Consider the following 46,173-nt stretch of genomic DNA (forward strand, 5'->3'; position numbering starts at 1 on the left):
CGCTGTCCCTGCTGCTCGTCCTGGCGATGGTGGCGGGAGTGGCGGCCTGGCAGCAGAACCGTGAGGGCGACCGGCGCCGTGCGGAGGCCACCTCCCGCCGCATCGCGTCGATCGCGGAGACCATGCGCTCCGCCGACCCGGTGACGGCACTGCGGCTGAGCGCCGCCGCGTGGCGGATCAGCCGTACCGACGAGGCGCGGGCGGCGCTGCTGGGGGCGGTGACGCAGCAGGAGCAGGACTCCTTCACCGTTCCCGGCGCGGTAGCCGAAGGGGAGCAGTACGTCAGCGAGGACGGGCGGACGCTGGTGCGGGTCGTGGCCGGCCGGGCACAGCGCTGGGATGTGGCCGGTCACCGCCGGACCGGCGAACTCCGGCTGCCCGGCGGGGAGCAGGCGGTGGACCTGTCCCCGGACGGGCGGCGGTTGCTGGTGGCGGCGGGTGACCGGTTGACCGTCCGTGACCTCGCCACCGGGAAGCCGGTCGGCCCGCGCCCCGCTCCCTCCACCGAGGATACGAACGCCCAGTACGCCCCGAGCGGGCGCACGGTGCTCCTGTCCGACCGCCACTCGGCCGGGATGTGGGATGTACGGCGCGGACGCTGGGTGTTCCGGCACGAGGGCAAGGACGTCTACGGGCCGTTGGCAAGCCCGGACGACCGGCTTATGACGCTGTGCGCGGGGCGTTCCCTGGAGCTCTGGGACACCGTCGCGCGGCGTCGGGTGCGCCCGCCCCGCGCGGCGGCGCTGTCGAGCGCCGTCTGCGGCACCACCAAGAGCCCGGGCAGCGGCACCGCGTGGGAGTTCGATCCGCGGGGCAGGAGGCTGGCGGTCGGTCGCGAAAAGCCGGTCATCTGGGACCTGAGGTCCGGGAAGACGGTGCGGATCCCGTACGAGGGCGACAAGCCGGAAGGCGTTCGCTTCAGCCGCGACGGGCGGTTCGTCTCCACGGTGGGCGACCAGAGGATCACACTGTGGCGGATCTCCGCGGACTCCGCCGAGGCGGTCTACTCGCACCGGCTGGTCGACCCGTACATCAGGGGCCACTGGCTCGATGCCGACCGGGGCGTGATCCGGTACCAGGAGGGGGCCGGCGACAGCACCGGTGCCGTGCGGACCCTGTTCCTGGGCGATGCCGTCACCTCCCCCCGGCGCGGGGAACCAGCCCAGAAGGCCGCGTTCAGTCCCGACGGCCGGATGGTCGTCACCGCCCGCCGCCACGGGGAGCGGATGCGGTTCGAGATACGGCCCACGGGCGGCGGCCGGGCGACCCCGCTGCCGTCGGTCGACTGCGGCACGGTCGACCGGACGCGGCGGAAGAGCGAACAGTGCTGGGCGTATCTGACGTTCAGTGGCGACGGGCGGACTCTGGCCTACGGGGTCGGCGCCCCGAAGGTGCGCGCCGGCTCGGACGGCACCAGGGGGCGCCCGGAGCGGATCACGGTGTGGGATCTGCGGAACCACCGCAAGCGCGCGGAGCTGGTGCTCGCGACGGGCGGCAAGGAGAAGGAGAGCGCCGACGCCATCGCGCTGAGCCCGGACGGCTCCTCCCTCTTCGTCCTTCGGCAGGACTCCGTGCTGGAGAAGTGGGACGCACGGCGCCGCACCGAGGTGGCGGAGCATACCGAGAAGGCCCGTGGCAGACTGTCCTGGTCGGTTCCTCCGGCCGGCGCCATGGCGGTGCGCCCCGACGGACGACGCCTGGCCACCACGCACGGGGTCGGCTTCACCCTGCCCTCGGCCCGCCAGGTCTCGGGTGTGGTCGAGCAGCACGACGCCCAAGCGCTCGCCTACAGTCCCGACGGTGAACGGCTCGCCCTGGGTGGCGACTCCGGCCGGGTGAACGTGTATGACGACGACGGGATGCGCGCCCTGGGCTCCCTCTCCGGAACGTACGCGGACCGGGCCCGGACGGGGGAGCCGGTGACCGCCCTCGCCTACGCGCACGACGGCGCGACCCTGGCCGTGGCGGGTGCGAACGGCACGGTACGGCTGTGGGACACCGCCTCGGGGCGCCCGCTGGGGACCACGTTCACCGGCGGCACCGACCCCGTTCTTGCAGTCGCGTTCGGCCCCGACGACCGGACCCTGTTCGTGACCGGGGCCCGAATCCCCCTCCGGGAGTATCCCGTCGACCCCGCCCGCGCCACCGAAGCAATCTGCGAACGCGCGGGCGGCGGTCTGTCCCGCGCCGACTGGTCCACGTACATCCCGGACGTCCCGTACCGCGACACCTGCTGAACCCGGCCGCGGGGCGGTACCGACATCCCGGGGACGCGTGCTGTCACATCACATGGATCACCGCGTATGTCTCGCCGTCCTTGGGCGGCCGTGTCCAGGAGCGGGTGGTGAATGTGTGCAGCCGCCCGTTCTCGATGGCGTGACGGGGCAGACAGGCGCCGAACTCCCCGGTCAACGCCTCCAGCAGCGACCGTTCCACCGCGGTGATGTCCTCCGGATCGCCGAAGAACCGGCCCGGGTCGAGCGCCCGCGGAATCTCCCCGTGCGAGCGGACCTCTCCGTCCGCGTAGGTGAACGCGTACTGCTCGGCCCCGTCCTGCGCCACCGAGAGGTGGAAGAACGGTTCCCCGCGCCATTCCCTCAGACCGCTCCACACCACCACCGCGCGGGTGCCCCCGCTTGCCGCCGCGGCCGGGGAGACGAACCGCCGCCGGTCGAACGGGGCAGGGTCGTCGTCGAAGGCGAAGCTCCAACCGGTGCCGGCCCGGCCGACCGCCATGAGCGCCCTGTCGTCATAGGAGGAGAACTCCTGGCGGCCGTCCCGCGGCCGCCGGCGGGCCTCCCAGAGGGACATGGGCTCGTCCAGCACGGCGCCGTCCCCGTCCGCCAGACGTCCGGGCACCTCCTGCGGCTCCGCACCCTCCACCAGGACGAACCGGTAGGACGCGCGGCTGTTGCTCGGATCCGGCTCCGCGAGCCACGCCAGGCCACCCGGGTCGAGCCCCGCCGCGGGCCCCTGCGCCTCACCCGGCTGCCCGCCCCGGGGAACGGACAGCAGCTCACGGCCCCGCTCCGGGGTCAGCAGCGGACCGAGCAGAGGATCGGCCACCCACCCCAGCGGTACGAGGTGGTCCGGTCCCAGCGGCTCCCACCGGGGCAGTGCGTCGATGAGCGTCCGCCACGCCCCGTCGGTGTCCCCCCAGCGCGCCAGCTCGCGCGCCCGCTCGACCGCCTCTCCGAACGGTCCGGCCGCGGTGTACCGGTACGTGCCGTTCCGCACCTGGTCCAGTGTCGCGTGGGCCAGCGCCACCACGTCCTTGTCCGCGCCGCGCAGATCGAACATCAGCGTGGCGTCGTCGCGGTACGAGTGCTCCGCGTGTTCGGCGACCAGCGGGGGCAACAGCTCGGATGCGTACCGCCGGTCCGTCACCAGGCCCTCGAAGCGGACCGCGGCGGTCTGCCCGAGCAGGTGGCGTATCTGGTCGTCCAGTGCGGCGGCCCGCGGCCTGCCGTAGTCCTTGGGCTCCTCCAGCGTTTTCAGCGCCCCTTCCCAGCCCCCGCGCAGCGCCTCCAGCCGGGCCTCCGCCACCAGGGCGTCCAGGTCCCGTGTCGTGTCGTTGACGAATTCCGGCTCCTTCTCGCTCCCGTTCGCCCGCAGGCTGTGGAACTCCCGGTACATCTCCCGCATGAACTCCCGGAAGTCCGCATGCCGTTCGGGCGGTTCGGCCCGCCAGCTCGCCCAGGTGTACACGGCCCATTCGCCGGCCTCGTCCACGTCCTCGGGATCCATCAGGACGTGGGTGACGTCGGACTCGACGTCGAGCTGCAGTCCGCGGCGCCAGATGTCCGCCTCCACCCGCTCCTCCGGCCCGGATTCCTCGTCCAGGTACTCCTCGAAGAGGTCCGCGAGTTCCGACTCGTTGTTGTGCCAGCGCGCCCCCTCGGTCCCCGCCAGCAGCCACACGAACCCGCCCGCGTGCCGCCACCCGTCACTGACCTTGAGGAACTCCCGGTACGACGGGGGCATCCGCCGGCCGATCCGCTCCTCCATGGCCGCGATGCGCTCCTCCGACGCGGGCGGGAATCCGAGCCACCGCGCGCGTCGCGCGGCCTCGTCGTCCTCGTCCCGCGTCTCGTCCTCCGGCTGCGCATCCGCCCACTCCCCGGACCACTTGAGGAGGAAGGATCGCCAGTCGAATGCCGTGGTCTTCGTCATGCGCCCGATGCTGCCACCCGCCACCGACAACGCGGCGGGCCCGCTGGTCACTTGCCGCGCCTGACCGGCCGGTCGCAGGTTTTCAGGCCGGGCTTGTCGGGACAGGCCACGGCGACGAATCCGCCCTTGGCCGGAACCGCAACGGTGAGGGTGTCCCCGCTGTCCACCCGGCGCGTCTCCCGGATCAGTCCGTCCCTGCCGTCCCGCACCGTCTCCACCAGCCAGCGACCGCTGCCGAGGAAGCGCAGTGGCGTCCGTTCGGTGTGTGCGCCACCGGTCAGATAGGACCCCAGGAACCAGCGGTCCTGGCTGCGGCGGGCGAACGTCGCACCGCCTCCGGGCCGGCCGGACAGCAGCCGTGTGTCGTCCCAGACCGTGGGAACCTGCTCCAGGAAGCGTTCCATCTGCGGATGCCTGCCGTAGGTCTCGAGCGATCCGGCGAAGTTCTGGAAACCGGATTCGTAGACGACCGACAGCGCCAACTCGGCCGCGGTGGAGTGCGGATGACTGCCTCGCTGGAGTGCCATGGGGGTGTAGTCCATGGAGCCCACGACGTTCCGGGTGAAGGGGTACGTCGCCAGATCGCCGGCCACCCCGTTGCGGTACTCGGCACCGCGCACCGCCTCCAGCGTCATCACATGCGGCCAGGTGCGCTGCATACCGTTGGGGACCGTCGAGCCGTGGAAGTTGACGAGCAGCTTGTGGTCGGCGGTCGCCTTGAGGACGTCGTCGTACCACCGGAAGCGCTGCTGGGACTCGGAGCCGATGAAGTCCAGCTTCAGCCCGGCGACGCCCCAGTCGTTCATCCGCGAGAGCGTCGTGTTCCGTTCGGCGGCGGTGTCCAGATCGGTCCACCGCATCCACACCAGGATCCTGACCCCGCGCGAGGAGGCGTAGTCGACGAGTTCGGGCATCCACTTCTCGTCGGCCCATCCGTCGTCGACCAGCGTGTAGGGCCAGCCGTGTGCGGCGCTGTAGTCCACGAACTTCTTCTGGCTCTCCAGGCTGCGCTGCACCGGCCTGCCGCCCGCCAGCCAGGACCAGGCCACCTTGCCCGGACGGATCCATGAGGTGTCCCCGATCCGGGAGGCCGGGGCGATGTCGTCGGTGAACGTCGACTGGGTGACGCCCTGGAGGTCACCGATGACGGCGGCGCGCCAGGGGGTGGTCAGCGCGCCGTCGATGGAGACCCGGCTGTCGGCCAGGGCGAGCGAGTAGCGTCCGCTGCCGGAGGTGTGGGTCAGCCGGCTGCCGGAGTAGCCACCGCCCACACCGGACTCCGACAGCAGGACGTAGGAGCTGCCGGTGCGGAACAGGGCGGGGTACCCGTAGGAGCCGTCGGCGGCCCCGGAGGCGGTGCTCTTCGTGTGGTGCTGTTCATGGGAGGCCTCGTAGGGGGTCAGCCACGCCGAGGCGTTCCCGGGGAGCTGGAACGCCGACGCCTCGCGGCGGACGCTGCCGTCCTTGGTGTCCGGCAGCGCATAGCGGTAGGCGACGCCCTGGTCGGAGACCCTGACCACCACATCGATCCGGGTTCCGCGGGCCCCGGTGAAGGACAGCCTGGTCTCATGCATCCGGGCGACACGATCGAGGCGTTTTCCCGTGGTGGCGGTGTACTTCTCGGTGACGGTGCGATCGCTGCGGCCCTCGGGCCGCAGTCCGGTGGTCAGATCGGCCTTGTCGGTGACCAGGCCGACCGGCGCCGGTTGCAGAACGGTCGTCCCGCCGCGGCGGACCGCGAGGGTGAGTGCTCCGGAGCCGTCCAGCGCGACGGTGGCGCTGAGGGCCCGTGAGGAGGACTGCGGCTGCCTCACCTCCCAGGACACACCGCTTCCTTCGGCACCGGCCCGGGGCGCGGTCAGGGCCGCACCGCCCAGCACGGCTGCCAGCGCGGCCGCGAGTGCCGGCTTGGATCTGAACAGGGGGTATCGCTGACGCATGGTCATGGCACGCCTCATATGTAGGACGTTGGTCCTGCCATATCGCACAGGAATCAACAGAGGGGGATGTTGGTGCATATTGACTATCTCGGCCTCAACCTGGCTGTAAAGACGCGTGCACCAGATTTCGTATCCGATCCACCTGCTGAGTCTTGTCCGATTGTGTTGCTTCGACTCTAGGTTCAGGGGAGTGATGGCCCAGAAGGGACCTGGTGCGGTGCTTGCGTGACACAGCGTTATATGCCCTGCTCCAGGGGCCGTTACGGTCATTTTTCATGGAGTGGAGTTATGAGACGGCCGAAGGACTCACCGCTGCCCTGCGCACCGGTGACGTGACATCGGCGGAGCTGACCGAAGAGGCCATCGCCCGTATCGAGCGGGACGACAAGGCGATCAACGCGATCTGTGTACCGGACTACGACCGTGCCCGAGCCGCCGCGCGCGCCGCCGACCAGGCGCGCGCCCGTGGTGAGGACCGGCCGCTGCTCGGCATTCCGGTGACGGTCAAGGAGTCCTACGACATCGCCGGGCTGCCCACGACCTGGGGCATGCCGCAATACCGGGACCATATGCCCGCCGAGGACGCGGTGCAGGTGTCACGGCTCAAGGCCGCGGGAGCGGTGGTACTCGGCAAGACCAATGTGCCGTTGGGGCTGCACGACATCCAGAGCTTCAACGAGATCCACGGCACCACCAACAACCCCTGGGATCACAGCCGTACGGCCGGTGGATCCTCCGGCGGATCGGCCGCGGCCCTGGCGTCCGGATTCGGCGCGCTGTCCATCGGCTCCGACATCGGCGGTTCGCTGCGCACCCCCGCACACTTCTGCGGTGTCTACGCGCACAAACCGACACTCGGACTGGCGGCGCCCCGCGGTATGACTCCTCCGGCAACACCGGTACTGCCGATCGACCTTGACCTCGCCGTCGTGGGGCCGATGGCGCGCACGGCCCGCGATCTCACGCTTCTGCTCGACGTCATGGCCGGACCCGACCCGCTGACGCACGGTGTGGCGTATGACCTGTCGCTGCCGCCCGCGCGCCATGAGCGGCTGTGCGACTTCCGGGTCCTGGTCCTCGACGAGCATCCGCTCCTGCCGGTCGGGTCCGCTGTGCGGGCGGGTGTGAACCGGGTGGCGGAGGCGCTTGCCGACAGCGGAGCCCGCGTCGAACGGCACAGTGCGCTGCTGCCCGATCTCACCGAGGCCGCGGTGGTCTATATGCAGTTGTTCTTCTCCGGGGCCGTCGCGCGCTTTCCCGTCGAGGCATACGAGGAGCTTCGTACCCATGCCGCCGGACTGAGCGCGGACGACCGGAGTCTTGAGGCGATGCGGCTGCGCGGTATGGCGTTCAGCCACCGCGAATGGGTCGAGGCGAACGGCCGCCGCGAGCTCCACCGGCACGGCTGGCGACGGTTCTTCGCCGAGTTCGACGCCGTGGTGTGTCCCATCACGCCCACTCCGGCGTTCCCGCACGACCACATCCCCGACATCAGGGAGCGCCGGATCGCTGTCGACGGCGTCGCATACCCGTATCTCGACCAGCTCGTCTGGGCCGGTCTGGCCACCATGCCCGGTCTGCCCGCCACCGCCGTACCCGCGGGCCGGTCGCCGGAGGGGCTGCCGGTGGGAGTGCAGCTCATCGGTCCGATGTCCGAGGACCGCACCCCGCTGCGGCTGGCAGAACTGCTGGAGCGGAAGATCGGCGGCTTCCGGATGCCGCGGTAGGGCGCGGCCCGGGCGGAACCGACCCGGACCGGATGCCTCGCCGCTCCGGTCGTTCAGCCCGGGAAGCGCAGGAACGCGGCCGGGACGGTGGCGGTGAGCCAGACACCGTTGGCGCTGACCTGGAAGACATGACCGGCCCGGTGCATCGCCCCCGCGTCCACGCTCAGGACCACCGGCGTGCCGCGGCGGGCGCCCACCCGGGTGGCGGTGGCGCGGTCCGCCGAGAGATGGACGGCGTGCCGTGTCATGGGGCGCAGCCCTTCCCCTCGGATGGCGGCGAGGCTGCGGGCCACCGTTCCATGGAAGAGATACGCGGGCGGCACGGCTGGTGGCAGCGCGAGGTCCACCGGGACCGAGTGGCCCTGATTGGCACGGATCCGGTCGCCCTCGATGGTGAAGCGCTGTTTGTCATTGGCGGCCACCACGGCATCCAACTCCGCACGGGAGAAGGGGAATCCGTGGTGCGCCGCCGCGGCCATCAACTCGGCCACGGGGACCCAGCCCTGGGCGTCCAGGGTGATCCCGATGCGTTCCGGAGCGTGCCGCAGATGCCTGGAGAGGTACTTCGAGAGGCGTACGGATCGCTGGTGGTTCATGGCCCCAGAGTGCCGTACGGGTGTGAGGGGTGACACCTGAATTCCGGGCCGGGCGAGCGGTGCGGCGATACCGGAGCGGGCGCATGCGGAGGTATGAGGAGGTGCCGGACGCGGCCCTCGCATCGGTCACACGATCTTGACTCTTGGGACAGGACGCCTCCTCCCGTCCTCTTGTAGATTCGTGGGCCATGGATTGATGTGGACTGGCAACACGGGGGAGGAACTTGTGTCTTTCGAGCATGAATGGGCGGGCCTGATCAGCGAGGCGCGCTCCCAGCAGAGCACCTCCATGCAGCTCAACGGAGCGGGTGACGGCGGGTCAAAGGGCGACGGAGCGGGTGACGGGAAGGTCCTCAAGGTGTCTCCGCAGGGCCTGCGCGCCTACGCGGGCCGGGCCGACAAGGTGAGCGACGACTTCGCGAAGACGGACAACGAGACGATGCGGGAGACCGAGCAGGTGCCCGGCTCGATGAAGGGCTTCGCGAGCGATGAGGCGTTCGCGGACTTCCAGAAGACCTGGCGTGCGCAGATGAAGTACCTGGACGGCCTCTACAGCGGGGTCGCCCATGCGCTCCGCTCCGCCGCCACGAGCTTCAAGGAGACGGACGTCCGGCGCAAGGTGGACTTGGGCAAGGTGTACGGGCCGTACCTGCCCCAGGACGGCAGCTCGCAGGGCATGTACGGGCCGTACCTGCCCCAGGGCGGCACCTCTCAGAGCACCGACAAGCCTCTGTACGGCCCTTATGTGCCGACGCTCCCGTCCACCAATGACCCGAAGTCCTGGGGAGGGCACCGATGACCACCCCTGAACTCACCTACACGGCGGTGCGCGAGGTCGACCTCGAACCCCTCCGGCAGGCGGTGAAGACATGGAAGGCGTTGCCGGGCAGGATCGACACCGTCACCAAGACCTTCACCAGCACTGTTTCGTCCCAGTTGGAGACGTCCGGCTGGTACGGCGAGACGGCGCAGTCGGCGTTCACGAAGTTCCGTGGCATCCGGCACCAGATGTCGGAGGCATCCGGCCAGGCCGAGAAGATCGGCGCCGTGATGTCCGAGGCGCTCAAGGCGTTCGAGGCCGCGAAGAAGGTCCTCGTGAGCGTCGAGACCGCGGTGAGCACTCCGCCGGAGGGCGGCGACGGCAAGGTCTATCTGAAACTCAACAAGAAGGACGGCGTCGTCTATCTCGACCCGCCGCCCGACGTGGAGAACACCGCGGGACTTCAGAAGGCGTACCACGAGTCGATCGTCTACTACAACAACAAGATCAATGAGGCCATCCGCAGCGCGACCGACGCGGACCACGACCTGAAGACGGCTCTCCAGATCGACCCGCCGGGCAAGGGTTTCAACGACGACATCGCGGCACATCTCAAGGACGTCGACGCCGACACCAAGAAGGACGTCGACCGCCTGATGGAACTGGCGGGCAAGGACGACTTCAAGAAGGACCCCAAGGCCCTGGCCGAGTTCAACGGCCTCCTCGCCAAGAACGCCCGGAACGACGACTTCGCCGAGCAGTTCGCCACCCGCAAGGGGGCGAAGGGGATCATGGAGCTCTGGTACAACGCGGCCAAGCCGGAGTACGAGGACGGCCCGCTGGGCAAAGCCAAGGACCGCTCGGACTCGGTGACGAAGCAGCTCGCGGCGCTCCAGGACAACCTGGGCATCACCCTGGGCCTCGCCAGCCACTCCGACTCGCCGGAGATGACGAAGTGGAAGAAGGACGTCATCGACCTCGGCTACCAGCGCATGCCCGGTGCGCACCAGACCTACTACGCCGATCCCCCGTACGGCTTCCAGGTGATGAGCAATCTGATGCGCACCGGGAAGTGGGACAGGGAGTTCCTGAACGCATACGGCGACAAGCTCGTCGAGGTGGACAAGAAGCCCTTCGACGCGCCCGGCGGACGCGAGGACGAGCAGACGCACCGGAAGTGGCTCGCCTACGGCCAGCACCCGCCGGACTTCCTCAACTTCGGCGGGAAGAACGACAAGGGCGAGGACCCCTTCACCGGATACTTCGAGGCGCTGGGCCACAACGGGGACGCGTCCACGGACTTCTTCAAGGACAAGGAGCACTTCGACTACGTGCTCCGGGAGCGCACATGGCTGCCGGACAGCGGCGGAGCCGACCTCGGTGACAAGGTGCCCACCGGCCCCCGGGTGGCTCTCGGCCACGCGCTGGGCTCGGCGACCACCGGTCATGACTGGGACGCGCCGGCGAATGTCCCGGCGGAGCACACCAAGGACCAGGCGGACCTCATGTCCAAGCTCATCAAGGGCATGGGGACGGTCGACGAGGGCGGGAAGGCGGATATCTCGCTGGCCCTGGGCATGCAGCAGGGCCTGGGGAACGCCGCGTCCGAGTACGTACCGGACTTCTTCCGCTCCATGACGGACGGTGCGGGCGACGACAAGCTGTTCCCCGTGTCCGGGGCGCAGGCCGATCTGGAACATCGCGATGTGACGAGGTTCCTCGTGCAGATGGGGCAGGATCCCGACGCGAACGCGGCCATCACCGCCGGGCAGAAGCTCTACGCCGCCCAGGTGCTCGACCACCACCTCGGCGGGGACGTCCCGGCGGACCAGAAGTACGGCGCACCCCCGCAGGACATCGTCCACGAGGTCCTCAAGGCGTCCGGAGAGACCGCGGGCACGCTGGCCACCGGCGCCCAGGAAGGCATCATCGGTCCGGCGGTGCGCGAGGAGAAGGAGTACGACGGCGCCACCCTCAGCAACCGCCTGTGGGGCAACACCGCGTTCGGCAGCGTGGCGACGGGTGTCAGCGTGCTGAAGCCCTTCGCCGCGCATCCCATCGGGGCCGCGGTCACCGCGAGCCTGATCATCGGGGCCGAGGGCGCCGCCCTCAGCGACCACGACGCGAGCAGCTGGGAAGTCAACAAGTCCGCCCCGGCGGCGGACAAGGCCGGCGCGATCTATGACGAGATGGCCGGCCGTGACGTACAGCAGAACCAGGCGATGCTGAGGGCCATCGGGAAGGAACACGGCATCGACGTCTCGGAGAGCTGGGCGAAGCTGTACTCGGCCGAGGGCTTCAGCCAGGGATACTCCCGGGTCGGGTCCACGGCGCCCTACCTCACCTCCATCGAGCAGGTGAAGCAGATGGCCATAGACCACTGATGGAACGTGTACTGATGAACCGCCCCCTCCGCATCACCCTGCTCACCGTCCTCGCCGTGGCCCTGGCCGCGGCGGGGGCGCTGGGCGGCGTCCTCTTCGGCCGAGAGGACGGCAAGGACCCGAAGAAGTTCTCCGACGTGCTGGGGGACACCTGCCCCACGGTCCTGCGGGGGGTGCCCTCGTCGCTGCTCGACCGGGTCGTCCCCGCCTCCCGTCACGCGGGCGGCGAGCAGCGGATGACCTACCGGAAACTCGCGGTCAACTCCCATTGCCGGGTCACCGTGGACGGTAAGGAGGCGCTCCGGGTCGACGTCGCACAGCACAACTCGGTGCACGACCCCGGCCGGGTGGGCACGGGCCCGGGGCACGGCAGGACCATGAGCGTCCCCGGCTATGAGAAGAGCTGGTCCTCCCAGGACGCTGTCAGCCTCACCGTTCCCTGCACCAAGGACACGGGCAATGACAACGCCACCAACGTGTACGTCAAGGTGCAGGCGTGGCGGGGGCCGTACCGGGGCCTGCGCGAGGATCTGGTGCGCATCGCCGAACAGGCGGCCAGGACCGGTCGCGCCCTGGCCTGTTCGGCCACCCCGCCGGTGGCCGACTGACCAGTTCGGACGGCTTGCACCTGCCTGCGCGCCCTTGTTAGCGTCTGGCTGCGACATCTCACCGTAGGGTTCCGCCCTCGCCATTCAGCCTCCTCGTGTCCGGTGACACCAGGAAGGTGGGAGTCACACCAGACAGTGACAAGGGTGTGCGGCGATGGTTGCGGTTCGGCGAGCGCAGACGGCTCTGGAAGCCGTCGATCTGGTCAAGACCTATTCGGCAGGCAGGAACAACCCACCGGTCCGCGCGCTGCGGGGACTGAGCTTCTCCGCCGCCAAGGGGACCGTCTTCGGGCTGCTCGGCCCGAACGGGGCGGGCAAGTCCACCACGGTGAAGATTCTCTCCACGCTGTCGGTGGCCGACTCGGGGTCGGCGCACGTCGCCGGTGTCGACGTGACGGCGAAACCGCATCGGGTGCGCCGGGCGATCGGGTTCGTGGCCCAGAAGCCCGGTACGGACCCGATGGCGACGGCGACCGAGAATCTGCTGCTCGCGGGGCGCCTCCACGGGATGTCCCGCCATGACGCCACGGCGCGGGCCCGTGAGCTCATCGACCGGTTCGGTCTGGCCGAGGCCGCGAACCGGCTGGTGAGCACGTACTCCGGCGGTATGGCACGCAAGCTGGACGTCGCGCTGGGGCTGATGCACCGCCCGCAGGTGCTCTTCCTCGATGAGCCCACCACCGGTCTCGATCCCCAGGCGCGGAGCGAGATGTGGCACGAGATCGCCAGGATGGCCGCTGACGAGCAGATGACGGTGCTGCTCACCACCCACTACCTCGACGAGGCCGACCACTTGGCCGACCGGCTCGCGATCGTCGACCACGGCACGGTGGTCGCCACGGGCACCCCCGAGGAACTCAAGAGCGAGCTGCGCGGCGACGCGGTGCAGATCGAGCTGGCCGAAGCCGACGACAGGGCAGCCGCGGTGCTGCGACGGGTGCACGGACTGCGCGAGATCACCATGGACGGGTGCACGGTCCGTGGCCGTACCGACGACGGCGCCCGGGCGCTGCCACCCGCGCTGGCCGCACTCGACGAGGCGGGAATCGCCGTGGCCTCGGCGACGCTTGCCCGCCCCTCGCTCGACGACGTCTACCTCCGGCACACCGGCCACGCCCTTCAGGCCCCCGGTGGCGAGGACCTGAAGGCCCTGGAGGCGGCGAAGTGACCACAGCACACACGGAGTCCACCGGTGCGCGGCCGCTGACCCTGATCGCGCACACCGCGTTCCTCACCGGCCGTCTGATGCGCACCCTGTGGCGGACACCCACCTTCCTCATCGTCGGGCTGGTCCAGCCGGTGATCTGGCTGCTGTTGTTCAGCCGGCTCTTCCGGTCGGTCGTGGACCTGCCCGGCTTCACCCACGGCGACGGCGGGTTCCTGCGGTTCCTCACACCCGGTGTGGTGATGATGACCGCGCTGTTCGCCAGCGCATGGGCGGGGACGACCTATCTGCAGGACATCGACCGCGGCGTGATGGACCGGCTGCTGACCTCTCCCGCCAGCCGGGCCGCCATGATGTGCGCGACCATGGCCCACCAGGCGATCCAGACCGTCATCCAGAGCCTGGTCATCGTGGTCATCGCGCTGATCGCCGGTGCCACCTTCCCCGGTGGCCCCGCCGGTGTCGCCCTCACCGTGCTGGCCGCGGCGCTGCTGACACTGATCTTCTCGGCACTGTCCAACGCCGTTGCCCTGCTGACCCGTCAGCAGGCCACACTGATCGCGATCTCCCAGTTCACCACCTTGCCGCTGATGTTCCTGAGCTCTGCCGTGATGGACCTTCAGCTCGCCCCGGGCTGGGTGCGGAGCGTCGCCGCGTACAACCCCGTGGAGTGGGCGGTCGTGGCGGCGCGGGAGGCGATGGCCGCGCACACCGACTGGAGCGTGGTCGGGACACGTCTGGGCGTCCTCGCGGCGGCCGTCGCCGTGATGGGCTTCCTGGCCACACGGGCCTTCCGGGCCTACCGGAAGTCGACGTAGGAGAGCCGCCCCTCCGGTCACGGCCGCAGCCGCGGCCGTGACCGGATCGGTCCGCCTCCCGACCCGATGCGGCCTGTCGCCACCCCGGCCGCGCCGGACAGTCTGGGGACATGACCCGAGCACTGATCGTCATCGACGTCCAGGAATCCTTCCGCGCACGGCCGCTGTGGGAGACCATCTCCGACCCGAAGATCGCCGACAGGGTGGACCGGCTGGTCCGGCTCGCCCGGCAGGCCGGGGACCTGGTGGTGTGGGTCCTGCACACCGAGCCCGGCAGCGGCGATGTCTTCGACCCGGCCCTCGGCCATGTCCGGCTGCTGGAGGAGCTGCGGCGCCAGGACGGGGAGCCGCTGCTCCACAAGACCTCGCACAACGCCTTCACCACCACCCATCTGCAGCAACTCCTCACCGAGCGCGGTATCCGCGAGCTCACGGTCTGCGGTATCCGCACCGAGCAGTGCGTGGAGACCACCACCCGGCTGGCGAGCGACCTCGGCTACGCGGTCACCTTCGTCGTCGACGCCACCGCGACCAACCCCATCCCGCACCGTGACGCTCCCGCCGGCCAGAGCGTCGACGAGCTTGTCGCCGACCCCCGCACCCTGAGCGCCGAGGAGGTCATCAGGCGTACCGAGTACGCCCTCGCCGGACGCTTCGCCACCATCGCCACCGTCGCGGAACTGGAAGCCGCGGCCGGCTCTCGGGCATGATGACCGGATCGTGAGCCACGTCGTCTTCCTCCTGGTGCCCGGTGTCCATCTGCTGGACCTGGCGGGTCCCGCGCAGGCCTTCTCCACGGCCGCGGACCTCGGGCACCCCTACACGCTCTCCTACGTCGCCGAGCGGCCGCTGGTCGAGACTGCTCAGGGCCTGCCCCTGGTGGCCCGGCTCGACTGGCCCGCACTCGGCCCCGAGGACCTGATCGTGGTGCCCGGCTGGCGAGGGCGCACCCTGGCCGACAGTCCGGCCATCGGCCCGGGCCCCCTGCGGGCCCTCCGGGACCACCACGCCGGGGGCGGGACCGTCGCCAGCGTCTGTGCCGGAGCCGAGGCGCTCGGCCGGGCGGGCATGCTCGACGGCCGCCGCTGTACGACACACCACGATGTGCAGGACGAGCTCGCCCGCCGCTACCCCGGGGCGACGGTCATCCGCGATGTGCTGTACACCGCCGATGACCGGGTGGTCACCTCGGCCGGTATCGCCAGTGGCATCGACCTGGCCCTGCACCTCGTCGCCACCCGGCACGGCCCCGCCGTCGCCGCCCAGGTGGCCCGGGACATGGTCGTCTACGCGCGGCGCAACGGCCATGAACCGCAGGCCAGCGCCATGCTCCGGTACCGGTCCCACCTCGATGACACCGTGCACCGCGTCCAGGACCTGCTCGACGCCCGCTTCGACCGGCCCTTGCCGCTGTCCGCCCTGGCCACCGCCGTGGGCGTGAGCGAGCGTACCCTCACCCGCCTCTTCACCCGTGCCACCGGCGGCCTCACCCCGCTGCGCTATCAGCAGGCGCTCCGCCTCGAACGCGCCGAACACCTCATGAGCCACGGCGCCACGGTCGATGCCGCCGCCCGCGCGGTCGGCTTCGAGGACCCGCGTATGCTGCGCCGGCTGCGGGCCCGTGAGGTGGTCTGACCGGTGGCCGCGTTCCGGCCGCGGCCGGAACGTACACGCCACGCCGACGTCCGCACCCCCGGGGCCGGTTCATCGCGCAGCACTCTGGTCGCGATGAGCCTCCTGGGCTACCGTCGGTAACACCCTGCCGTCGCAGGGGCTCCACGCGCCTCCCCGTCCCTCCGCATGCCCCCATGTCCCGGAAGGCGAGCCCCCATGCAGAACACGTCAGTCCCGGCCGGTATGACCCGCCGCCACGCCCTGACCGTGACCGGCGGAGCCCTCGCCGCCGCGACCCTCGCCCAGGCCGCGCCCGCCTTCGCCGCCGGGTCGCAGGACGCGGACGCGATCGTCGTCGGCCACGGGCTCGCCGGGCTGGTGGCCGCGTCCGAACTGGCGGCGGCCGGACGCAAAGTGCTGCTGCTGGACCAGGAACCGGAGAGCAACCTGGGAGGGCAGGCGTTCTGGTCCTTCGGCGGTCTGTTCCTCGTGGACTCCGATGAACAGCGGCTGATGGGCATCAAGGACTCCCGTGAGCTGGCCTGGCAGGACTGGCTGGGCACGGCCGGGTTCGACCGGGGTGTCGGAGACCCCTCGGGCCAGGACCACTGGGCGTACAAATGGGCCGAGGCATATGTGGACTTCGCCTCCGGTGAGAAGCGGTCCTGGCTCGCCGGGCTCGATGTGAAGTGGTTTCCGATCGTCGGCTGGGCCGAGCGCGGCGGCGGGCTGGCGGACGGACACGGCAACTCGGTGCCGCGCTTCCACGTCACCTGGGGCACCGGCCCCGCCGTCGTCGAACCGTTCGAGAAGAAGGTGCGCGCCGCCCAGGCGGAGGGCAGGATCACCTTCAAGTTCCGGCACCGGGTCGATGACCTCGTGACCACGGACGGCCGTGTCACCGGTGTACGCGGCGCGGTCCTGGAGCCGAGCAACGCGCAGCGCGGCAAGCCCAGTTCCCGCAAGGTGGTCGGGGAGTTCGAACTCCGCGCCCCGGTCACGATCGTCACCTCCGGCGGTATCGGAGCCGACCACGACCTCGTCCGGCGCAACTGGCCTGCCCGGCTGGGCACCCCGCCGAAGTTCATGGTCACCGGGGTCCCGGCCTACGTGGACGGGCGGATGCTCGCTATCACGGAGAAGGCGGGCGGGCGGATCGTCAACCCCGACCGGATGTGGCACTACACCGAGGGCCTGCGCAACTACGACCCGATCTGGCCCGGCCACGGCATCCGCATCCTGCCCGGCCCGTCGTCCCTGTGGTTCGACGCCACCGGTAAACGCTTCGACTCGCCCGACATCCCCGGTTACGACACCCTGCACACCCTGAAGTCGATCACCGACACCGGGTACGACTACTCGTGGTTCGTCACCACCCACAAGATCCTCGCGAAGGAGTTCGCGCTCTCCGGGTCCGAGCAGAACCCCGACCTCACGGAGAAGAACATCTGGAAGCTGCTGTCCCGTATCTGGCAGACCCCGGAACCGATCGAGAAGTTCACCAAGCAGGGTGTGGACTTCATCGTGGCGACGACCCTGTCGGAGCTCGTCCGGGGGATGAACAAGCTCACCGGCGACAACCTCATCAAGCTGGATGACCTCACCCGCCGGATCGAGGCCCGGGACCGGGAGATCGCCAACCCCTACACCAAGGACGTGCAGGTCATGGGTATCCGTAATGCCCTGGCCTACCCCGGGGACGCGATCAGCCGTACGGCCTCGGCCCACCGGATCCTGGACTCCGGCGCCGGACCGCTGGTCGCCGTCCGCCTCAACATCCTCACCCGCAAGACCCTCGGCGGCCTCCAGACCGATCTCTCCGGCCGTGTCCTGAACGCCTCCGGCCAGCCGGTCCCCGGACTGTACGCGGCCGGTGAGGTCGCGGGCTTCGGCGGGGGCGGTGTCCACGGCTACCGCTCCCTGGAGGGCACCTTCCTCGGCGGCTGTCTGTTCTCCGGCCGCCAGGCGGGCCGGGCGGCGGCGGCCGCCACCGCCACCTGAGCTCCCGGTCCAACGCCGATGAGCCACAGCGGCTGACCGTCACCGTTGGCAAGGAAAACTGTACAAACGCCCAGAGTTGGACGGTTGGCGCGGGCTAGGGACGATGTTGTGCGGCCGGTGCCTTACATACTTCGGTGCGGCCCTTTCCCCAGCAGACCCGTGCAGACCTGAGCAGGTCTGCTCAGGTCTGCTCAGAAGGGCCACGCGATACGAAGAACGTGAGTGCACGCAAGGAGAATCTGTCGTGAGGATCACCGCCCTACGGAAGCGCGCCGTAACCGCCCTTTCCGCCACGGCCCTGGTGTACGCCGCGCTGTTCAGCGCCGCCGGTCCCGCCGTGGCGGTGCAGGGCGGACAGCCGGCGCGCGCGGCGGATCACCCGTGGGCCGTCGCGCTCAAGCCCGCGGTGGTCCCCTTCTCCTTCTGCGGGGGCACACTGATCGCCCCGACCAAGGTCCTCACCGCGGGGCACTGCGTGGACGCCTTCCTGAAGGTCCCGGGCCTGCTGCGGGCGGTCTCCGGCCGGAACACCATGGTCTCCCCGGGCGGCACTTCGGTGAGCGTCGCCCGTATCTGGCGCCACCCGGACTACGCCACCTTCACCCACCAGGGCGAGACCGGCTACCGCAACGACGTTGCCGTGCTCACCCTCAAGTCCCCGATCGACGCCCCGACCCTGCCCATCGCCGCCCCGGATGCGCGCGACCTCTACCAGCCGGGACGGAGCGCCCGGATCCTCGGCTGGGGCACCACCTCCTCCGGCGGCCTCGACGGCGGTGTCCTGCGCACCGCGACCGTCCCGGTGACCGCCGACTCCTCCTGCGCGAGCGCCGCTTCCTACGGCGACGCGTACGACTCCCGCCAGTACACCTGCGCGGGCGACTTCGCCCGTGGCGGTGTGGACACCTGCGACTACGACAGCGGCACCCCGCTGGTGGTCGACGGAGTCGTCGCCGGGATCACCTCCTGGGGCGTCGGCTGCGGCAAGGCGGGCCATCCCGGCCTCTACACCCGGGTCAGCACCTTCTCCTCGGAGATCACCGCTCAGCTCGGCACCACGTGATGCGCGGACGCCCGCTCGACGCGGTCCTGGCCCTTCCCCGCCGCTCGCCGGTCACCTTCGGATACGTCTGTCTGTTGCTGCTGACCCATGTGTGGATCACCCGGGGACTGACGGAGGACCGCGCCCAGTCCGTGCTGCGTGACATCAGCACCAACCTCGACAACCTGACGGACCGTCCGCTGGCCGCGCTGCTCGGCAGTGCGCTGGTCTTCGACGGCACGCTGACCGACGTCACCTCGCTGCTGTTCCCGGCCACCGTCATCACGCTGGGACTCGGCGTCTGCTGGTGTCTGGCCCGTGCCGAGCGGCGGTGGGGCCCGCTCCGGGCGTTCGCGGTGTTCCTCACCGGGCACATCGGCGCCACACTGCTCACCGCCGGCCTCATCGCCGTGGCCCTGCGGCAGGGCTGGTATCCCGACGAGGTCCGCGGCACGCTCGACTTCGGCATCAGCTACGGCGCCCAGGCCGTCATGGCCGCCACCACGGCGATGATGCCGCGCCGCGCCCGGCTTCCGTGGGCGGCCTTCGTGATCGGCTGGCCCATCGCGGGCGTGGAGTGGGTCGGGTCGCTGCCCGACTTCACGAGTGTGGGTCATGTGCTGGCGGCCGCCATCGGCTTCCTCTTCCTGCTGCCGCCCGTCGCGCACCGGCTCAGCCGGGGTACCCCGCCGTCGCCGGACCACCGGGGGAAGCGGTCGGCGACCGGCGCGTGGGAGAACGGCAGATGACCACCGTGACGGGTGCCCGGCCGGCGGACCGCCGGCCGGGCACCCGTCGTTCAGCGGGTCACCGGGTGTCGAGCCAGCCCTTCGCGAGGACGGCCTGGTAGTAGAGGCGGGCCGTCCGGTGGCACTGAGCACGCTCGGCGGCGGTGTAGTCGACCGGCCAGCCCCGGCTCTCGCAGATGTTGTCGAGGTCCTGCAGGAGGATCCGGTCGACACGGTCCTTGTCGGAGCGTCCGTCGAGGCTCTGGCGGAAGGAACCCTCGCCGAGCAGATCCTGGTAGCTGCCGTACGCGAAGTCGTGCCGGTAGCAGGCGATCCGGAAGTCGAAGCGCCCGACGGAGTCCGGGGACGCGTTGCACCCGTTGGTGGACCAGTCGAACTCATAGCGGTCGGGTGTGCCCTTCTGGTGCTCGTACAGGGCCATGATCCAGGCGGTGCGGGACCCCTCGCCCTCCTGGGTCAGGCTGTCGAGCCGGGCGAGCTTCTCCTCCGCCGAGGCGGGGGCGGCCGGTGCGTGGAGATCGGTCCACTTGTCGTCCGCTCCGGAGCCGCTGTACTTCTAGACGGAGCGGCGGTCGGAGGCGAGCCGGTAGAGGTGGTCACCGCTGGTGGTGAACGCCGCGCCGGGGCCCCCGACGCGGTTCCACCGCTCGGGCTGACCGTTGTACTTGTAGAGGTCGCCGGAGTCAGGGTTGGTGGCGTAGAGCGTGTTGCCGCCGAAGATCTCGCCCGAGCGCCCGCCGACCTTGGTCCAGCGGCTGTGATCCGGTTCGTACACCCACACGCAGCAGCGGTCGGAGGTGAGTTTGAAGATGTTGTTGTCCGTGACGGCGAACGTGGCGCCGGCGCTGCCGATCTGCTCCCACCGGCCGTCCTCGTACGTGCTGATGTCGCCGGTGGCCGGGTCCGTCGCGTAGAGCGGCGCGGAGGGGCCGGTGTAGAGGTCCTTGGCGGGCCCGCCGACCTTGGTCCACACATCGCCCTTGCCGGTGTACTCCCATACGCCGCTGCCGTCGGGGCTGATGCCGTACAGGTGCTCGCCCGAGGAGGCGAAGGTGGCGCCGGGGCCGCCGATACGGGTCCACTGGTGGGGTTCGCCGCCGTACTCGCTGATGTCCCCGGTGACGAGGTCGGTGGCGTAGAGGGTGTCGGCACTCGCGTAGAGGTCCTTCGTACGACCACCCACTTTGCGCCAGTTGACCGTGTCGGAGGACCACTCGTAGACGGCGGAGTGGTCGGCGGCCAGGGCGAAGACGCTGTCCTCGGCCGCCACGATCCGGCCTATGGAGAGGGGCTCGGGTGAGGGGGCCGGAGACGGATCGGCCTGCGCGGGGACACCGATGGCCAGTGCCGCCGCGCCGAGCAGGAAAAGGACCTTCTTGGCCGTGGACAGGCGGTGCACCGCGGAGCGCCGCGGCTGTCCGGCCGGCTCACCGGCACCGCGGCGGCGCCGGACGGGGAGAGGAAGACGTTTCATCGGAGTGCCTCCTGGCTGAGGTGTGACCGATCGGCGCCGGGCCGCGCCGGACGAGGTGGTGCCACGACCGTGGCAAGCGACCCGATTGACCAACAACGCCTTTGTGCGTTAAGCCAGTTCGTCAGTGGACAAGAGGGGATGTCCGCGGACACCGAGGGGGATCTGCATGGGCAGGGCAGGACGTCCGCACGCGGGCTTGAGAGGCGAGACCGAGCACATCAACGCCCTGGCCCGGCTGCTGGGAGAGGTGACCCGGGACCTGACCGTGCGCGAGCTCGCCGAGCGGTACGCCGGTGGCGGCAAGACCATGTGGGGTCTCTACCGCAGTGGGGAACGGCTGGTCCCGGCCCATCTGCTGGAGAAGGTGATCAATGACCGGGTGCGCGATGAGCCGACCCGGCTGCGGCTCCACGCCGAGGCCGGCCGTCTCTACGCCCTGACAGAGGCCAGGCAGCCGCGGCAACCCGCACCGACCAAGGCCGCGCAGGCGCTCGCGGACGCCGTGCGGGCGCAGCGGCAGGCGGAGGCCGACCTCGCGGAGTCCGAACGCCTCATCCAGACGCTGCTGCGGATCATCGCCGACCTCGATCACGCCGACGCGCCCGGCCGGTCGGCCGACGCGGCGGCCCACGAGCGGCTGCGGCAGGCCAGGGAACGGCTCAAGGAGGCCGAAGGCACCAAGTCGGAGGCGCTCAAGGCGCACAAGGAGGCCCTCAGCACGCTCCGGGACGCCCGCGCCGCGGCCCCCGAGGCCTCCGGTGCTCCCGGCGCTCCCTCGGTGTCCGCGTCGGCCACGCCCTTGACCAGCGCGGACATGGCGGACTCCGCGGACAACACCCGCCCGTCGCCCACCCGGACGGACTCCTTACCCGGCGACCTCCCGCCACCGCGGCGTGGGCGGCCGGAGGCGGCCGACCGGTGGAACCGCTGGCGCACCCCCGCGCAGTGGGCGGCTCTCGCGGCGCTGGTGGGTCTCATCTACCTCGCCACCCACAGTCAAGGCAGCGGACGGCAGAGGGAAACGGCCAGCCCACCGCTCGCCACGGCCATGCCAGGCGACATCCCCAGCCCTCGGACTCCGGTTACGCCTCCGCGCTCCCCGTCCACGGCAGAGCCTTCCACCACCGCACCCACCTCGGCGTCCCCTCCGCCGAGTCCCTCATCGAGCAAAGCGCCGAAACGCGCGGACTCCCCGGGACCGGCGCGCACCACGCCCTCCGCTTCCCGCGCCGTGGTCCCGCCCGCCGGGCGTACGATGATCACGAACGCCAACAGTGACCAGTGCCTCGCCGTCCCCGCCGCGAGCACCACGTCGGGCACCCAGGTCAATCAGTTCCCCTGCGGTGCCCATCCCGACCACTACTGGACATTCCAGGCCGCCTCCGCGGGCGGTACGGGGAGTGGTTACTTCCTGATCCTGAACTCCCACAGCAAGCAGTGCCTTTCCATCGCCGATGCCAGCCTCGACGCCGCGGCCGCGGCCATTCAGCGCCCTTGCGGCAGCTCTTCGGACCAGCGATGGCGGCTGGAGAAATGGCCGGACGGAGTGCGCATCGTGAACGGAAGGAGCAAGCAGTGTCTGGCCGTTCCCGCGGCGAGCAAGGAGATCGCCATGCCGGTCAACCAATTCCCCTGCGATGACTATCCGGACCACTACTGGATGTTCGACGTCCGGACATAGCGGGAACGGACGGCCCCGGAGTGGCTCCCGCCGGGGCGGGAGCCACTGGGGGCGTCAGAGGTTTCTCCGGCGCCGGTGTGCGGCTTCATGGTCGCGGACGGCCGGGTGCATCAGGGCGAGGACCGAGTCGAGGTCATCGCCGTGGTGCGGGTCGTCCGCCATGCGGTTGCGGCCATAGGTGCCGCAGCCGGTGCACTGGTGGACGATCATGTACCCCTTGGCGGAGTGGTGCTCGACGGCGACCGGGCGCATCAGCGCGCGGCAATCGTTGGCACGGTCTCCGGCGGAGATGTCCACGTGCAGCGAGTGCAGACAGTACGGACAGTGGTTGCGGTAGCCGCCGTTGGCCAGTGCCACCACCGCCCTGCCGCAGTACGCGCAGGTGAAGCCGGTGTTCTCGGTTGTTCTTCTGCTGATGGTGCTGCTCCTCGGCGAGTCGAAGGGGGTCTTCAACTCGGAGGCGCAGGGTTCCGTTCGCTCTCCCCCCGCCGGGGCGGGGTGCGCAGGCTCGACCGGGGAGTGACGCGGTTCACCGCCCCTGTGTGCGGGCGATTACTCCCGGCTCCAGCTTCACCGGAGTGGGCGGGCCACTCCGGATCCGGACCACGACCGGGTTTGTGGGTTTGTCCCGGTCACTGTCACGCGGGTGTGCCACGTGCCGCCGGTAGGTGTCCGTCCGGTCTCACTGCCGTCGGCGTCGTCCCCCGTCAGACAGCATCAGCAGCGGCATGGGTCATCGTGATCACGCCACCTCCCTCTCCTCGGTCCGGTGTCCCTCCGCGTCGGCGGCGATCGCGGAGACGCTTCCAGTCTAGGCGGGGGAGGAGGGGCGGCCGGGAGTGCGGGGACGGGAAATAGTGTGCCAAGCGACCGTCGTCCGTCCCTGGATCTACTCGCGCGTAACCCTCTCTCAACCTCCTGTACGCGATCAGGCGTCTGTATCTGGCAGGGGCTATCGCACGCGTCCACGGGCCGTCCCGGCCCGCGCGCGTGCGGAGAAGGAGGGGGACGTGGGAATAGATGCGGATCTGCTGGCGGTGGTTCCACTGGACACCGAACGCGCGAAGGACTCCGCCGTCACCGGTGCCAAGGCCGCTCATCTGGCCCGCGCCGCCGTGGAGGGGCTGCCGGTGCTCCCCGGCTTCGCCCTCGTACCGGCCGGGCGGGCGAAGGGCGCCCCCACCGGGGTGGAGGCGCTGCGCCGGGCCTGGTCCGAGCTGACCGGTGAGGGCGGGCGGCCGTTGGTCGTGCGGTCCTCCTCGGCGCACGAGGACACCGAGGACTCCTCGATGGCGGGCCGCTTCGCGTCCGTGCTCGACGTGGGGGGCTGGGAGGAGTTCACCGACGCGGTGCGGACGGTCCTGGAATCGGCCCGCCGTGTGCAGGTGCTCCACCCTCCGGAGGGGCGGAACACGGACCCGCTGGACGGTATGGCGGTCCTGGTGCAGCCGATGCTGCGGGCGGTCACCGGCGGGGTGATGTTCGGCGCGGACCCGGTGGAGGGCCGGGAGGACCGCATCCTGGTCAGCGCCGTCAGCGGCGGCCCCGACCGGCTGGTGGACGGCAGCACCCAGGGGGTGCGCTACCAACTGTCCCGCTCGGGCAGACGGTTAGGGTCCGAACCGGCGGAACCCCGCTCCGCGCGGCTGCTCGGCCGGCGCGAGACCACCTCGCTGGCCCGGCTGGCCAGGAGGACCCAGCGGGTGTTCGGCCGCCCCCAGGACATGGAGTTCGGCTTCGACGCGGAGGGCCGTCTGTGGCTGTTCCAGGCCCGGCCGATCACCGCGATGGCCGTCCGGCCGCCGCGCGGCGCACGGCTGCTGGGGCCCGGCCCGGTCGCCGAGACCTTCCCCGGGGTGCTCCAGCCGCTGGAGGAGGACCTGTGGGTGGCCCCCATGTCCCACGGGCTCACCCTCGCCCTCGACATCGCGGGGGCCGCGCCGCGGCGCAAGCTGCGCACCCTGCCGGTGGTCAGCACCGTCGGCGGGCGGGCCGCCGCCGATCTGCGCCTTCTCGGTGCGGTGCGATCCGCCCATCCTCTGCGGGACTTCATCAATCCGGCCCCCGGCGCCCGCCGTGTCATGGCCGCCTGGCGGGTGGGACGGCTGCGCTCCGCGCTGCCGCTGCTCGCACTGGACCTCATGGCGGACGTCGACCGCCACCTCGCCGACTTCCCCGCCCCGCGGCAGATGCTCGGCGGTCAGCTCCTGGACGCGGTCGCCTGGGGGCGCACCGTACTGTCCTCCCTGCATGCGCAGGAGTCCCTGGCCGGGGCGCTGCTCCCGTCGGGTGCCGGGGCCACCGGTGCCGGTGAGGCGCTGGCCGTGCTGGCCGAGGGCCGGGCGCAGGGCCTGGGTGACGGTCAACTGCTGGTGCGCCACCCGGTTCTGCTGTCCCTGCTGCCTCCCACGCTCGGTGACCGCGGTGCCCTGCCGGAGACCACGGTGGCGGCGGGGGTTCCGCATGGTGTGGGAGCGCTCCCGGTCCGTGAGGGCCTGCGGCTGCGTATCCGCTGGGTGCAGGAGATGCAGGTGGGGATGGTGCGTGAACTCGGTGCCAGGCTGCGGGTCGATGACGGTGCGGTGGGCATGTCCCGTCTCCTGCTGCTGCGGTGGAGCGAGCTGACCGGGGCCGCGGACGGCGGCGGGCTGCCGCCCGATCTGGCCGAGCGGCTGCCGCGGCCGGACGCCCCGGCCCTACCCGCCGCCTTCCAACTGGCCGACGGCCACCCGGTGGCGCGGATCGTGGACGGGCGTGGCCGTACCGGTGCGGGTCAGGGCGCCGGGGGAGGCATCGGTACTGGGGTCGCCTGGGACGGACACGGTGACCGGCCCGAGCGCGCGGTGCTGGTCGTCTCCGCGCTCGACCCGGCGCTGGCCCCGTTGCTCCCCGGGCTCGCGGGCCTGGTCGCCGAGACCGGCAGCGTCCTGTCCCATCTCGCCGTCCTGGCCCGTGAGTACCGGGTGCCGACCGCCGTCGGCGTACCCGATGCCCCGGACCGTTTTCCGCCCGGCACCGATCTGTGGGTGGACGGCGGCACCGGAGCGGTGGAGAAGTCCGGTGAACACTCCGAGCCGGAGACTCCGGCGAGCCGGAAGGGAGCGGCGGCATGAAGTACGTGGGCTTTCTCTTCGGCGGTCTTTCGGCCACCTACGCGGGCTACTACCTGGTGCTGTACCTGTACCGGTGGGAGTGGCAGCGCGCGCTGATCTCCGGGGTCCTGCTGCTGGTGATCGAGGGGTTCCTGGCCTGTCTGGTCCTGCTGTCCCGGCTGTCGCGGCTGGAGCGGCGTCTGGTGGAGTACGACGCCCGGGTCGAGGAGGTGCGGCGGCGGCTGGAGCAGTCCCGGGAGGCAGCGCCGGACCGCCGGTTCCGCTGGATCGGCTCGGAGGAGCTGGACGGCACCCAGCGGACGTTCGTCTTCGTACCCGTCCTCATGGTGGCCGGAGCCGCTCTGTCCGGTGTCGCGTTCCTCATCCAGAAGGTCGCCGGGGTGACCACCCGCCACGGTGCCGAACGCCGGCTGGCCGGACGGCTGGCGGGCCTTACCGCCCCTCCCGGCGCGGGCGCGCGCTCACCGCGGCTGGAGGACCGGCCCGCCGTACCGCCGTCCCGCGCCGGGCGGAAGGCGGCGGCCCTGGTCGCCGCCGTGGCCGCGGTGGCGCTCCTGGTGGTGATGCGGGGCAGTCTGGCGGACGCCACCCAGACCCGGCCGGAAGCCGCCCCGGACGCGGCGGCCACCACCGTGGTGTTCCAGGTCGACATGCGGGGTGAGGTGGCGGCGGAGGCCCGGCAACTCGCCGCGCACGACCTGTGGCAGACCTGCCGCCGCTCCACCGCCGCCCTGAACGACCGGACTTCGCTGCACCGTCTGGAGGAGAAGGTGTACGCCGGGGTGATCCGGCCCGCCCTTCCCCCGCACGATGTGATGCGGCTGCGGGGCTGTATTGAGGACGCCTCGACCAACCGTGCCACGGCGCGTGTCCTCGGCGAGGGTCAGGCCGCGTCCCGGCACTGAGGGGGCCGGCGCGGCGGAGCCGTTGCCCCGGTCATACGAGGGGCGCGGTTTCCGGCGGTGCGGGGCGGTCCAGGCGCCAGATCACCTCGACACCGCTGCCCGAGGGTGCCGCGGGTGGCACGGGTGGCGCCGCCTGGTCACGCCGGACTTCGGTGAATCCCAGTCGGCGCGGGATGCCACTGCTGGAGATGTTGGCCAGGTCGTGTGTGATCTCCAGGTAGGCCACGTCCGGCCGGGCGAACATCTCGGCCGTCATGGCGGCCGTCGCGCGGGTGGCGATGCCCTGGCCGACGGCGGAGGGATGCAGCCAGTAGCCCAGCCGCCATCCCCGGGGTTCGGTCCCGGGGTAGACCTGGCACATGCCGATGAGCGTGCCGTCCCTGGCGATGGCGTAGTTGTAGGACTCGCCGCTGTCCCACTTGGCCACGTACTTCGACAGCAGCTCCCGGGTGTGCTGTTCGCTGTGCTCGGCGACCCAGGGCATCCACGGGCGCAGGTGGTCCAGGGATTCCTCGATCAGTGTGCACGCGGGAGCGACATCGCGCTCTCCCCGCCAGCGTCGCAGGACGACGTCCCCGCACTCGATGCTCTCACTCGGCCGCTCCATGACAGTCATGATCGATCCGTTGGACGGGGCGCCGCAACGGGTGGGGGGTTCACCGGGCGGGTGTGTGGTCCGGGCCGAGGCGCGCGAAGGCGACCGGCAGCCGTTCCGGGCCGCGCAGGATGGCGTTCTCCCGGTACGGCGGCGGGTCGTCGACCAGGCGCGGTTCCTGGAGCCTGCGGGCGATGGCGGTGAGGGCGATCTGCGCTTCGGCGCGGGCGAGGGTGGCGCCGACGCAGTAGTGGATACCGCCGCCGAAGCCGAGGTGGGCGTTGTCGCGGCGGTCGGGGACGAACCGGCCGGGGTCGTCGAAGCGGATGGCGTCCCGGTTGCCCGCGGCGAGCATGAGGCGGATACGGGAGCCCTGGGGGATGGTGGTGCTCGCGATGTCGATATCGGCCAGGGCGCTGCGGCCGGACATCTGCACGGGCGGGTCGTGCCGCAGCACCTCTTCCACCAGCGGTGTGGCCAGGTCAGGGTCGGTGCGCAGCCGGGCCAGGACGTCGGGGTGGCGGAGCAGGGCGAGGGTGCCGTTGGCGATGAGGTTGACGGTGGTCTCGTGTCCGGCGATCAGCAGCAGGCCGAGTGTGACGCGCAGTTGGACCGGGTCCAGCACATCGTCGGGGTCCTGGTGGAACATCAGCCCGGACAGCAGGTCGTCGCCGGGGTCGCTGCGGCGCCGGGCGATGAGTCCTTCGAGGTATTGGACCAACTCGCCGCGCGCACGGTCGAGTTCACGGAGTTCTTCCTCGGTCTGGGTGTCGACGGGGTCCAGGCCCCGGGTGAGCCGTCGGGCGAGGCTGCCGAAGAGGGGTTCGTCCTCGGCCGGCACACCGAGCAGTTCGCAGATCACCGTGACGGGCAGGGGGTAGGCCAGATCGGCGACGATGTCGAGCTCGCCGGGTCCGGCGCTGATGTGGGCGTCGAGCAGCCGGGCCACCAGTTCGCCGAGATGGTCGCGCATGCCCATGATCCGGGGGATGAACTCCTGGGTGACCACGCGGCGGAGCTGGTCGTGGAAGGGCGGGTCCTGGAGCAGCAGACTCCTGGCGGCCTTGGGCGTGGTGTTCTGCGGGTCGAGCCGGTCGGCGCTGCTGCGCGGGTCGTGCAGCAGTTGCCTGATCTCCTGGTAGCCGCTGACCAGCCAGGAGCCGTCGTCCAGGCGGCTGACGGGGTGGTCGAGCATCCGGGTGTAGTGGGGGTACGGGTCGGCGCGGTGCTCGTGGCGCAGGACACGGGCGAACAGCTCGGTGGCCGAGGGCGCGGTGGATGTGGTCATGGGAGCTCTCCGTTCACCGGTTCGGGGCGGGCGCGATGGCTGAGGGGGTGTGGCCGGGGTGGTCCCGGGTGCCGCCGGTGTCGCGGCCGGGGAATGCGGCGTCGATGATGTCGGGGTGGGCCGGGCCGTCGGTGGCGCCCAGTGCGGGTGGGAACGGCGCACGGGCTTCGATGAGCGCGGCGTAGCCGTCCAGCACACGGGGTGAGTCGACCGCCACGGCGCCGATCAGCCGGCCCTCGAGGCCGTAGGCGGCGACGAACCGCCGCTGGTGGAGTGAGCCTTGGGTGATGGCGACCTGGTCGGCGAGGGCCGGTACGCCGATGGATTTGAGGTAGTGGCCGAACTGCTGGGACCAGAAGGCGGGCAGCGGTTGGCGGAGGTGCTGGGCTCCGGGGCCGTGGACGATGTGGTGGGCGGCGGTGCGGGCCTGGGCGACGGCACCGTCCCAGTGGTTCAGCCGCAGCAGTCGGCCGGGGTGGAGGGGGTGCGGCCGGCGGGCGATGTCACCGGTGGCGAAGATGTCCTCGGCGGGGTTTCCGTCGGTGGTCATGGCCCGGCAGCGGTCGTCGGTCACCACTCCGCGGTGGTCGGCGGCGAGCCCGGATCCGGACAGCCACTCGGTGTTGGCCAGGGCTCCGGTGGCGACCACGGCCACCTCGGTGTCCAGTACCGTGCCGTCGGAGAGCACGGCCCGGCGCAGCCGGCCGGACGGATCGCCTTCCAGGGCCCGGACCGTGGTGTTCAGCCGCAGGTCCACCCCGGCCGCGTGGTACCAGTCCGCGGCGGCCCGGCCGACCGTCCCGCCCAGCGCACCGGCCAGTGGTGCGGCGCCGCGCTGGGTCACCGTCACCGCGAGCCCGGACTCGGCGCAGGAGGAGGCGACTTCGCCGCCGGTGAACCCCGCGCCGATGACCAGCACCCGGGAGGGGCCGTTCAGCAGCGCGCCGCGCAGCCGTTCGGCGTCCTCACGGGTGCGCAGCACATGAACGCCGTCCAGGCCGCCTCCGGCCCGGGCGGGCCAGGTGCGCGCCCGGGTGCCGGTGGCGATCAGCAACCGGTCGTAGGCCATCGACCGGCCGTCGGCCAGTGCCACCCGGTGGCCCGGGACGTCCAGTCCGGTGGCGGGGGTGCCCAGCAGCCAGCGGGCGTCGATGTCGCGGACCCGGGGCAGCTCGATGTGATCGCAGTCGAGCCGTCCGGAGAGCACCGCCTTGGACAGGGGCGGCCGGTCATACGGTGCGTGGGGCTCGTCCCCGATCATGGTGAGTTCTCCGGTGAACCCTTCGTCGCGCAGGGCTTCGGCCGCGCGCAGTCCGGCCAGTGAGGCGCCGACCACGACGATCCGGCCGGTGCGCGGCCCTGCCGCGCCCGGCGCGGTCACCGGTGGTCTCCGTGCGCACCGGGCGCGGGTTCGGTGGCGCCGCCGAGGGTGATCGCCTGGACCGGGCAGGCGGCGGCGGCCCGCTCGACCTCGCGGCGGACCCCGCCCTCGGGTGCGTAGTCGTACTCCAGCGATTCCTCTGCGTGGAACCGGAAGACGGTCGGGGCGGCGTAGACGCACTGTCCGTAGCTCTGGCAGCGGTTCAGGTCCACCACGAGCCGCAGGGGGTGCGATGGGGGCTGTGGTCCCGGTTTCGTGATCATCTCTCTTCCCTTCCTCCGGATCGCGGCTGGTCAGCGGCGGTCTCGGTGATAGCGGTGGGCATTCAGATAGTCATCACTATTCTAACTGTACACGCTATCCGAGCATTGACATAGCGCTCCCTATGCGAATAGCATCGTCAATGTGAACACTGAGAGTGATGAACCTGTCCGGCGGCGGCTGAGCCGGGCGGAGGCCAAGGCCCGCACCCGGGAGCTCCTGCTGGAGGCGGCGGCGCGGGTCTTCGCGCGCAAGGGCTTCACCGGCGCCTCCGTGGAGGAGATCGCCGAGGCGGCGGGGTTCTCCATCGGCGCGCTGTACTCCAACTTCGGCAGCAAGGAGGCGCTCTTCCTCGAACTGCTCTCCCACCGCCAGACCGACCGCATCGCCGAAGCGGCCCAGGCGCTGGAGCGTCATCCAGCGGGTACCGGCGAAGCCGCCGCCGACGTCGGACGGCTCCTGATCGACGTCGCCGACAAGGACATCGACTTCGCCCCGCTGCAGGCCGAGTTCTGGCTCTACGCAGTCCGCAACCCCCATGTCCTGGACACCATGGCGGCCAATCTGCGCGGCCCCCGGCAGGCGCTGGAACAGGTGATCAGCACTTCCCTGGCCCAGCACGGCGCCCCGGCCACCGTCCCCGCCGAAGCCGTGGCCACCGTGGTGGCGGCCCTGTTCGACGGCCTTGTGCGCCAGCGGCGCATCGACCCCGGCAGCGTGCCCGAAGACCTCTTCAGCGACGCCCTGAAGTGGCTGTTCGCGGGCATCACCGGCGGTACGGCGCCCGGCGCCACCGAGGCCGGCTGAGCCCGGCGCGCCATCCGCGGGGCACCGTCACACCGACCCGGTGCCCCGCACCGTCCGGTGAACGCCCACCTGCTGCCCCCGGAGGAAACACTTTTCATGAACGCTCACCGCGAGACCGGCCACCCCCGTGACACAGCGGCCCCCGGCGCCCGCAGACTGCGTGTGCGCTACGCGGGCATCGGCATCTTCATGGCGTTCACCTGGGTCGGCGAGGGCAACGCACCGGCATGGGAGCATGCGCTGCGTACCCTCGCCATCCTGCTGATCCTCCCGCCCGTGTTCCTGCGGGCCGACCGCCACCTCACCCACAAGCTCTACGAGGCGACCCGCCCCGCACCGGTCATCGCCCAGCTGATCACCGCCAGGGTCGTCATCATCACGGCCGCCTTCGGCGCCAGCAATCTCCTCGGCCACCTGCTGGACCCGGACACCAGCCGGTCACCGGTCATGCCCGCCGCCGGTCTGCTGCTGCTCCTCCTCAGCATCCCCGCACAGATCCGCCGGGCCCACCGCACCCGGGCCCGCGCCGTCCATCCCTCGGCCCGCCCCGCCCTCTCCGCACCGCGCCTGATGCTCGCCAAGCTGACCCTGGTCATCGGTGCGCTCCTGGTCCAACTGCTCCTGGGCGCCTCCATGGACAACGCCACCTACGTCGCCGCGGCCGCCATCGCGGTCACCACAGCCCTCCTCGGCCCTGTGGTCCACCGCCGGCTGATGGTGGCCCGGACCACCGGCGCGGTGAGGGAACCGGTCAGGGGCGCGGCCTGAGCGTTTCCGACGGCGGTGCGCGGGCGCGGACATGGCGCGGGGCCGGGACACCCGGTCGGGCGTCCCGGCCCCGGCCGTCGGTTGCCGTCAGGAGGCGGACAGCTCACCGCGGACCGTGCGGGCCGCGGTGACCAGGTTCTCCAGGGAGTCGCGCGTCTCCGGCCAGCCGCGGGTCTTCAGACCGCAGTCGGGGTTGACCCACAGCCGCTCGGCCGGGATGGCCCGCAGACCGGTCCGCAGGAGTCCGGCCGCTTCCTCCGCGCTCGGTACGCGCGGAGAGTGGATGTCGTACACACCGGGGCCGGCCTCACGCGGATAGCCGTGGGCGGCCAGTTCGCGGGCGACCTGCATATGGGAGCGGGCCGCCTCCAGGCTGATGACATCGGCGTCGAGGTCGTCGATCGCCTGGACGATGTCGCCGAACTCGGCGTAGCACATATGGGTGTGGATCTGGGTGTCCGGACGCGCCCCGGAGGTGGTGAGCCGGAACGCCTCGGTGGCCCAGGCCAGATAGCCCGGGCGGTGGGCGGCGCGCAGCGGCAGCGTCTCGCGCAGCGCGGGTTCATCGACCTGGATGACGGAGGATCCGGCGGCCTCCAGATCGTTCACCTCGTCCCGCAGGGCGAGTGCCACCTGGCGGGCGGTCTCCGCGACCGGTTGGTCGTCGCGGACGAAGGACCACGCCAGCATGGTCACCGGTCCGGTGAGCATGCCCTTGACCGGGCGGTCGGTGAGGGACTGGGCGTAGGCCGTCCAGCGCACCGTCATCGGTTCGGGGCGGGAGATGTCCCCGGTCAGCAGCGGTGGGCGGACGTAGCGGGTCCCGTAGGACTGGACCCAGCCGTGCTGGGTGGCGAGGTAGCCGGTGAGCCGCTCGGCGAAGTACTGCACCATGTCGTTGCGCTCGGCCTCGCCGTGCACCAGGACGTCCAGTCCGGCCTTCTCCTGGAAGGAGATCACCGCCTGGATCTCGGCCGCGATCCGCTCCTCGTACCCGGCGGTGTCGATCCGGCCCGCGCGGAGGTCGGCCCGCGCGGTGCGCAGCTCATCGGTCTGCGGGAACGAGCCGATGGTCGTGGTGGGCAGCAGCGGCAGGCCCAGACGGTCGCGCTGGGCGGCGGACCGCTCGGCGTACGGCTGGGACCGGCGGGCGTCGGCCCCGGTGGTGGCGGCAGCGCGCGCCCGGACGGCGGGGTCATGGGTGATCGGCGAACCGGCTCGGGAGGCCAGATCGGCGCGGTTCGCGGAGAGTTCGGCGGCGATCGTGTCGGTTCCCCGGGCGAGGCCCTTGGCGAGGGTGACGATCTCCTGTGTCTTCTGCCGTGCGAAGGCGAGCCAGCGCAGGATCTGCGGCGCGATATCGCGCTCCATGGCGGCGTCCAGCGGGACGTGCAGCAGCGAGCAGGACGCGGACACATCGACCTGGCCCGCCAGCCCCAGCAGGGTGCCCAGCGTCGAGAGTGAGGCCGAGAGGTCGTTCACCCAGATGTTGCGGCCGTTGACCACCCCGGCGACCAGGCGCTTGCCGGGCAGACCGCCGACAGCCGCGAGATCCTCGAGGTTGGCGGCGGCGGCCTCGGTGAAGTCCAGGGCCAGACCCTCCACCGGGGCCTTGGCCAGGACGGGCAGGGCCTCGCCAAGACGGTCGAAGTAGGAGGCGATGAGCAGCTTGGGCCGGTCGGGAAGGGCGCCGAGGTCGCGGTAGGCGCGGGCCGCGGCGTTGAGTTCGGCCGGGGTGCGGTCCTGGACGAGCGCGGGTTCGTCGAGCTGCGCCCACTGCGCCCCCGCGGCCCGCAGATCGGCCAGGACCTCGGCGTACACCGGCAGCAGCCGGTCCAGGAGGGTGAGCGGGTCGAAGTCCGCGGCCACCCCGGGCGCGGGCTTGGCCAGCAGCAGATAGGTGACGGGGCCGACCAGGACCGGACGGGCCGTCAGCCCCTGGGCCAGCGCCTCCGTCAGCTCGGCGACCTGCTTGGCGGAGTCGGCCGTGAAGACCGTGTCCGGCCCCAGCTCGGGGACCAGATAGTGGTAGTTGGTGTCGAACCACTTGGTCATCTCCAGCGGGGCCACGTCCTGGGTGCCGCGCGCCATCGCGAAGTAGCCGTCGAGCGGATCGGCCGCGACGGCGTCCCGGTGGCGGTCGGGGATCGCGCCCACCATGACGGTGGTGTCCAGGACATGGTCGTAGTACGAGAAGTCACCGGTGGGCACCTCGTGGACACCCGCTCCGGCGAGCTGCCGCCAGTTCGTCCGGCGCAGTTGAGCGGCGGTGTCACGGAGGGCGTCGGCGGTGATCCGGCCCTTCCAGTAGCCCTCGATCGCCTTCTTCAGTTCCCGGCTCCGGCCCTGACGGGGGTAGCCGTACACGGTGGCCCGTGCTGCCGCGGCTGCGGACTCGGTGGTCACGGAGATCTCCTTCGCGAGATGGATCCCTGAGATCCCGGGGACGGGACGAGAGCGCGAAGGGGTGACGTACCGGGCCGGCCGACCTCGCGTGGTACGGCGCGATCGTCCACCTGGTATGTACGCCGACCCGCCCTCGAGGTCACCGGGATGTCCGGGTACGCGTCGTACGCACCCGGGCAGTTGGCAGGTCTTCGGACTCACGGGCACGTCCTCAAGGGGAGGACACCTACTGGCCGTCGCTTCCCAGGCCCTTCTCGGGCCCAGTGCGTATGACGGCGGTCGTTCCCGCTCACCGCTGCGGGGCAGTCCCGGATTCCCACCGGGTTCCCTCTTGCGACGCCTCCCGTCTGGCGGACGGGGCGAACCAGCTGCACCGGCCACCCTAAGGGGCCGCCCGCCGATGTGGTGGGATCCGTCCAGCATGCGGAGGGTGAAGTGGGACACCCCATCGGTACGCGGGGGCCCGGCGGGCCGGGCCCCCGCACCCGGCGGCCGGGCCCCTCAACCCGGTCCGCCGGGTCGCTCACCCCTGGCCGTACCCATGGAACCCGCGGCCGGTCTTGCGGCCCAGCAGCCGCGCCTCCACCATCCGCTGGAGCAGCGGGGGCGGCGCGTAGAGGGGTTCCTTGAACTCGTCGTAGAGCGAGCCGGCGATCGAGGCGAGCGTGTCGAGCCCGATCAGGTCCGCCAGCTTGAGCGGGCCCATGGGGTGGGCGCAGCCCAGCTCCATGCCCGCGTCGATGTCGGCGGCGGTGGCGAAGCCGGACTCCGCCATCCGGACGGCCGAGAGCAGATAGGGAATCAGCAGGGCGTTGACGACGAAGCCGGCGCGGTCCCGGGAGTGGATGACCGTCTTGCCGAGGGTGCGGGCCGCGAACTCCTCGACGGCGGTGACCGTCGCCGGGGCGGTGTGCAGCGAGGTCACCACCTCCACCAGGGGCAGCACCGGGACCGGGTTGAAGAAGTGCAGTCCGACGACCCGGTCGGCGCGGCTGGTGGCCATGCCCAGGCGCATCACGGGGATCGAGGAGGTGTTGGTGGCCAGCACGGCCGCCGGATCCTCGACGATCTTGTCGAGCGCGGTGAACACCTCGGCTTTGGCACCGGCGTTCTCGATCACCGCCTCGATGACGAGCTGCCGGTCGGAGAGGTCCTCCAGACTGCCGGTGAAGACCAGGCGGGACAGGGCGTCCCGGGCCGCGGTCCGCTCCAGCCTGCCCCGCTCCACGGCCCGGTCCAGCGAGGCGGTGACGCGCTCCCGGGCGGCGTGGGCAGCGGTGGCGTCGGCCTCGCAGACCACCGTGTCCAGCCCGGCCCGTGCGCACACCTCGGCGATACCCGCGCCCATCTGACCGCCGCCGACCACTCCCACGCGCCGGATGTCCCCGCTCATGCCCGTGCCTCCGCACGGCGCACGAGGTGGGCGGCGTAGGCGTCCGGGGTGAAGAACAGCGGCAACTCACCGCACAGCGCAGTGCGTTCGAAGAGAGCCCGCACCTCATCGCACGGTGCCCATGGATACGCGGCGCCGAGCGCGGCCACTTCGTCGTCCAGCAGGCGCAGCACCGTCGCCCGGTCGATCACCCGGTGCCGCAGCCACTGCCAGATCTGCACCCGGGCGATCTCGGCGGTGGCCGCGTCCTCCATCAGGCCGTCGAGGGCGACGGCGCCCTGGCCACGCAGCCAGGCGGCGTAGTAGCGCACCGCCACCGAGACGTTGGTGCGCACGCCCTCCGGTGTGGGCGGTCCGCTGATCCGGCGCACCGACAGCAGGTCCACCGCCGTCACCTCCACATCGTCGCGCGTCCGGTCGAGCTGATGGGGCCGGTCGCCCAGCACCCCGTCGAACACCTCGCGGCACACCGGCACCAGTCCGGGATGGGCGACCCAGGAGCCGTCGAATCCGTCCTCGGCCTCGCGCTCCTTGTCCAGCCGCACCGTGGCGAGCGCCGCCTCGTGCGCGGCCGGGTCCTTGCCCGGCACCTGCGCGGCCATCCCGCCGATGGCGTGGGCGCCCCGCTTGTGGCAGGTGTGCACCAGCAGTTCGGTGTAGGCGCGCAGGAAGGGTGCCGCCATCGTCACCTTCGCGCGGTCCGGCAGCAGGAAGTCGGTGCGGTGGCCGAAGGTCTTGATCAGGCTGAACAGATAGTCCCAGCGGCCCGCGTTGAGACCGGAGCTGTGCTCGCGCAGCTCGTAGAGGATCTCCTCCATCTCGAACGCGGCGGTGATCGTCTCGATGAGGACGGTGGCGCGGACGGTGCCCCGGGGGATGCCCAGCAGATCCTGCGCGGCACGGAAGATGTCGTTCCAGAGCCGAGCCTCGTAGCGGTTCTCCAGCTTCGGCAGATAGAAGTACGGTCCGTGCCCGGCGTCGATCTGCCGCTGGGCGCAGTGGAAGAAGTACAGGCCGAAGTCGACGAGCGCGGCGGGCACCGGACGGCCGTCGATCTCCAGATGTGCCTCGTCGAGGTGCCAGCCGCGCGGCCGGACGACGATCGTGGCGAGCCGGTCGCGGTCGGCGAGCCGGTACTCCTTGCCGTCCGCGCTGGTGAAGTCGATACGCCGCTCGATGGCATCGAGCAGGGTCAGCTGGCCGCGGATGGCATTGTCCCAGGTGGGCGCGGTGGCGTCCTCGAAGTCGGCCATCCACACCCGGGCACCGGAGTTGAGGGCGTTGACCGCCATCCGCCGGTCCGGCGGGCCGGTGATCTCCACGCGGCGGTCGGTCAGTCCGGGGGCTGGCGGTGCCACGCGCCAGGACGGATCCTCGCGGACGGCGGAGGTGACCAGGGGGAAGTCCAGCGGGGAGCCGCTGGCCAGGCGCAGCACCTGGCGGCGGCGTTCTCTCAGGAGCTCCTGGCGGCGCGCGCCGAACAGCGCGGCCAGCCGGCCGACGAAGTCGAGTGCGGCGGGGGTGAGGATCTCGTCGTGGCGGTCGCCCGGAGCCGCGAGGACGTGGACACGACGGGTCGGTGCGCTGAGGGACATCGGGTTCTCCTGGAGGAGGGAGGGAGCGGGGGTCGGACGGGGAAAGCCGTACGACCCCCGCTCGGCCAGGCGGATCGGCCAGGCGGATCGGACGGGCGGATCGGACGGGCGCCCGGAGACGGACCTAGTGGAACTGCTCTTCCTCGGTGGAGCCGGTGAGCGCGGTGGTGGAGGAGGCGGGGTTGACCGCGGTGGAGACCAGGTCGAAGTAGCCCGTGCCGACCTCCCGCTGGTGCTTCACCGCCGTGAACCCGTGCTCCTGCGCGGCGAACTCGCGCTCCTGGAGGTCGACGTACGCGGTCATGCCGTGCTCGGCATAGCCCCGGGCCAGGTCGAACATGCCGTGGTTGAGGGAGTGGAAACCGGCGAGGGTGATGAACTGGAAGCGGTAGCCCATCGCCCCCAGCTCCCGCTGGAACTTGGCGATCTGGTCGTCGTCCAGGGCCGCCTTCCAGTTGAACGACGGCGAGCAGTTGTACGCCAGCATCCGGTCCGGGTACCGCGCGTGGATGGCCTCGGCGAACTCGCGTGCCTGGGCCAGGTCCGGGGTGCCGGTCTCGACCCAGATGAGGTCGGCGTACGGGGCGTAGGCCAGACCACGGGCGATGACCGGGGCCATACCGCCTCGCACCCGGTAGAAGCCCTCCGCGGTGCGCTCCCCGGTGACGAACTCGGCGTCCCGCTCATCGACGTCGCTGGTGAGCAGGCTGGCCGCGAGCGCGTCGGTGCGGGCGACGATGACGGTGGGGACATCGGCGATGTCCGCGGCCAGCCGGGCCGCGTTCAGGGTGCGGATGTGCTGCGAGGTCGGCACGAGCACCTTGCCGCCGAGGTGGCCGCACTTCTTCTCCGAGGCGAGCTGGTCCTCGTAGTGGATACCGGCCGCACCGGCCGCGATCATCGCCTTGGTCAGCTCGAACGCGTTGAGCGGACCGCCGAACCCGGCCTCGGCGTCGGCCACGATCGGGGCCAGCCAGTCGGTGGTGTCACCGGCCCCCTCGGCGGTGGCGATCTGGTCGGCGCGCAGCAGCGCGTTGTTGATCCGGCGCACCACCTGCGGCACCGAGTTGGCCGGGTACAGGCTCTGGTCGGGGTAGGTGTGCCCGGCCTGGTTGGCGTCGGCCGCCACCTGCCACCCGGACAGATAGATCGCCTGGAGGCCGGCCTTCACCTGCTGCACGGCCTGTCCGCCGGTGAGCGCGCCCAGCGCGTGCACATAGTCCCGCTCGTGCAGTTGGCGCCACAGGCGTTCGGCGCCGCGCCGGGCCAGGGTGTGCTCCTCGCGGACACTGCCGGACAGCCGGACCACGTCCTCGGCGGTGTGGGTGCGCTCCACGCCCTGCCACCGGGGGTCGGTGGCCCAGCGCCGCGCCAGTTCCTCGGCCGCCCGCGTCCTCGCCTCTGCCATGACTGTCACCGTCTCCTCGGTCTGTGCTGACTGCCAACTCCTCGCCTCACAGGAGAAGAGGGCTGGCACTGTGTGTCGTGTGGCTGCTCCACGGCCCGCCGTCACACCGGGAGGAGCTGAGCAATGGTGCCGGTATCGCCGGGATCCGGCGGGCCGTGCTGAAGACTCTGACACTGGCACTGAGTGCCATCAATGAGGGACGTCTGCCAACTTCTGCAAATCTTCCACTCGCCGTTTGCCAACATTGCGAAGGTCGCTGGACCGGCTGGATGGCCTAGGCTGGGCGGACCCGGACCCGGAGGATCACACGGTGAGCAAGACGTACGCGGGGGCGCGCCTGCGACGGCTGCGTGAGGAGCGCCGGATGAGCCAGGCGGAGATGGCCCGTGTCCTGGCCATCTCACCCAGCTATCTGAACCAGATGGAGCATGACTCCCGCCCGCTCACCGTGCCGGTCCTGCTGCGTCTGACCGAAGCCTTCGGTATCGACCCGGGTTTCTTCTCCGAACGTGACACGACCCGGCTGGTGGCGGACCTCCGCGAGGCGCTGGCCGGTGAGCTGGCCGACTCCCGGGTGTCCGCCACGGACCTCACCGACCTCGCCACCCGGATGCCCGGGGTCGCCCAAGTACTGCTGGGCCTCGGCCGCCGCAACCAGCGCCTGGCCGAACGGCTCGCCGGGGCCACCGAAGGCCGCGGTGCGGACCAGGAGGAACCCCGCTCACCCCATGAGGAGATCCGGGACTTCTTCTACCGCCGCCGGAACTACCTCCATGACACCGACCTCGCGGCCGAGCGGCTCTCCCAGGAGACCGGGATCCGGCCGGGCGAGGTGCTCCCCGCCCTGACGGCCCGCCTCGCCGACCGCCACGGAGTCCGGCTGGCCACCGAGACCGGGGACCGTCTGCACCACTACGACGAACCGGCCCGCACCCTGCGGCTGTCCACCCGGATGCGCCCCGGACAGCGCGCCTTCCGGATGGCGACCCAGCTCGCCCTGCTCGAATACGGCGATGAGATCGACCGGCAGGCGGTCGAGGACTTCCCGTCCGGTTCCCCCGCGCACGCCCTGGCCCGTATCGGCATCGCCAACTACTTCGCGGCCGCGCTGATCCTGCCCTACCGCGCCTTCCACACCGCGGCCGAGGAGGTGCGCTACGACATCGAACGGCTCAGCGACCGCTACGGCCTCGGCTACGAGACCGTCTGCCACCGGCTGAGCACCCTCCAGCGCCCCCGGTTGCGCGGAGTGCCCTTCTCCTTCGTCCGCGTCGACCGGGCGGGCAACATGTCCAAGCGGCAGTCCGCCACCGGCTTCCACTTCTCCCGGGCGGGCGGCACCTGCCCGCTGTGGAACGTCTACGAGGCGTTCGCCGCCCCCGGCCGCATCCATGTCCAGATCGCCGAAATGCCCGACGGCCAGCGCTACTTGTGGACGGCCCGCGCGGTCACCCGGCACCGGGGCGGCTGGGGCGAACCCGGCAAGACCTTCGCCATCGGGCTGGGCTGCGAGATCCGGCACGCCCACCGCGTCGTCTACTCCGACGGCCTCGACCTCGACAACGCCTCCGCCGCCACGCCCATCGGCATGGGCTGCCGCGTCTGCGAACGCCTCGACTGCCCCCAGCGCGCCGCTCCGCCCCTCGGCCACTCGCTCCGGATCGACCAGCACAGCAGCACCTTCGTGCCGTATCCGGTGGCGCGGCCCGTGAAGTGAGGATCCGCACCCCCTACCGTCGCCCGTCGCCCGGAAGGCCACAGCACCCATGACCACGGACCCACGCCACCTCCTCGTCATCGGCATCGGAGCCGGTGACCCGGACCATCTGACCCTCGCGGCGGTGAAGGCCATCCGCCGCGCCGATGTCTTCTTCCTCCTCGGCAAGGGACAGGACAAGTCCGCCCTCACCGATCTGCGGCGCGGCATGCTCGACGAGCACGCCCGGGAGTCCTACCGCCTCGTGGAGGCGGAGGACCCGTGGCGCGACCGGACGAGGGAGGGGAGCGGTGAGTACACCGCCGCGGTCCACGACTGGCGGGCTCGGCGCGCCGATGTCTATGAACGGTTCATCCGGGACGAGCTGGCACCGGGGGAGACCGGCGCGTTCCTCGTATGGGGTGACCCGGCCCTGTACGACAGCACCCTGGGGATCCTGTCCGAGATCGAGGCGCGGGGCACGGTCGCCTTCGACACCGAGGTGTTCCCCGGTATCAGCAGTGTCTCCGCGCTGGCCGCGCGGCACGGCATCACCCTGAACCAGGTCGGACGCCCCCTGCACATCACCCCCGCGCGCCGGCTCCCTGAGGTGTGCGCCAACGACGACGGCGACATCGTGGTGATGCTCGACGCCCATGAGTCGTTCACCCGGTTCGAGGGCGATGATGTGTGGATCTACTGGGGCGCCTATATCGGCACACCCGATGAACTCCTCGTCTCCGGACGGCTGTCGGAGGTCGCGGAGCGCATCAGCCGGATCCGTGCCGAAGCACGTGCCCGGCACGGCTGGATCATGGACACCTACCTCCTGCGCGTCGTCCACGAGAGGGAGGACGACGGCGGCACACCGACGGCCTGCTGAAAGGGCCCGGCCCTTTCAGCAGGCGTGCGGTCGGCGGGTGTGCGATCAGACGCGGTCGGCCGCGATCAGCATGTACTGGAACGAGCCGTCCTTGTAGGAGTTGATGAACGCCTCCTCGATACCGGTGACCAGCGAGGACGTGGCGCGCAACTCCCAGTAGGGCAGGGTCGCGGGGGTGAGGTCGATGATGGTCTGCGGTACGAGGCGGTTGTCGGCCATGGCGCGCAGATACTCCCGGCGGGAGTGGATGTTGCACTCGAAGTGCGCGTTGATCTGCGAGACGTACTTCGAGGGCTGCCCGTAACGCGGGTTCCAGCAGCCGGTGATGGTCACATAGCGGCCGCCGACCTCGAGGATGCGGGAGTGTTCGGCGAAGAGGTCGTCCAGGTCGACGTACATGCTCGACTCGTTGTTCCACGAGGCCGCGGCCTGCCCGGTCTTGAAGGGCGTACCGAGCATGTTGCAGACGCGGGCGCGGACGCGGTCGTCGATACCGAGTTCGCGGGCGCGCTGGTTGGCGAAGTCGGCCTGCTTGGTCGAGAGCGTGACGCCCTCGACCCCGCACCCGAACCGCTGGTGGGCCATGACCATCGAGCCGCCGCGGCCGCAGCCCGCGTCCACGAGCGTGTCATCGCGCCCGATGGGACCGAGGTGGTCCAGGAGGAGTTCGGCCTGTGCCGACTCCAGGCGGTGCAACTCGGCGATCAGCTTCTTCTCGTAGGTGCTGTCCTCGGGGTCGCCGAGGGCGGTGTGGTCGACGTCGCCGATGCCGTAGTGGTGGTGGTAGAGGCCGTCGACATCGCCGAGGCGGAGGTTCACGGGCCTGGCCTCGCGGTCCCAATAGCGGGCGATGTCGCCCTGGTAGGGCGTCGCCGGGGACGGGATGAACACGGAGCTGCCGTTGGCGGCGGCGACGTCGGTGGTGAGCTCGGTGCTGGTCACAGATGAGTCCATTCTTCTTACCAGAAATCGGGCAGGCTGTAGCGGAAGGTGTTGGTCTGGTGCCAGTAGTGGTTGCCGTCGACCCACACGGCCACGCCCCGCAGGAAGCGCTGCACGCTCGGGACGGGACAGGCGGCGGCCACGGCCGCGGCCTCGGCCTCGAAGGTGTGCATGAGGTCGTTGTGGACCTCGACCGCCTTCAGATAGGCGTCGCGTTCACCGAGGCCCTCACGTTCGGCGATCACCACGGGCAGGTTCAGATGGCGGCCGGGGCTTGCGAGTTCCTTGGTGTACGAGTACAGGTCGTTCACGATGGTGGTGGCGTTTCCCGCGAGCGCGATGACCCGCTGCATGGCGGGCTGGGCGTGCAGATCGGCCGGGAGTTCATAGCCGCCGACGGCGTCGGTGATGGTGGGGCACGGGCGGAAGTTGTTGAACTGGCGCATCGCCAGGTACTCCCACACCTCGGGGACGTGGTCCGCCTGCGCCCAGGCGGCCTCGGCGAGGTACCCCAGGTGCAGACGGGCCATGTCGTGCCGGAACCGGTCGGCCTGGGAGGGGGTGGCCAGATGGGAGAAGTACTCCATGGCGGAGCGGTAGGCGCGGCGGGGCGCGTCCGAGTGGAGCGACTCCGCCCACGGCGGCTGGTACTCCTCGGTGGTGTGCAGGGGATCGAGCGCGGTGTGCGCCAGCAGCAGGCGTTCACCGAGTCCGACCGGTGAGCCTCCGTGGTCCTCGCAGTAGCAGTCGTCCACCGCGTTCTCGGCCACCATCAGACGTGTGGCGAGCATCAGGTGGTCGACGGTGGGGGCGTCCGGATGACAGGCGACCATGTAACGCCCGACGGAGAAGCCGTCGAACTGGTCCTCCCAGTCATCGGGGTAGAGTTCGACCTCGTCCAGCGCCCAGGACTTGATCCGCCGGCTGACCTCCTCCACCCGCACGGGGTCGGGCTCCGGTACCGGGTGGTGGTACAGGCCCGGGATCGGGTGGCCTTCCGCCGGAGTGGCGGGAACCGCCAGCGGTGTCGTCGGTGCGATCGGTGGCGTCGGCGGCTCGGCGGGCCGGGCCAGATGCAGACCCGCGGTGCCCAGGCCACTGGGCCCGCGCAGCAGCCGTCGCAGATCGGCGTCGGGCTTCCGCACCTCCGCGGCGGGGGAAACCGCCGGAGGGCGCGCGCCGGTGGTGGCCTTGATGTCGCGGGCACGGGCCGCGGCCCTGGTGAGGATGTGCGCCCCGGAGGGCGGAGGGGAAGGCTCAGGGGAGGGCATCCATGGCTCCTCGATGAGGTGGGTGGCTGTCCCGGGAATCGGGCGTGCTCGGCGGGACCGGAGCGGGCCCGGAGCGGGGTCGCGGAGGTCGGCTAGTCCTGGCTGCGGGCGATCTGCACGTTCTCCAGCACCCCGAGTGCGTCCGGCACCAGGATCGCGGCGGAGTAGTAGGTGGAGACGAGGTAGGAGATGATCGACCTCTCGTCGATGCCCATGAAGCGCACCGAAAGGCCCGGTTCGTACTCCTCCGGCAGACCGGTCCGGTGCAGACCGATGACGCCCTGGTTGTCCTCGCCGGTGCGCATGACGAGGATGGAGCTGGTGTTCTCCTTGCTGACCGGGATCTTGTTGCACGGCAGGATCGGGACCCCGCGCCAGGCCGGGACCTGCTGTCCGCCGAGATCGACGTGGTTCGGGTACAGACCGCGGGAGTTGAACTCACGTCCGATCGCCGCGATCGTCCTCGGATGGGCGAGGAAGAACTTGGAGCCGCGGCGGCGGCAGAGCAGTTCGTCGAGGTCGTCCGGGGTGGGCGGACCGGAGTGGGTCTGGATGCGCTGCTTGAAGTCGGCGTTGTGGAGCAGACCGAACTCCCGGTTGTTGACCAGCTCGTGCTCCTGGCGCTCGCGCAGCGCCTCGATGATGAGCCTGAGCTGCTCCTCGGTCTGGTTCATCGGTTCGTTGTAGAGGTCGGCGACCCTGGTGTGGATCCGCAGAACGGTCTGCGCGACGGAGAGTTCGTACTCCCGCGGCTTCAGCTCGTAGTCCACGAACGTGCCGGGCAGCGCGGGTTCGCCGGTGTGTCCGGCGGACAGGGCGATCTCGGCCTCGCCCCGGTGGTTCTGTCGCTGACCGCGCGATGAGGTGAACCGCTCGACATGGGCCCGCAGGCCAGGTGCCCCGGACAGTACGGATGCGAAGTCGGCGCGGGACAGGGTGAGCAGGGTGCCGGAGGTCTCGGCGGTGGCGGTGCAGTCCCACCGGGCGTCATCGTCCAGCAGGACGTTCTCCCCGAACCGGTCGCCGTCCGCCAGTACGGCCACGGACGTCGTGTCCCCGTACTTGCCGACGGAGGTCTGACTCACGCGGCCGTGGGCGATCAGGTGGAAGTGCTCGGCGGGCGCGCCGCGTTCGACCAGCGTCTCACCGGCGCGGAAGTCGCGCTGGACGCACCGGTCGGCGATCGCGGTCAGCACCGCCACGTCCTCGAAGCCGCGCAGCAGGGCCAGTTCACCGAGTTCGCGGGGGATCACCCGGACGCTCGCGCCGTCCTGGACGAACTCGATCCGGCCGTCGCCGACGGTGTAGCTCAGCCGACGGTTCACCCGGTAGGTGCCGCCCTTGACCTCCACCCAGGGGAGTGTCCGCAGCAGCCAGCGCGAGGTGATCCCCTGCATCTGCGGGGCGGACTTGGTCGTGGTGGCGAGGTTGCGGGCAGCCGCGGTGCTCAGGCTGGACTGCCGGTGCGGCTCCGGCGCTGCTTCCGGGCTGGTATCAACGGTCATCGGGCGAGCTCTCCTTCGTAAGGGCGGTGGCAGGTGGGCATGCCGGTCACCGGGCAAGAGAAGAGGAGGGGGCAAACATCCAGGAATCCATCCAGATCCTCCGGAACCCTAGCGGCCGGTGCACCCGGTCGGCCCTGAGAAGCCAGGGGTATTAACTCGATAAGATGATCTTGCGCGGCGCGATGTTTGTCCGAGGAGCCGCGGTGCGGGGAGCCACCGGCGATCACGTCGCGTAGCGTTCCACCATGTTGAGCGGCGCGACGACCCTTCGCTATCTCGAGCGTCTGCGGGTACCTCGCCCCGGGCGCCCGACCACCACGGCGTTGTTCGCCCTGCACCGGGCGCACGTGGAGAGAGTCCCGTACGAGACGCTGGAAATCCAGCTGGGCCGGCCGACGTCCATCGATCCGGGGGAGTCGGTCGAGCGCATACTCGGCGGCAGGGGTGGCTACTGCTACCACCTCAACGGGGCGTTCGCCGCACTGCTGTCCAGCCTGGGGTACCGGGTCACCTGGCATCTGGCCGGTGTCCAGGCCGGTGCGGACTCACCAGCGGGCGCGAATGGCAACCACCTCGCGCTGACCGTCGCATGTGAGGGCCGCACATGGTTCGCGGACGTCGGCCTCGCCGACGCGCTGTACACCCCCATGCCACTCCGCGAAGGAACGTACTCCCAGGCAGGCATGACGTTCGGCCTCCGTGCCTCGGAGGCCGCACCCGGAGGATGGCGCTTCGACCACGACCCCCAAGGGTCGTTTCCCGGTATGGACTTCCGGGCCGGGCCAGCATCGCCGGCCGACTTCATGGCGCAGCATGAGTACCTGTCCACTTCTGCGGAATCCCCCTTCGCCACCACGGCCTGTGTTTTCCGGCGCGATGCCCACGGAGTCGACGTACTGCGCGGCTGCGTACTGACGCGGATCGACGGCGAGGGCCGGCGCAAGCATGAGCTGACCACCGACGAGGCATGGTTCGCGGTGCTTCGCGCCCGTTTCGGTCTGGCCCTCGACGACCTGAGCGAGAGGGAACGCCACGGTCTGTGGAACCGGGTCCGTGAGGTTCACCTGGCCCGGGAAGCCATGAGCCAGGTGTCCTAGACCCGGAACCTCCGGCCCGCGGGCGGCGGCTACTCTGCGTGTTCCCACGGTATCCCGTGCCCGTCGGCGGAGTGCCTCCACGGCGTGAGGTGATTCACGATCCAGGATGAGCGGTGGCGGGCTGGGT

General features: G+C 70.9%; 37 protein-coding genes and 1 riboswitch (1 of these 38 only partly in view). Of the genes, 20 read left to right on the forward strand and 17 right to left on the reverse strand.

Annotated elements, in window-relative coordinates; genetic code table 11:
• A protein-coding gene (locus NMK44_RS32140) for an nSTAND1 domain-containing NTPase (RefSeq protein ID WP_254739343.1) crosses the window boundary here: on the forward strand, positions 1-2,237 show its 3' portion. The gene continues 1,579 nt to the left of window position 1, outside the view; the window shows 2,237 of its 3,816 coding nt (coding positions 1,580-3,816); its start codon lies off the left edge, out of view; the stop codon is at positions 2,235-2,237.
• Between the two features lie 43 nt (positions 2,238-2,280).
• Here NMK44_RS32140 and NMK44_RS32145 read toward each other — a convergent pair whose 3' ends face one another.
• Together NMK44_RS32145 and NMK44_RS32150 are read right to left on the reverse strand one after the other, a co-directional pair.
• Positions 2,281-4,173 carry an SMI1/KNR4 family protein gene (locus NMK44_RS32145; protein WP_254739341.1) on the reverse strand — a complete coding sequence of 631 codons (1,893 nt, stop codon included), beginning with the start codon at positions 4,171-4,173 and terminating at the stop codon, positions 2,281-2,283.
• A 47-nt stretch (positions 4,174-4,220) separates the two neighbouring features.
• Positions 4,221-6,119 carry a glycoside hydrolase family 97 protein gene (locus NMK44_RS32150; protein ID WP_254739340.1) on the reverse strand — a complete coding sequence of 633 codons (1,899 nt, stop codon included), beginning with the start codon at positions 6,117-6,119 and terminating at the stop codon, positions 4,221-4,223.
• 269 nt (positions 6,120-6,388) lie between these two features.
• On the opposite strand from NMK44_RS32150, the gene NMK44_RS32155 reads away from it, so the two are divergent.
• Positions 6,389-7,840 carry an amidase gene (locus tag NMK44_RS32155; protein ID WP_254739339.1) on the forward strand — a complete coding sequence of 484 codons (1,452 nt, stop codon included), beginning with the start codon at positions 6,389-6,391 and terminating at the stop codon, positions 7,838-7,840.
• Positions 7,841-7,893: 53 nt separating this feature from the next.
• Here NMK44_RS32155 and NMK44_RS32160 read toward each other — a convergent pair whose 3' ends face one another.
• A complete protein-coding gene (locus tag NMK44_RS32160; RefSeq protein WP_254739337.1) occupies positions 7,894-8,436 on the reverse strand; it encodes an RNA 2'-phosphotransferase in 543 nt (180 codons plus the stop codon).
• 226 nt (positions 8,437-8,662) lie between these two features.
• Between NMK44_RS32160 and NMK44_RS32165 the strand changes: the two genes are divergently transcribed.
• The 10 genes from NMK44_RS32165 to NMK44_RS32210 all read left to right on the forward strand — a co-directional run bounded on the left by NMK44_RS32165 (position 8,663) and on the right by NMK44_RS32210 (position 19,577).
• Positions 8,663-9,235, forward strand: coding sequence for a WXG100 family type VII secretion target (locus NMK44_RS32165; protein WP_254739297.1), 573 nt, complete (start codon positions 8,663-8,665; stop codon positions 9,233-9,235).
• Entirely contained in the window at positions 9,232-11,580 is a 2,349-nt protein-coding gene (locus NMK44_RS32170) for a PPE domain-containing protein (protein WP_254739295.1), read from the forward strand. The genes NMK44_RS32165 and NMK44_RS32170 overlap by 4 nt, the downstream gene beginning before the upstream one ends.
• Positions 11,581-11,594: 14 nt before the next feature.
• Positions 11,595-12,188, forward strand: a complete 594-nt coding sequence (locus NMK44_RS32175) for a hypothetical protein (RefSeq protein ID WP_254739293.1) — start codon at positions 11,595-11,597, stop codon at positions 12,186-12,188.
• A gap of 154 nt (positions 12,189-12,342) precedes the next feature.
• Positions 12,343-13,356 carry an ATP-binding cassette domain-containing protein gene (locus NMK44_RS32180; protein WP_254739291.1) on the forward strand — a complete coding sequence of 338 codons (1,014 nt, stop codon included), beginning with the start codon at positions 12,343-12,345 and terminating at the stop codon, positions 13,354-13,356.
• Positions 13,353-14,171: an ABC transporter permease gene (locus tag NMK44_RS32185; protein ID WP_254739290.1), complete on the forward strand. Its 819-nt coding sequence runs from the start codon at positions 13,353-13,355 to the stop codon at positions 14,169-14,171. Before NMK44_RS32180 ends, NMK44_RS32185 begins: the two co-directional genes overlap by 4 nt.
• 110 nt (positions 14,172-14,281) lie before the next feature.
• Positions 14,282-14,881 (forward strand): isochorismatase family protein, encoded by a 600-nt coding sequence (locus tag NMK44_RS32190; RefSeq protein WP_254739288.1) that lies wholly within the window; start codon positions 14,282-14,284, stop codon positions 14,879-14,881.
• Positions 14,882-14,891: 10 nt separating this feature from the next.
• Positions 14,892-15,806, forward strand: coding sequence for a GlxA family transcriptional regulator (locus tag NMK44_RS32195; RefSeq protein WP_254739286.1), 915 nt, complete (start codon positions 14,892-14,894; stop codon positions 15,804-15,806).
• Positions 15,807-16,001: 195 nt separating this feature from the next.
• Positions 16,002-17,786, forward strand: coding sequence for an FAD-binding dehydrogenase (locus NMK44_RS32200; protein ID WP_254739284.1), 1,785 nt, complete (start codon positions 16,002-16,004; stop codon positions 17,784-17,786).
• 244 nt (positions 17,787-18,030) lie between these two features.
• On the forward strand, positions 18,031-18,849 hold the full coding sequence (locus NMK44_RS32205; RefSeq protein ID WP_254739282.1) for a S1 family peptidase: 819 nt from the start codon (positions 18,031-18,033) through the stop codon (positions 18,847-18,849).
• A complete protein-coding gene (locus tag NMK44_RS32210) occupies positions 18,849-19,577 on the forward strand; it encodes a rhomboid-like protein (protein ID WP_254739280.1) in 729 nt (242 codons plus the stop codon). Before NMK44_RS32205 ends, NMK44_RS32210 begins: the two co-directional genes overlap by 1 nt.
• A gap of 58 nt (positions 19,578-19,635) precedes the next feature.
• Here the strand turns inward: NMK44_RS32210 and NMK44_RS32215 are convergent, their stop codons facing one another.
• Positions 19,636-19,998, reverse strand: coding sequence for a phospholipase A2 (locus NMK44_RS32215; RefSeq protein ID WP_254739278.1), 363 nt, complete (start codon positions 19,996-19,998; stop codon positions 19,636-19,638).
• Between the two features lie 135 nt (positions 19,999-20,133).
• Complete coding sequence (locus tag NMK44_RS32220) at positions 20,134-21,051, reverse strand: hypothetical protein (RefSeq protein WP_254739276.1); 918 nt, start codon at positions 21,049-21,051, stop codon at positions 20,134-20,136.
• A gap of 166 nt (positions 21,052-21,217) precedes the next feature.
• Here NMK44_RS32220 and NMK44_RS32225 point away from each other — a divergent pair, with 166 nt between their 5' ends.
• Positions 21,218-22,732, forward strand: coding sequence for an RICIN domain-containing protein (locus tag NMK44_RS32225; protein WP_254739274.1), 1,515 nt, complete (start codon positions 21,218-21,220; stop codon positions 22,730-22,732).
• 54 nt (positions 22,733-22,786) lie between these two features.
• Here NMK44_RS32225 and NMK44_RS32230 read toward each other — a convergent pair whose 3' ends face one another.
• Positions 22,787-23,185: an RNHCP domain-containing protein gene (locus tag NMK44_RS32230; protein ID WP_254739272.1), complete on the reverse strand. Its 399-nt coding sequence runs from the start codon at positions 23,183-23,185 to the stop codon at positions 22,787-22,789.
• A gap of 557 nt (positions 23,186-23,742) precedes the next feature.
• Here NMK44_RS32230 and NMK44_RS32235 point away from each other — a divergent pair.
• Entirely contained in the window at positions 23,743-25,845 is a 2,103-nt protein-coding gene (locus tag NMK44_RS32235; protein WP_254739270.1) for a PEP/pyruvate-binding domain-containing protein, read from the forward strand.
• Complete coding sequence (locus NMK44_RS32240; protein WP_254739268.1) at positions 25,842-26,750, forward strand: hypothetical protein; 909 nt, start codon at positions 25,842-25,844, stop codon at positions 26,748-26,750. Before NMK44_RS32235 ends, NMK44_RS32240 begins: the two co-directional genes overlap by 4 nt.
• Before the next feature lie 31 nt (positions 26,751-26,781).
• Here the strand turns inward: NMK44_RS32240 and NMK44_RS32245 are convergent, their stop codons facing one another.
• Genes NMK44_RS32245 through NMK44_RS32260 form a run of 4 tightly spaced genes read right to left on the reverse strand, consistent with a single transcriptional unit; the run spans position 26,782 to position 30,277 of the window.
• Complete coding sequence (locus NMK44_RS32245; RefSeq protein ID WP_254739266.1) at positions 26,782-27,357, reverse strand: GNAT family N-acetyltransferase; 576 nt, start codon at positions 27,355-27,357, stop codon at positions 26,782-26,784.
• A 49-nt stretch (positions 27,358-27,406) separates the two neighbouring features.
• Positions 27,407-28,633: a cytochrome P450 gene (locus NMK44_RS32250; RefSeq protein ID WP_254739264.1), complete on the reverse strand. Its 1,227-nt coding sequence runs from the start codon at positions 28,631-28,633 to the stop codon at positions 27,407-27,409.
• 13 nt (positions 28,634-28,646) lie between these two features.
• Complete coding sequence (locus tag NMK44_RS32255) at positions 28,647-30,014, reverse strand: NAD(P)/FAD-dependent oxidoreductase (protein ID WP_254739262.1); 1,368 nt, start codon at positions 30,012-30,014, stop codon at positions 28,647-28,649.
• Entirely contained in the window at positions 30,011-30,277 is a 267-nt protein-coding gene (locus NMK44_RS32260) for a ferredoxin (RefSeq protein ID WP_374215242.1), read from the reverse strand. Before NMK44_RS32260 ends, NMK44_RS32255 begins: the two co-directional genes overlap by 4 nt.
• A gap of 142 nt (positions 30,278-30,419) precedes the next feature.
• Between NMK44_RS32260 and NMK44_RS32265 the strand changes: the two genes are divergently transcribed.
• Positions 30,420-31,082 (forward strand): TetR/AcrR family transcriptional regulator, encoded by a 663-nt coding sequence (locus NMK44_RS32265; protein ID WP_254739261.1) that lies wholly within the window; start codon positions 30,420-30,422, stop codon positions 31,080-31,082.
• Positions 31,083-31,178: 96 nt separating this feature from the next.
• Positions 31,179-31,850 carry a hypothetical protein gene (locus NMK44_RS32270; RefSeq protein ID WP_254739259.1) on the forward strand — a complete coding sequence of 224 codons (672 nt, stop codon included), beginning with the start codon at positions 31,179-31,181 and terminating at the stop codon, positions 31,848-31,850.
• An 87-nt stretch (positions 31,851-31,937) separates the two neighbouring features.
• Here NMK44_RS32270 and metE read toward each other — a convergent pair whose 3' ends face one another.
• From metE to aceA, 4 genes are all read right to left on the reverse strand, one after another.
• Positions 31,938-34,256, reverse strand: a complete 2,319-nt coding sequence (metE, locus tag NMK44_RS32275) for a 5-methyltetrahydropteroyltriglutamate--homocysteine S-methyltransferase (RefSeq protein ID WP_254739257.1) — start codon at positions 34,254-34,256, stop codon at positions 31,938-31,940.
• 165 nt (positions 34,257-34,421) lie between these two features.
• Positions 34,422-34,640: riboswitch (cobalamin riboswitch) on the reverse strand.
• 139 nt (positions 34,641-34,779) lie between these two features.
• Entirely contained in the window at positions 34,780-35,649 is an 870-nt protein-coding gene (locus NMK44_RS32280) for a 3-hydroxybutyryl-CoA dehydrogenase (RefSeq protein ID WP_254739255.1), read from the reverse strand.
• Positions 35,646-37,244, reverse strand: coding sequence for a malate synthase A (aceB, locus tag NMK44_RS32285; protein WP_254739253.1), 1,599 nt, complete (start codon positions 37,242-37,244; stop codon positions 35,646-35,648). Before aceB ends, NMK44_RS32280 begins: the two co-directional genes overlap by 4 nt.
• Before the next feature lie 124 nt (positions 37,245-37,368).
• Positions 37,369-38,652, reverse strand: coding sequence for an isocitrate lyase (aceA, locus tag NMK44_RS32290; RefSeq protein WP_254739251.1), 1,284 nt, complete (start codon positions 38,650-38,652; stop codon positions 37,369-37,371).
• Positions 38,653-38,962: 310 nt separating this feature from the next.
• On the opposite strand from aceA, the gene NMK44_RS32295 reads away from it, so the two are divergent.
• Together NMK44_RS32295 and cobF are read left to right on the forward strand one after the other, a co-directional pair.
• A complete protein-coding gene (locus tag NMK44_RS32295; RefSeq protein WP_254739249.1) occupies positions 38,963-40,369 on the forward strand; it encodes a short-chain fatty acyl-CoA regulator family protein in 1,407 nt (468 codons plus the stop codon).
• Between the two features lie 49 nt (positions 40,370-40,418).
• Entirely contained in the window at positions 40,419-41,231 is an 813-nt protein-coding gene (gene cobF, locus NMK44_RS32300) for a precorrin-6A synthase (deacetylating) (RefSeq protein ID WP_254739247.1), read from the forward strand.
• A 45-nt stretch (positions 41,232-41,276) separates the two neighbouring features.
• On the opposite strand, the gene NMK44_RS32305 is transcribed toward cobF, so the two are convergent.
• The 3 genes from NMK44_RS32305 to NMK44_RS32315 all read right to left on the reverse strand — a co-directional run bounded on the left by NMK44_RS32305 (position 41,277) and on the right by NMK44_RS32315 (position 44,949).
• A complete protein-coding gene (locus NMK44_RS32305; RefSeq protein WP_374215241.1) occupies positions 41,277-42,173 on the reverse strand; it encodes a geranyl diphosphate 2-C-methyltransferase in 897 nt (298 codons plus the stop codon).
• A gap of 17 nt (positions 42,174-42,190) precedes the next feature.
• The gene (locus NMK44_RS32310) at positions 42,191-43,444 is read right to left on the reverse strand and encodes a family 2 encapsulin nanocompartment cargo protein terpene cyclase (protein ID WP_254739243.1); all 1,254 of its coding nucleotides are present in this window, start codon (positions 43,442-43,444) and stop codon (positions 42,191-42,193) included.
• A 92-nt stretch (positions 43,445-43,536) separates the two neighbouring features.
• A complete protein-coding gene (locus tag NMK44_RS32315) occupies positions 43,537-44,949 on the reverse strand; it encodes a family 2B encapsulin nanocompartment shell protein (protein ID WP_254739241.1) in 1,413 nt (470 codons plus the stop codon).
• Between the two features lie 245 nt (positions 44,950-45,194).
• On the opposite strand from NMK44_RS32315, the gene NMK44_RS32320 reads away from it, so the two are divergent.
• On the forward strand, positions 45,195-46,046 hold the full coding sequence (locus NMK44_RS32320) for an arylamine N-acetyltransferase family protein (RefSeq protein ID WP_254739239.1): 852 nt from the start codon (positions 45,195-45,197) through the stop codon (positions 46,044-46,046).
• Positions 46,047-46,173 lie beyond the last annotated feature (127 nt).

This window comes from Streptomyces cucumeris (assembly GCF_024295805.1).
Taxonomy (GTDB): domain Bacteria; phylum Actinomycetota; class Actinomycetes; order Streptomycetales; family Streptomycetaceae; genus Streptomyces; species Streptomyces cucumeris.

What these genes read in the sequence shown, in the direction of transcription:
- NMK44_RS32280 (WP_254739255.1), bottom strand. Translation starts at nt 35,649, where the DNA reads ATGAGCGGGGACATCCGGCGCGTGGGAGTGGTCGGCGGCGGTCAGATG.
- NMK44_RS32155 (WP_254739339.1), top strand. Translation starts at nt 6,389, where the DNA reads ATGGAGTGGAGTTATGAGACGGCCGAAGGACTCACCGCTGCCCTGCGC.
- NMK44_RS32190 (WP_254739288.1), top strand. Translation starts at nt 14,282, where the DNA reads ATGACCCGAGCACTGATCGTCATCGACGTCCAGGAATCCTTCCGCGCA.
- cobF (WP_254739247.1), top strand. Translation starts at nt 40,419, where the DNA reads ATGACCACGGACCCACGCCACCTCCTCGTCATCGGCATCGGAGCCGGT.
- NMK44_RS32170 (WP_254739295.1), top strand. Translation starts at nt 9,232, where the DNA reads ATGACCACCCCTGAACTCACCTACACGGCGGTGCGCGAGGTCGACCTC.
- NMK44_RS32180 (WP_254739291.1), top strand. Translation starts at nt 12,343, where the DNA reads ATGGTTGCGGTTCGGCGAGCGCAGACGGCTCTGGAAGCCGTCGATCTG.
- NMK44_RS32270 (WP_254739259.1), top strand. Translation starts at nt 31,179, where the DNA reads ATGAACGCTCACCGCGAGACCGGCCACCCCCGTGACACAGCGGCCCCC.
- NMK44_RS32245 (WP_254739266.1), bottom strand. Translation starts at nt 27,357, where the DNA reads ATGGAGCGGCCGAGTGAGAGCATCGAGTGCGGGGACGTCGTCCTGCGA.
- NMK44_RS32310 (WP_254739243.1), bottom strand. Translation starts at nt 43,444, where the DNA reads ATGCCCTCCCCTGAGCCTTCCCCTCCGCCCTCCGGGGCGCACATCCTC.
- NMK44_RS32175 (WP_254739293.1), top strand. Translation starts at nt 11,595, where the DNA reads ATGAACCGCCCCCTCCGCATCACCCTGCTCACCGTCCTCGCCGTGGCC.
- aceB (WP_254739253.1), bottom strand. Translation starts at nt 37,244, where the DNA reads ATGTCCCTCAGCGCACCGACCCGTCGTGTCCACGTCCTCGCGGCTCCG.
- NMK44_RS32210 (WP_254739280.1), top strand. Translation starts at nt 18,849, where the DNA reads ATGCGCGGACGCCCGCTCGACGCGGTCCTGGCCCTTCCCCGCCGCTCG.
- NMK44_RS32220 (WP_254739276.1), bottom strand. Translation starts at nt 21,051, where the DNA reads ATGAAACGTCTTCCTCTCCCCGTCCGGCGCCGCCGCGGTGCCGGTGAG.
- NMK44_RS32315 (WP_254739241.1), bottom strand. Translation starts at nt 44,949, where the DNA reads ATGACCGTTGATACCAGCCCGGAAGCAGCGCCGGAGCCGCACCGGCAG.
- aceA (WP_254739251.1), bottom strand. Translation starts at nt 38,652, where the DNA reads ATGGCAGAGGCGAGGACGCGGGCGGCCGAGGAACTGGCGCGGCGCTGG.
- NMK44_RS32250 (WP_254739264.1), bottom strand. Translation starts at nt 28,633, where the DNA reads ATGACCACATCCACCGCGCCCTCGGCCACCGAGCTGTTCGCCCGTGTC.
- NMK44_RS32160 (WP_254739337.1), bottom strand. Translation starts at nt 8,436, where the DNA reads ATGAACCACCAGCGATCCGTACGCCTCTCGAAGTACCTCTCCAGGCAT.
- NMK44_RS32200 (WP_254739284.1), top strand. Translation starts at nt 16,002, where the DNA reads ATGCAGAACACGTCAGTCCCGGCCGGTATGACCCGCCGCCACGCCCTG.
- NMK44_RS32240 (WP_254739268.1), top strand. Translation starts at nt 25,842, where the DNA reads ATGAAGTACGTGGGCTTTCTCTTCGGCGGTCTTTCGGCCACCTACGCG.
- NMK44_RS32215 (WP_254739278.1), bottom strand. Translation starts at nt 19,998, where the DNA reads ATGGCCCTGTACGAGCACCAGAAGGGCACACCCGACCGCTATGAGTTC.
- NMK44_RS32150 (WP_254739340.1), bottom strand. Translation starts at nt 6,119, where the DNA reads ATGACCATGCGTCAGCGATACCCCCTGTTCAGATCCAAGCCGGCACTC.
- NMK44_RS32225 (WP_254739274.1), top strand. Translation starts at nt 21,218, where the DNA reads ATGGGCAGGGCAGGACGTCCGCACGCGGGCTTGAGAGGCGAGACCGAG.
- NMK44_RS32260 (WP_374215242.1), bottom strand. Translation starts at nt 30,277, where the DNA reads ATGATCACGAAACCGGGACCACAGCCCCCATCGCACCCCCTGCGGCTC.
- NMK44_RS32320 (WP_254739239.1), top strand. Translation starts at nt 45,195, where the DNA reads ATGTTGAGCGGCGCGACGACCCTTCGCTATCTCGAGCGTCTGCGGGTA.
- NMK44_RS32145 (WP_254739341.1), bottom strand. Translation starts at nt 4,173, where the DNA reads ATGACGAAGACCACGGCATTCGACTGGCGATCCTTCCTCCTCAAGTGG.